Annotated in this window: 55 protein-coding genes and 1 pseudogene (1 of these 56 cut by a window edge); 18 read left to right on the forward strand and 38 right to left on the reverse strand. The window is 75.7% G+C overall.

The window, feature by feature from the left end; translation table 11 throughout:
• Positions 1-65: 65 nt before the first annotated feature.
• Positions 66-1145, reverse strand: a complete 1080-nt coding sequence (locus ACI79F_RS19490) for a BMP family lipoprotein (protein ID WP_456545844.1) — start codon at positions 1143-1145, stop codon at positions 66-68.
• 267 nt (positions 1146-1412) lie between these two features.
• Between ACI79F_RS19490 and ACI79F_RS19495 the strand changes: the two genes are divergently transcribed.
• Positions 1413-2738 (forward strand): D-alanyl-D-alanine carboxypeptidase family protein, encoded by a 1326-nt coding sequence (locus ACI79F_RS19495; protein WP_456545845.1) that lies wholly within the window; start codon positions 1413-1415, stop codon positions 2736-2738.
• Here ACI79F_RS19495 and ACI79F_RS19500 read toward each other — a convergent pair.
• From ACI79F_RS19500 to hisC, 4 genes are all read right to left on the reverse strand, one after another.
• Positions 2704-3678: a YihY/virulence factor BrkB family protein gene (locus tag ACI79F_RS19500; protein WP_456545846.1), complete on the reverse strand. Its 975-nt coding sequence runs from the start codon at positions 3676-3678 to the stop codon at positions 2704-2706. The genes ACI79F_RS19495 and ACI79F_RS19500 overlap by 35 nt on opposite strands.
• A gap of 111 nt (positions 3679-3789) precedes the next feature.
• The gene (locus tag ACI79F_RS19505; RefSeq protein ID WP_456545847.1) at positions 3790-4377 is read right to left on the reverse strand and encodes a 2'-5' RNA ligase family protein; all 588 of its coding nucleotides are present in this window, start codon (positions 4375-4377) and stop codon (positions 3790-3792) included.
• Entirely contained in the window at positions 4374-5396 is a 1023-nt protein-coding gene (gene trpS / locus ACI79F_RS19510; RefSeq protein ID WP_456545848.1) for a tryptophan--tRNA ligase, read from the reverse strand. Before trpS ends, ACI79F_RS19505 begins: the two co-directional genes overlap by 4 nt.
• Before the next feature lie 79 nt (positions 5397-5475).
• The gene (gene hisC / locus ACI79F_RS19515) at positions 5476-6588 is read right to left on the reverse strand and encodes a histidinol-phosphate transaminase (RefSeq protein WP_456545849.1); all 1113 of its coding nucleotides are present in this window, start codon (positions 6586-6588) and stop codon (positions 5476-5478) included.
• A gap of 86 nt (positions 6589-6674) precedes the next feature.
• On the opposite strand from hisC, the gene galE reads away from it, so the two are divergent.
• Positions 6675-7631, forward strand: coding sequence for a UDP-glucose 4-epimerase GalE (gene galE / locus ACI79F_RS19520; protein WP_456545850.1), 957 nt, complete (start codon positions 6675-6677; stop codon positions 7629-7631).
• An 11-nt stretch (positions 7632-7642) separates the two neighbouring features.
• On the opposite strand, the gene ACI79F_RS19525 is transcribed toward galE, so the two are convergent.
• Positions 7643-8977, reverse strand: a complete 1335-nt coding sequence (locus ACI79F_RS19525; RefSeq protein WP_456545851.1) for a hemolysin family protein — start codon at positions 8975-8977, stop codon at positions 7643-7645.
• 207 nt (positions 8978-9184) lie between these two features.
• Between ACI79F_RS19525 and ACI79F_RS19530 the strand changes: the two genes are divergently transcribed.
• Entirely contained in the window at positions 9185-10174 is a 990-nt protein-coding gene (locus ACI79F_RS19530) for a CAP domain-containing protein (RefSeq protein WP_456545852.1), read from the forward strand.
• 105 nt (positions 10175-10279) lie between these two features.
• On the opposite strand, the gene ACI79F_RS19535 is transcribed toward ACI79F_RS19530, so the two are convergent.
• The 4 genes from ACI79F_RS19535 to ACI79F_RS19550 are packed head-to-tail and all read right to left on the reverse strand — an operon-like array spanning position 10280 to position 13738.
• Positions 10280-11494 (reverse strand): NADP-dependent isocitrate dehydrogenase, encoded by a 1215-nt coding sequence (locus ACI79F_RS19535; RefSeq protein ID WP_456545853.1) that lies wholly within the window; start codon positions 11492-11494, stop codon positions 10280-10282.
• A 43-nt stretch (positions 11495-11537) separates the two neighbouring features.
• The gene (gene mdh / locus ACI79F_RS19540) at positions 11538-12491 is read right to left on the reverse strand and encodes a malate dehydrogenase (protein WP_456545854.1); all 954 of its coding nucleotides are present in this window, start codon (positions 12489-12491) and stop codon (positions 11538-11540) included.
• A 36-nt stretch (positions 12492-12527) separates the two neighbouring features.
• Positions 12528-12869: a DUF3017 domain-containing protein gene (locus ACI79F_RS19545; protein WP_456545855.1), complete on the reverse strand. Its 342-nt coding sequence runs from the start codon at positions 12867-12869 to the stop codon at positions 12528-12530.
• Positions 12869-13738, reverse strand: a complete 870-nt coding sequence (locus ACI79F_RS19550) for a bifunctional methylenetetrahydrofolate dehydrogenase/methenyltetrahydrofolate cyclohydrolase (RefSeq protein ID WP_456545856.1) — start codon at positions 13736-13738, stop codon at positions 12869-12871. Before ACI79F_RS19550 ends, ACI79F_RS19545 begins: the two co-directional genes overlap by 1 nt.
• A gap of 105 nt (positions 13739-13843) precedes the next feature.
• On the opposite strand from ACI79F_RS19550, the gene ACI79F_RS19555 reads away from it, so the two are divergent.
• Positions 13844-14584: a hypothetical protein gene (locus ACI79F_RS19555; protein ID WP_456545857.1), complete on the forward strand. Its 741-nt coding sequence runs from the start codon at positions 13844-13846 to the stop codon at positions 14582-14584.
• Position 14585: 1 nt separating this feature from the next.
• Here the strand turns inward: ACI79F_RS19555 and ACI79F_RS19560 are convergent, their stop codons facing one another.
• The 9 genes from ACI79F_RS19560 to sucC form a co-directional block, all read right to left on the reverse strand.
• Positions 14586-14891, reverse strand: coding sequence for a hypothetical protein (locus tag ACI79F_RS19560; RefSeq protein WP_456545858.1), 306 nt, complete (start codon positions 14889-14891; stop codon positions 14586-14588).
• Between the two features lie 64 nt (positions 14892-14955).
• A complete protein-coding gene (locus tag ACI79F_RS19565) occupies positions 14956-15624 on the reverse strand; it encodes a pentapeptide repeat-containing protein (protein ID WP_456545859.1) in 669 nt (222 codons plus the stop codon).
• An 11-nt stretch (positions 15625-15635) separates the two neighbouring features.
• Positions 15636-17198, reverse strand: coding sequence for a bifunctional phosphoribosylaminoimidazolecarboxamide formyltransferase/IMP cyclohydrolase (gene purH / locus ACI79F_RS19570; RefSeq protein WP_456545860.1), 1563 nt, complete (start codon positions 17196-17198; stop codon positions 15636-15638).
• Complete coding sequence (gene purN / locus ACI79F_RS19575; protein ID WP_456545861.1) at positions 17195-17803, reverse strand: phosphoribosylglycinamide formyltransferase; 609 nt, start codon at positions 17801-17803, stop codon at positions 17195-17197. Before purN ends, purH begins: the two co-directional genes overlap by 4 nt.
• A 62-nt stretch (positions 17804-17865) precedes the next feature.
• Positions 17866-19041, reverse strand: a complete 1176-nt coding sequence (locus ACI79F_RS19580; RefSeq protein WP_456545862.1) for a cell division protein PerM — start codon at positions 19039-19041, stop codon at positions 17866-17868.
• Positions 19042-19169: 128 nt separating this feature from the next.
• Positions 19170-20153: a hypothetical protein gene (locus ACI79F_RS19585; RefSeq protein WP_456545863.1), complete on the reverse strand. Its 984-nt coding sequence runs from the start codon at positions 20151-20153 to the stop codon at positions 19170-19172.
• Positions 20154-20228: 75 nt separating this feature from the next.
• On the reverse strand, positions 20229-21062 hold the full coding sequence (locus ACI79F_RS19590) for a hypothetical protein (protein WP_456545864.1): 834 nt from the start codon (positions 21060-21062) through the stop codon (positions 20229-20231).
• Positions 21063-21264: 202 nt separating this feature from the next.
• Positions 21265-22143 (reverse strand): succinate--CoA ligase subunit alpha, encoded by an 879-nt coding sequence (gene sucD, locus ACI79F_RS19595; protein WP_456545865.1) that lies wholly within the window; start codon positions 22141-22143, stop codon positions 21265-21267.
• A gap of 31 nt (positions 22144-22174) precedes the next feature.
• Positions 22175-23335, reverse strand: coding sequence for an ADP-forming succinate--CoA ligase subunit beta (gene sucC / locus ACI79F_RS19600; protein WP_456545866.1), 1161 nt, complete (start codon positions 23333-23335; stop codon positions 22175-22177).
• Between the two features lie 113 nt (positions 23336-23448).
• Here sucC and ACI79F_RS19605 point away from each other — a divergent pair, with 113 nt between their 5' ends.
• Positions 23449-25299: a CocE/NonD family hydrolase gene (locus ACI79F_RS19605; protein ID WP_456545867.1), complete on the forward strand. Its 1851-nt coding sequence runs from the start codon at positions 23449-23451 to the stop codon at positions 25297-25299.
• Here the strand turns inward: ACI79F_RS19605 and ACI79F_RS19610 are convergent.
• Together ACI79F_RS19610 and ACI79F_RS19615 are read right to left on the reverse strand one after the other, a co-directional pair.
• Entirely contained in the window at positions 25289-25684 is a 396-nt protein-coding gene (locus tag ACI79F_RS19610; RefSeq protein WP_456545868.1) for a methylmalonyl-CoA mutase, read from the reverse strand. The two genes, ACI79F_RS19605 and ACI79F_RS19610, sit on opposite strands and share 11 nt — an antisense overlap.
• A 23-nt stretch (positions 25685-25707) precedes the next feature.
• On the reverse strand, positions 25708-26811 hold the full coding sequence (locus tag ACI79F_RS19615) for a hypothetical protein (protein WP_456545869.1): 1104 nt from the start codon (positions 26809-26811) through the stop codon (positions 25708-25710).
• 179 nt (positions 26812-26990) lie between these two features.
• Here ACI79F_RS19615 and ACI79F_RS19620 point away from each other — a divergent pair, with 179 nt between their 5' ends.
• Entirely contained in the window at positions 26991-27887 is an 897-nt protein-coding gene (locus ACI79F_RS19620) for an alpha/beta fold hydrolase (protein WP_456545870.1), read from the forward strand.
• 228 nt (positions 27888-28115) lie between these two features.
• A complete protein-coding gene (locus ACI79F_RS19625; RefSeq protein ID WP_456545871.1) occupies positions 28116-29021 on the forward strand; it encodes a M23 family metallopeptidase in 906 nt (301 codons plus the stop codon).
• 101 nt (positions 29022-29122) lie between these two features.
• Here the strand turns inward: ACI79F_RS19625 and pcrA are convergent, their stop codons facing one another.
• Positions 29123-31432: a DNA helicase PcrA gene (gene pcrA / locus ACI79F_RS19630; protein WP_456545872.1), complete on the reverse strand. Its 2310-nt coding sequence runs from the start codon at positions 31430-31432 to the stop codon at positions 29123-29125.
• A gap of 262 nt (positions 31433-31694) precedes the next feature.
• Here pcrA and ACI79F_RS19635 point away from each other — a divergent pair, with 262 nt between their 5' ends.
• The 4 genes from ACI79F_RS19635 to ACI79F_RS19650 all read left to right on the forward strand — a co-directional run bounded on the left by ACI79F_RS19635 (position 31695) and on the right by ACI79F_RS19650 (position 34279).
• A complete protein-coding gene (locus ACI79F_RS19635) occupies positions 31695-31982 on the forward strand; it encodes a chorismate mutase (RefSeq protein WP_456545873.1) in 288 nt (95 codons plus the stop codon).
• 80 nt (positions 31983-32062) lie between these two features.
• A complete protein-coding gene (locus ACI79F_RS19640) occupies positions 32063-32614 on the forward strand; it encodes a carboxymuconolactone decarboxylase family protein (protein WP_456545874.1) in 552 nt (183 codons plus the stop codon).
• A complete protein-coding gene (sigJ, locus tag ACI79F_RS19645; RefSeq protein WP_456545875.1) occupies positions 32611-33534 on the forward strand; it encodes an RNA polymerase sigma factor SigJ in 924 nt (307 codons plus the stop codon). The genes ACI79F_RS19640 and sigJ overlap by 4 nt, the downstream gene beginning before the upstream one ends.
• A 10-nt stretch (positions 33535-33544) precedes the next feature.
• The gene (locus tag ACI79F_RS19650; protein ID WP_456545876.1) at positions 33545-34279 is read left to right on the forward strand and encodes a PIG-L deacetylase family protein; all 735 of its coding nucleotides are present in this window, start codon (positions 33545-33547) and stop codon (positions 34277-34279) included.
• Between the two features lie 147 nt (positions 34280-34426).
• Here the strand turns inward: ACI79F_RS19650 and ACI79F_RS19655 are convergent, their stop codons facing one another.
• Both ACI79F_RS19655 and ACI79F_RS19660 read right to left on the reverse strand, forming a co-directional pair.
• Positions 34427-35104 carry a response regulator gene (locus ACI79F_RS19655; RefSeq protein ID WP_456545877.1) on the reverse strand — a complete coding sequence of 226 codons (678 nt, stop codon included), beginning with the start codon at positions 35102-35104 and terminating at the stop codon, positions 34427-34429.
• On the reverse strand, positions 35101-36321 hold the full coding sequence (locus tag ACI79F_RS19660) for an ATP-binding protein (RefSeq protein ID WP_456545878.1): 1221 nt from the start codon (positions 36319-36321) through the stop codon (positions 35101-35103). Before ACI79F_RS19660 ends, ACI79F_RS19655 begins: the two co-directional genes overlap by 4 nt.
• Before the next feature lie 124 nt (positions 36322-36445).
• Between ACI79F_RS19660 and ACI79F_RS19665 the strand changes: the two genes are divergently transcribed.
• The 3 genes from ACI79F_RS19665 (at position 36446) to ACI79F_RS19675 (ending at position 38568) form a co-directional block, all read left to right on the forward strand.
• Positions 36446-37390, forward strand: a complete 945-nt coding sequence (locus ACI79F_RS19665) for a PspC domain-containing protein (protein WP_456545879.1) — start codon at positions 36446-36448, stop codon at positions 37388-37390.
• On the forward strand, positions 37383-37694 hold the full coding sequence (locus ACI79F_RS19670) for a hypothetical protein (RefSeq protein WP_456545880.1): 312 nt from the start codon (positions 37383-37385) through the stop codon (positions 37692-37694). Before ACI79F_RS19665 ends, ACI79F_RS19670 begins: the two co-directional genes overlap by 8 nt.
• A 100-nt stretch (positions 37695-37794) precedes the next feature.
• Positions 37795-38568 (forward strand): META domain-containing protein, encoded by a 774-nt coding sequence (locus ACI79F_RS19675; protein ID WP_456545881.1) that lies wholly within the window; start codon positions 37795-37797, stop codon positions 38566-38568.
• 4 nt (positions 38569-38572) lie between these two features.
• Here ACI79F_RS19675 and guaA read toward each other — a convergent pair whose 3' ends face one another.
• The 3 genes from guaA to guaB are packed head-to-tail and all read right to left on the reverse strand — an operon-like array spanning position 38573 to position 42826.
• Positions 38573-40135 carry a glutamine-hydrolyzing GMP synthase gene (gene guaA, locus ACI79F_RS19680; protein ID WP_456545882.1) on the reverse strand — a complete coding sequence of 521 codons (1563 nt, stop codon included), beginning with the start codon at positions 40133-40135 and terminating at the stop codon, positions 38573-38575.
• Positions 40135-41316 carry a GuaB3 family IMP dehydrogenase-related protein gene (locus ACI79F_RS19685; protein WP_456545883.1) on the reverse strand — a complete coding sequence of 394 codons (1182 nt, stop codon included), beginning with the start codon at positions 41314-41316 and terminating at the stop codon, positions 40135-40137. Before ACI79F_RS19685 ends, guaA begins: the two co-directional genes overlap by 1 nt.
• A gap of 4 nt (positions 41317-41320) precedes the next feature.
• Positions 41321-42826, reverse strand: coding sequence for an IMP dehydrogenase (guaB, locus tag ACI79F_RS19690; protein ID WP_456545884.1), 1506 nt, complete (start codon positions 42824-42826; stop codon positions 41321-41323).
• 162 nt (positions 42827-42988) lie between these two features.
• On the opposite strand from guaB, the gene ACI79F_RS19695 reads away from it, so the two are divergent.
• Positions 42989-43420, forward strand: coding sequence for a DUF5319 family protein (locus ACI79F_RS19695; RefSeq protein WP_456545885.1), 432 nt, complete (start codon positions 42989-42991; stop codon positions 43418-43420).
• A 70-nt stretch (positions 43421-43490) separates the two neighbouring features.
• Here the strand turns inward: ACI79F_RS19695 and ACI79F_RS19700 are convergent, their stop codons facing one another.
• Both ACI79F_RS19700 and ACI79F_RS19705 read right to left on the reverse strand, forming a co-directional pair.
• Positions 43491-44651, reverse strand: a complete 1161-nt coding sequence (locus ACI79F_RS19700) for an outer membrane protein assembly factor BamB family protein (protein WP_456545886.1) — start codon at positions 44649-44651, stop codon at positions 43491-43493.
• A gap of 384 nt (positions 44652-45035) precedes the next feature.
• Complete coding sequence (locus tag ACI79F_RS19705) at positions 45036-45785, reverse strand: response regulator transcription factor (protein ID WP_456545887.1); 750 nt, start codon at positions 45783-45785, stop codon at positions 45036-45038.
• 262 nt (positions 45786-46047) lie between these two features.
• Here ACI79F_RS19705 and ACI79F_RS19710 point away from each other — a divergent pair, with 262 nt between their 5' ends.
• Positions 46048-46347 carry a WhiB family transcriptional regulator gene (locus ACI79F_RS19710; RefSeq protein WP_456545888.1) on the forward strand — a complete coding sequence of 100 codons (300 nt, stop codon included), beginning with the start codon at positions 46048-46050 and terminating at the stop codon, positions 46345-46347.
• A 167-nt stretch (positions 46348-46514) separates the two neighbouring features.
• On the opposite strand, the gene groL is transcribed toward ACI79F_RS19710, so the two are convergent.
• Both groL and groES read right to left on the reverse strand, forming a co-directional pair.
• Positions 46515-48158: a chaperonin GroEL gene (gene groL / locus ACI79F_RS19715; RefSeq protein ID WP_456547647.1), complete on the reverse strand. Its 1644-nt coding sequence runs from the start codon at positions 48156-48158 to the stop codon at positions 46515-46517.
• Positions 48159-48282: 124 nt separating this feature from the next.
• Entirely contained in the window at positions 48283-48591 is a 309-nt protein-coding gene (gene groES / locus ACI79F_RS19720) for a co-chaperone GroES (RefSeq protein ID WP_029433407.1), read from the reverse strand.
• Positions 48592-48776: 185 nt separating this feature from the next.
• Between groES and ACI79F_RS19725 the strand changes: the two genes are divergently transcribed.
• On the forward strand, positions 48777-50015 hold the full coding sequence (locus ACI79F_RS19725) for a class I SAM-dependent methyltransferase (RefSeq protein ID WP_456547648.1): 1239 nt from the start codon (positions 48777-48779) through the stop codon (positions 50013-50015).
• Between the two features lie 9 nt (positions 50016-50024).
• Here the strand turns inward: ACI79F_RS19725 and tsaD are convergent, their stop codons facing one another.
• From tsaD to ACI79F_RS19750, 5 genes are read right to left on the reverse strand one after another with little or no spacing between them, the layout of a single operon-like run.
• Positions 50025-51071 (reverse strand): tRNA (adenosine(37)-N6)-threonylcarbamoyltransferase complex transferase subunit TsaD, encoded by a 1047-nt coding sequence (tsaD, locus tag ACI79F_RS19730; RefSeq protein WP_456547649.1) that lies wholly within the window; start codon positions 51069-51071, stop codon positions 50025-50027.
• Positions 51068-51520, reverse strand: coding sequence for a ribosomal protein S18-alanine N-acetyltransferase (rimI, locus tag ACI79F_RS19735; protein WP_456547650.1), 453 nt, complete (start codon positions 51518-51520; stop codon positions 51068-51070). Before rimI ends, tsaD begins: the two co-directional genes overlap by 4 nt.
• Entirely contained in the window at positions 51517-52155 is a 639-nt protein-coding gene (gene tsaB, locus ACI79F_RS19740; RefSeq protein ID WP_456547651.1) for a tRNA (adenosine(37)-N6)-threonylcarbamoyltransferase complex dimerization subunit type 1 TsaB, read from the reverse strand. Before tsaB ends, rimI begins: the two co-directional genes overlap by 4 nt.
• A gap of 11 nt (positions 52156-52166) precedes the next feature.
• On the reverse strand, positions 52167-52616 hold the full coding sequence (gene tsaE / locus ACI79F_RS19745; RefSeq protein ID WP_456547652.1) for a tRNA (adenosine(37)-N6)-threonylcarbamoyltransferase complex ATPase subunit type 1 TsaE: 450 nt from the start codon (positions 52614-52616) through the stop codon (positions 52167-52169).
• On the reverse strand, positions 52613-53242 hold the full coding sequence (locus ACI79F_RS19750; protein WP_456547653.1) for a uracil-DNA glycosylase: 630 nt from the start codon (positions 53240-53242) through the stop codon (positions 52613-52615). The genes tsaE and ACI79F_RS19750 overlap by 4 nt, the downstream gene beginning before the upstream one ends.
• 140 nt (positions 53243-53382) lie before the next feature.
• On the opposite strand from ACI79F_RS19750, the pseudogene ACI79F_RS19755 reads away from it, so the two are divergent.
• A pseudogene (locus ACI79F_RS19755) lies at positions 53383-54000 on the forward strand (TIGR04222 domain-containing membrane protein); the annotation flags it as partial.
• Between the two features lie 6 nt (positions 54001-54006).
• On the opposite strand, the gene ACI79F_RS19760 reads toward ACI79F_RS19755, so the two are convergent.
• Together ACI79F_RS19760 and alr are read right to left on the reverse strand one after the other, a co-directional pair.
• Complete coding sequence (locus tag ACI79F_RS19760; protein ID WP_456547654.1) at positions 54007-55212, reverse strand: alpha/beta fold hydrolase; 1206 nt, start codon at positions 55210-55212, stop codon at positions 54007-54009.
• A protein-coding gene (alr, locus tag ACI79F_RS19765) for an alanine racemase (protein WP_456547655.1) crosses the window boundary here: on the reverse strand, positions 55212-56311 show its 3' portion. It continues 40 nt past the right edge of the window; only the last 1100 of its 1140 coding nucleotides appear in the window; its start codon lies beyond the right edge, outside the window; it ends in the stop codon at positions 55212-55214. Before alr ends, ACI79F_RS19760 begins: the two co-directional genes overlap by 1 nt.

Genomic DNA, 56311 nt, shown 5'->3' on the forward strand with positions numbered 1-56311 from the left:
GCGGGCCCGGGACATGTGCTCCCGGGCCCGCCGACCGTGGTGGTGCTGCGCCGTGGCGCGCGAGATCAGGGGGTCGTGGGGATGTCGATCTCGCCGGCGACGATGCGCTGGGTGTACTCGTCGATCTGCGGCTGGATGTCGTCGATCTGCCCACCGGTGGTGGACAGGGCGATGCCCTCCGTGGACAGGTCGTTGACGATGTCCGTGCCGCCCTCGACGGAGCCCTCGGCGAAGTCGCCGATGAACGACTCGACCGCGAGGTCCACCCGCTTGAGCATCGAGGTCATGATCACGGCCTGCTGGGCCGGGTCGTCGACGGTGTTGTACTGGTCGGAGTCGACGCCGATCGCGAGCTTGCCGGCGGTGACCGCCGCGGCGAAGACACCGGTGCCGGAGCCGCCGGCGGCGTGGAACACGACGTCCGCGCCGTCGCCGTACATCACGTCGGCGATGTCCTCGGCACGGTCCGGGGCGTTGAAGCCGGTGAAGTCACCGGCCGGGCTGATGTACTGCACGTCGACCCGGATGGCGGGGTTGACCGCCTGGGCGCCGGCGACGAAGCCGGCCTGGAACTTCTGGATCAGCGGGCTCTCGACGCCGCCGACGAAGCCGACGTGGTTGGCCGGGGACTTCAGCGCCGCGGCCACGCCGGCCAGGAACGAGCCCTGCTCCTCGGCGAAGAGGAGGCCGGTGACGTTGCTCAGGCCGAGCTCGGCGACCGAGGAGTCGACGATGGCGAAGGTGGTGTCCGGGAAGTCCGCGGCGACGTCGGCGATGGTGTCGCCGTAGGCGAAGCCGACCGCGATGACCGGGTCGTAGCCCTGCTCGGCCAGGTTGGCCAGGCCCTCGGCGCGGTCGGAGCCGTCCTCGTTGGGCGTGAACTCCTGCACCTCGCCGTCGGCGTCCTCGATCGCGGCCTGCGCGCCGGCGAAGGCGGAGTCGTTGAACGACCGGTCGCCGCGGCCCACGGCGTCGTACGCCAGGCCGATGCGGAGCTCGTCGCCCCCGCCGCCACCGCCGCCGCCACCGCCGTTGCCGCCGTCGCCGCCGTCGTCGTCACTGGCACAGCCGACCAGCGCCATGCTGCCGGCCAGCAGCAGCGCCGTGGCCCGGAGGCCGGTCTTCCTCAAGCGCGCTCCGCGCACGACGTCTCTCCTCCTCGTGGGGGACCGCCCCGGTGTCGCCGGACCGGCCCGATGGGCTCGTCCGCCGTCCGTGGCGCTCGCCGGCGGTGAGCCGGGTCGGCCGCCGACGGCGACGAGGGGAAGCTACTCGTCGGTACCGGGCTGGCCACCAACCGAGCGGCGGAACGAAACGCGATCGTTGCCAAGCCGGCCGCGCCGGGGGCCGGGTCGTGGGCCACGTCACCGTGGCGCCCCCGGGCGGGCGGTCCGCGGGCTAGCGTCGCCCCCGTGCGAGGGGGAACGGGACGGCGGCTGGTGGCGGCCGCCCTGACGACGGGGGTCGTGCTGCTCGGCGGCGCGGGTCCGGCGGCGGCCGATCCGGCCCGCCCGACGGACGGGTCGGCCCGGCCGACGGCGGAGGTGGCCCGGCCGACGGCCGACCCGTCGGCGCCCACCCCCACCGCGCCGTGGCCCGGGCTGCCGCCGCAGGGCAGCGCCCCGGACGGCAGCACGGTCGGCGGCGAGGACCTCGCCACCCGCGGGGTCGTCGCCGCCGAGGGCACCCCGCCGCTGCCGGCCGAGGTGGTGGCCGCGGGCTGGCTGGTGGCCGACGCCGGCACCGGGGAGGTGCTCGCCGCGCGTGACCCGCACGGCCGCTACTACCCGGCCAGCACGCTCAAGACGCTGACGCTGCTCACCCTGGTGCCGCTGCTCGACCCCGCCCAGGTGGTCGAGGGCACGGTCGAGGACGAGCAGGTCGAGGGCAGCAAGGTCGGCCTGGTCGCCGGCGGCCGGTACCCGGTGTCGCTGCTGTTCCAGGCGCTGGTCATGCAGTCGGGCAACGACGCGGCGAACGCGCTGGCCCGCGCCGCCGGCGGGGTGGACCGCACGCTCGCGGCGATGAACGCGACGGCGGCGGAGATCGGCGCCTTCGACACCGTCGCCGGCACGCCGTCGGGCCTCGACGTCGCCGGCCAGTCCTCCTCCCCCTACGACCTGGCGCTGGTCTTCCGCCGCCTGGTCGCCGACCCGGTGACCGCCGCGGTCCTGACGACCCGGGTCGCGCAGATGCCGCCGGTGGAGGGCCGCTCCCCCGGCTACCAGATCCAGAACCAGAACCCGCTGCTGGACACCTACCCGGGCGACCTCGGCGGCAAGACGGGCTTCACCGACGCCGCCCGGCACACGTTCGTCACCGCCGCCGAGCGGGACGGCCGCCGACTGGTGGTCAGCGTGATGAACACCGAGAACGTGCCGCTGCGGGCCGCCGACCAGGCCCGGCTGCTGCTCGACTGGGGCTTCGCCACCGACCCGGCCACCGAGGGCGTGGGCCGGCTGGTCGACTCCGGCGCCGAGGCGCTGGCCGCGGCCGACCCGACCGACGGGCCGTCGGCGTCCGCCTCGGCCCCGGTGGCCGGCCCGCGCGCCGCGGCCGCCGACGGGACGGACGGCGACGGCGACGGCGACGGGGACGGCGACGGGGACGGCGACGGGGAGGCGCCCGTCGTCCTGGGCGTCGGCCTGGCGGTGGCCGCGGCGGGGGTGGCGGTCGCCACGGTGGTCGGCCGCCGGCGGGCGGTCAGGCGGCCGCGGGGGCCGGCCGGCCGCCGCTGAAGCGGCGCATGGTCGACGTCCACGCGGCGGTGAGGAAGGCGAACCGGAAGACGATGTTGATCCACACCAGGATGCCGACGGCGCCGCCGAGGGCCGAGGACGTGACGCTGTCGTCGATCAGCGACAGGTACCAGCTGCCCACGAGCTTGAGCAGCTCGAACCCGGCCGCGCCGAACAGGGCGCCGGGCAGCAGGTCGCGCAGCCGGTGCGGCGTGGCGGGCACGACCTTGAGCAGCCACAGGAAGACGACGACGTCGGTGCCCAGCGCCAGCAGCAGGCCCAGGACGGTCGTCAGCAGCGCCAGCCCGCCCACGTCGTCCAGGCCGAGCAGCTCCAGCGTCCAGGTGGTGGCGGTGGTCGCGACGCCGGTCAGCGCGAGGCTGAGCAGCGCGACGGCGCCGAGCAGCACCAGCGAGAGCACGTCCTGCAGGTTGTCCCGCCAGAACTCCGGCTCGTCGACCCGGCCCCGCCAGATCTGCTCCATCCCGACGCGGAGCTTGTCGATCGCCCGCAGGCCGGCGTAGAGGAAGCCGACCAACCCGATGACGCCCGCGACGCCGGCCGCGCCGACGGCGCCGCGCAGCTCGTCGACGATGCCGCGCCCGGTCGCGCCGGGGAACGCGTCGCGGACGGCGTCGTACAGCTCGCGCTGCAGCAGCGCGTCGCCGGCGAGGACCAGGCCGACGACCGAGGCGGCCAGCAGCAGCACCGGGAAGAGCCCGAGGAACGTGAAGTAGGTGACGCCCGCGGCCAGCAGGTCGCCCTGGTGGCGCTGGTACCGGCCGCCGGCGCGGGCGAGGTGGTCGAACCAGGCCCACCGGCGCCGCAGCGCCCGCACGGCCCCCTCGCCCCGCTGCCACGCGCGCGCGGCCCGGCCGGGCCGCGGCGCCGGCCGGTCGGCCTCCTCGGCGTCGTCGGGCCGGGCACGGGTCACGCTCACCGGCCCGAGTCTGCGGCTCCGCCGACCGTGGCGCCTCTGCAGGGGCCCGCCGCGAGCCCGCGAGCGGCGGGGGTGAGAGCGGTCCTTGCTGCGACGGGCGGCCGGACGGGATCAGCGGCGGGGCGGACCGCACAGCGGGTACTCGCGGGCGACCACCCAGGCGCCGTTGGGCGCCTGCTCGTACTCGGTGAAGTGCTCGACCCGGAACTCGGCGGACAGGTCCGCCAGGGCGTTGTAGGCCAGGTCGAGCATGTCCGCGGAGACGTCGTGGGCGACCGTCACGTGCGGGTGGTACGGATAGGTCAGCGACCGGGCCAGGGGGCCGTTGCGCACGTCGTTGGCGAGCAGCTCGCACGAGCCGATCCCGCGGGCCACCGCCACGAACACCACCTCCGACACCGGCGAGAAGGTGCCGGTGCCCGACAGGTGCATGTCGAACGGCGGGTGCTGGCCGGCGACGGCGCTGAGGTGCTCGGTCACCGCGGACCGGTCGGCGACGCGCACCTCGGTCGGCGGCAGCAGCGTGACGTGCGGCGGGACGAGGCCGGCCTGCGGGTCGCCGCACTTGGCCCGCCAGTCGGTGAGCAGCTGCGCCCACGGCTCGGGGACGGCGACGACGATGCCGACGACGGCCGTCGCGTCGTTGCGGACACTCCGGCGCGGCACGAACGTGTCGTCGTTGAGCGGCTGGTGCGTCATGCCCGGGGGCCCGCGGGCGGGAGGAAGCCGACCCGGTCGTACACGGCGGCCACGGTCCGGCTCGCCACCTCGCGGGCGCGGGCGGCACCGGCGGCCAGCAGGCGCTCGAGCTCGGCCCGGTCGGCGAGCAGCTCCTGGGTGCGCTCGCGGATCGGCGTCACGAACTCGACGACGACCTCGGCGAGCTCCTTCTTCAGGTCCCCGTAGCCGCGGCCGGCGAACTGCTCCTCCAGCGCGGCGACCGGGGTGCCCGACAGCGCGCTGTGGATGGTCAGCAGGTTGGTGACGCCCGGCTTGCCGACCGGGTCGGCGACGACCTCGCGGCCGGTGTCGGTGACCGCCGAGCGGATCTTCTTCGCCGTCACCTTGGGGTCGTCGAGCAGGAACACGCAGCCGGCCGGGGGCAGGCTCTTGCTCATCTTCTTGTCCGGCGCCTGCAGGTCCATGATCCGGGCGCCACCGGCGGGGATCAGCGTCTCGGGCACCGTGAAGGTGTCCCCGAACCGCCCGTTGAAGCGGATCGCGAGGTCGCGGGTCAGCTCCAGGTGCTGCCGCTGGTCCTCGCCGACCGGCACCTGGTCGGCCTGGTAGACGAGGATGTCGGCGGCCTGCAGGACCGGGTAGGTGAACAGGCCGACCGACGCGCCGGCGGTGCCCTCCCGCTGGCTCTTGTCCTTGAACTGCGTCATCCGGCTGGCCTCGCCGAAGCCGGTGAGGCACTCCAGCACCCACGACAGCTGCACGTGCTCGGGCACGTGGCTCTGCACGAACAGGGAGCTGCGCGCGGGGTCGACGCCCAGGGCGATCAGCTGCGCGGCGGAGGTCAGGGTGTTGCTGCGCAGCTCGGCGGGGTCCTGGGGCAGCGTGATGGCGTGCAGGTCGACGACGCAGTAGAACGCCTCGGTGGTCTCCTGGAGCGCGACCCACTGGCGCAGCGCCCCGAGGTGGTTGCCGAGGTGGAACGAACCCGCTGTCGGCTGGATGCCGGAGAGCACACGGGGAAGAGGCACGTCGGCCATCAAACCAGCCCGCGGCCGGGCCCGGGTCGCCCCTCCCGTCCCCGCCGGTGAACCCCGAGGCCGTGACGGGCGAGGTGGGTCACCCGGTCGGCGTGGCGGCGGTGATCGCGTCCAGGGCCACCAGCAGGACGTCGTCCTCCTCGGGGGCGCCGACGGTGACCCGGATCCCCTCGCCGGCGAACGGGCGCGTGATGACCCCGCGCGCCTCCAGCGCGGCGGCCAGCTCCGTCGCCCCCTCGCCGACGGGCAGCCAGACGAAGTTGGCCTGGCTGTCCGGCACGTCGAAGCCGAGTCGCCGCAGGCCGGCGGTCAGCCGGTCCCGCTCGGCGACGACGGCGGCGACCCGGCGCCGGACCTCGTCCTCGCTCTCCAGCGCGGCCACCGCGGCCGCCTGGGCGACCATCGAGACGCTGAAGGGCACGTGGGTCCGCCGGACGGCGTCGGCGACGGCGGGGTCCTCCGCGACCAGGTAGCCGACGCGCAGGCCGGCCAGGCCCCAGGCCTTGGAGAAGGTCCGCAGCACCGCCACGTTGGGCCGGCCGCGCATCAGCTCCATGCCGTCGGGGACGTCGGGGTCGGTGACGAACTCGCGGTAGGCCTCGTCGAGGACGACGAGCGTCTCGGCGGGCACGGTGTCGAGGAACCGCTGCAGCGCGTCCCGGCGGACGGCGGTGCCGGTCGGGTTGTTGGGGTTGCAGACGAACACCAGCCGGGTGTCGGCGTCGACCGCGGCGGCCAGCGCGTCGAGGTCGTGGGTGTCGGCCGGGCCGCCCTCCCGGCCGGGCACGAGGGGCACCGGGATCGGCCGGGCGCCGGCGACCTGGGCGAGCAGCGGGTACATCTCGAAGCTGCGCCAGGCGTAGGCGATGGCGGTGCCCGGGTCGTTGAACGACTGGGCCAGCTGCTGGCAGAGCATCACGGCGCCGCAGCCGGGGACCACCTGGGCCGGGTCGACGCCGTAGCGCCGGGCCAGCGCCCCGGTCAGGACGACGGCCCCGTTGTCGGGGTAGCGGTGGGTCTCGGCGGCCGCGGCGGCGATCGCCTGGACGACGGCGGGCAGCGGCGGGAACGCCACCTCGTTGCTCGCCAGCTTGACCGCGCGCTCCACGCCGAGCTCGCGGGCCAGGTCGGCGGGGTTGCGCCCGGGCCGGTAGGCCGGCAGGGACTGCACCGCCGGGCGTGCGCTGACCACGTCGTCGTCCTCCCGCAGCCGTGCCCGCGTGGGCGCGCCCCCGGTGCCGCCGGGTCGATCCGGGCGGGCGTCCCTAGGGTGGGCCCATGCGAGTTCTGGTCGCCGGCGGCGCCGGCTACATCGGCAGCGTAGTCACGGCCGCCCTGGTGCAGGCGGGGCACGAGGTCACGGTGCTCGACGACCTCTCCACCGGCCACGCCGACGCGGTGCCCGAGGGCGCGCGCCTGGTGCGCGCGTCGCTGCAGGAGTCGGCGCCGGTGCTGGCCGAGGTGCGCCCCGAGGCGGTGCTGCACTTCGCCGCCAAGAGCCTGGTCGGCGAGTCCCAGGTCAAGCCGGAGCTGTACTGGGAGCACAACGTCGGCGGCTCGCTGGCGCTGCTGGAGGCCATGCGGGCGGTCGACTGCCGGCGGATCGTCTTCTCCTCCACCGCCGCCACCTACGGCGAGCCCGAGCAGGTGCCGATCCGGGAGGACGCGCCCACCCGCCCGACCAACACCTACGGCGCCACGAAGCTGGCCGTCGACGCGATGCTGACCTCCTACGCCACCGCGTACGACTTCGCCGCGGTCAGCCTGCGCTACTTCAACGTCGCGGGCGCCGCGTACGGCCTCGGCGAGCGGCACACCACCGAGACCCACCTCATCCCGATCGCGCTGCAGGTCGCGGCCGGGCAGCGGACGGCGATGACCGTCTACGGCGAGGACTACCCGACCCCCGACGGCACCTGCATCCGTGACTACATCCACGTCGAGGACCTCTCCGACGCCCACCTGCTGGCGCTGACCGCCCCGCAGCCGGGCGAGCACCGGATCTACAACCTCGGCAACGGCACGGGCTTCTCCGTGCAGGAGGTCGTGGACGCCGTCCGGGAGGTCACCGGCCACCCGGTGCCGGTGGAGGTCGGCGCGCGGCGGGCCGGCGACCCGGCCCAGCTGGTCGCGGCGAGCGACCGCATCCGCGCCGACCTGGGCTGGACGCCGCGGCACACCGACCTGGCCGGCATCGTCCGCGACGCGTGGGAGGTCGCGCAGCGGCGGCGCTGACCCCGCCCCGGTCAGGCCGGGCCGGCGCCGCTCTCCACCGACTCGGCGTCGGCCTCCGGCGGCACGGGCCGGGTGACCGAGATCCGCGCGATCCGCCGCCCGTCCAGCTCCAGCACGCCGAGGCGGCGCCCCTCGACCTCGACGACGTCGCCGACCTGCGGCAGCCGGCCCAGCTCGGCCAGCACGAAGCCGGCGACGGTCTCGTAGGGGCCCTCGGGCAGCTGCAGCCCGGTGGCCTCGGCGAAGTCGTCGAGGTTGAGCAGGCCGTCGACCTCCTGGGGGCCGCCCGGCACCTCGGCGGGCTCCGGGGCGACCTCCTCGTCGTACTCGTCGTAGATCTCCCCGATCACCTCCTCGATGAGGTCCTCGAGGGTCACGATGCCGTCGGTGCCGCCGTACTCGTCGACGACGATCGCCAGGTGCTGGTTCTCCCGGCGCATCTCCGACAGCGCGGTGAGGACGCCGGCGGTGCCGGGCAGCCGCTTGACCCCGCGGGCCAGGTCGCCGACGGTCGCCGCGCGCCCGGCGGGGTGGTTGGGCAGGAACAGGTCGCGCACGTGGACGAAGCCGACGACGTCGTCCTGGTCGCGGCCGACGACGGGGTAGCGCGAGCGACTGGAGTCCGCGACCTGGCGGGCCGCGCGGCTGGCGGTCATCGAGGCCTCGAGGAAGTCGACCTCCGTGCGCGGCGTCATCACCTCGCGCACCTCCCGGTCGCCGGCGCGGAAGACCTCGCCGATGAGCTGGCGCTCGTCGCTGCTCAGCGACTCGTGCGCGGCCACGAGGTCGCGCAGCTCCTCCTGGCTGATCGACTCGCCGCTGGCCCGGGGGTCGCCGCCGAGCAGCCGCACGAGCAGGTCGGTGGACTTCGACAGCAGCCAGATCACCGGGCGGGAGATCGTCGCGATGCCGTTGAGCGGGGCGGCGACCAGCAGCGAGAAGCCCTCCGCGCGCTGCAGCGCCAGCCGCTTGGGGGTCAGCTCGCCGACGACCAGCGACACGTAGCTGATCGCGATGGTGACGAGGATGAAGGCCAGCGTGCCGGCCAGGCGCTGGCTCATCCCGAGGGACTCCAGCCAGTCGGCGAACGGCTCGGACAGCGTGCTGGCGCCGAAGGCCGCGGAGAAGAAGCCGGCGAGCGTGACCCCGACCTGGACCGCGGCGAGGAACCGGTTGGGGTCCTTGAGCAGCCGCGCCACGGCCTTGCCGCGCCGACCGGCGGTCTCGGCCATCGTCCGCACCTGCGAGTCACGCAGGGAGACCAGCGCGATCTCCGCCCCCGCGAAGAAGCCGCCGATCAGGACGAAGGCGACGACCATGACGATGTTGAGCCAGACGTCGCTCACCGGCGGCGTGCTCCTGTCGGTTCGGGTGCTGCGGACTGCGCCCATGCTGCCCGCCCCGGGAGCGCCTGCCCACCGGGCACCCCCTCGATCGGATCACACGGCCGCGGCCGCATCTCGCGACACTCGTGGCTTTCTGTCACGGAGCAATCACAGGTAGTCTCTGACGAAACCACATCCGTGTAACTGGCAACTCTCGCGAGGTCTCCCGTGCACCACCTGCCGACCGGCCCGTCGCTGTCCGCGCGACTGGCGGCCTCCCTCCGGCGGCGGGCGGCGCTGCTCTCCGGCGCCGGCATCTGCGTCGCCGTCGTCGGCGTCGTGCTCGCCGCGCTGCTCTTCTACGGCGGGGCCGCGGGCGACACCGCCACGGTGGACGCCTCCTCCGACGGCGACCCCGGCACCGCCGCGGGCCTCGAGTCCGGCGGGGTCCGGATCGGGGTGGACGGCGCCCCGGCGGCCGAGGGCACCGCGCCCGACGGGACGGCGACCGTTCCCCTCGGCACCCCCACGCCCGGCACCTCCGCCGTCCCGGGCACCCCGGCGCCGGGGACCACCACCCCCGGGACCCCCACCCCGGGGACGACGGCGCCCGGCGGCACCGGACCGGTGCCGACCACCCCGGGCAGCACGGCTCCGGGCACCAGCCCGGGCACGACGGCGGGCACCCCACCGGCGCCGGCGCCCGGCAGCACAGCCCCCGGCAGCACAGCCCCCGGCAGCACGGCCCCCGGCAGCACGGCGCCGGGCAGCGCCCCCGGCACGCCGTCGTCCGCGGGTTCGACCGGCGCGGGCGCGCCGGCCCCGCCGCCGGCGGCCGCGGCGCCCGCGGGCCCGGTCGAGCAGCAGGTCCTCGCGCTGGTCAACCGGGAGCGGGCCGCGGCCGGCTGTGGGGCCGTCGTCGCCGACGCGGGCCTGGCCGCCGTCGCCCGCGCGCACAGCGCCGACATGCGCGACCGCGGCTACTTCGACCACACCGACCCCGACGGCCGGGACCCGTTCGACCGGGCCGCCGCCGCCGGGCAGAGCGCACGGGCGGAGAACATCGCCCGCGGCCAGGCCGACGCCGCCGCCGTCATGGCCTCGTGGATGGACAGCCCCGGCCATCGGGCGAACATCCTGGACTGCGGCCTCACCCGCCTCGGGGTCGGCGTCGCCGAGGGCCCCGGCGGCCCGTGGTGGACCCAGCTGTTCGGCTGACGACGCAGATCGGCCCCCTCGCCCGGGCGGGCGAGGGGGCCGATCGCGGCCCCGTCCAGAGGCTCGCCCCGAGCGTGCGAGGGGTGAGGAGGACGGGGTCCTTCGTCAGGCCATGGCCTTCTGCAGGTTGGTGTCGATGGCCGCCAGGAAGTCCTGGGTGTTCAGCCACGCCTGGTCGCGGCTGATCAGCAGCGCCAGGTCCTTGGTCATCTGGCCGCCCTCGACGGTGTCGATGCAGACCTTCTCGAGGGTCTCGGCGAACCGGGTCACCTCGGGGGTGCCGTCGAGCTTGCCGCGGTGGGCCAGGCCCCGCGTCCAGGCGAAGATCGACGCGATCGGGTTCGTCGAGGTCTGCTCGCCGCGCTGGTGCTGCCGGAAGTGGCGGGTGACCGTGCCGTGGGCGGCCTCGGCCTCGACCGTGCGGCCGTCGGGGCTCATCAGCACCGAGGTCATGAGGCCCAGCGAGCCGAAGCCCTGCGCGACGGTGTCGGACTGGACGTCGCCGTCGTAGTTCTTGCAGGCCCAGACGTAGCCGCCCTCCCACTTCAGCGAGGCGGCGACCATGTCGTCGATGAGCCGGTGCTCGTAGGTGATGCCGGCCTTCTCGAACTGGTCCTCGAACTCGGACTCGAAGACCTCCTGGAACAGGTCCTTGAACCGGCCGTCGTAGGCCTTGAGGATCGTGTTCTTGGTCGACAGGTACACCGGGTAGTTCCGGTTGAGCCCGTAGTTCAGCGAGGCGCGGGCGAAGTCGCGGATCGACTCGTCGAGGTTGTACATCGCCAGGGCGACGCCGGCGCCGGGCGCCTGGAAGACCTCGTGCTCGATCGGCGCGGAGCCGTCGGCCGGGGTGAAGGTCACCGTCAGGGTGCCCTCGCCCGGGAAGCGGAAGTCGGTGGCCCGGTACTGGTCACCGAAGGCGTGACGGCCGACGACGATCGGCTTGGTCCAGCCCGGCACCAGCCGCGGCACGTTCTCCATGATGATCGGCTCGCGGAAGATGACGCCGCCGAGGATGTTGCGGATCGTCCCGTTGGGCGAGCGCCACATCTTCTTGAGGCCGAACTCCTCGACCCGCGCCTCGTCCGGGGTGATGGTGGCGCACTTGACGCCGACGCCGTGCTTCTTGATGGCGTTGGCGGAGTCGATCGTCACCTGGTCGTCGGTGGCGTCGCGGTGCTCGATGCCGAGGTCGTAGTACTCGAGGTTCACGTCGAGGTACGGGAGGATCAGCTGGTCCTTGATGAACTGCCAGATGATCCGGGTCATCTCGTCGCCGTCGAGCTCGACGACGGTGCCCTCGACCTTGATCTTGCTCATGGTTCCCTCTCTGCAGCTCCGGCCGGTGTGACCGGAGGTCGGCTCACAGGTCGGCGACGTCGGCCTGCTTGGCGCGCACGGCCTCGGCCGCCTCGCGCAGCCCGGCCAGCTCGCTCTCGGTCAGGTCGCCCTGGACGACCCGCCGCACTCCCTCGCGCCCGATCTCGGCCTCCACGCCGAGGTAGACGCCGGAGATGTCGTACTCGCCGTCGACCCACGCGCACACGGGCATGACGGCGCCGGAGTCCTCGATGACGGCCTTGGCCATGCGCGCGGCGGCCGCCGAGGGGGCGTAGTAGGCCGACCCGGTCTTGAGCAGCGCGACGACCTCGGCGCCGCCGTTGCGGGTGCGGGTCACCAGCTCCTCGACGCGGTCGGCGGGCAGCACGTCGGCCAGCGGCTTGCCGTCGACGGTGCACCGCGAGGGGACCGGGACCATGGTGTCGCCGTGCGAGCCGAGCGTCAGGGTGCGCACGGAGGAGACCGGCACGGCCAGCTCCTCGGCGACGAAGTGGCTGAACCGGGCGGTGTCCAGCATCCCGGCCTGGCCCATCACCCGCTGCTTCGGGAAGCCGGTGGCGATCTGCGCCAGCGCGGTCATCTCGTCGAGCGGGTTGGAGACCACGATGACCACGGCTTCCGGCGAGGTCCGCGCGACGTTCTCGGCGACCTGGCGGACGATCTTCGCGTTGGTCTCGATCAGGTCCATCCGGCTCATGCCGGGCTTGCGGGGCAGACCCGCGGTGATCACGACGACGTCGGACCCCTCGGTGCCCTCGTAGGACCCGCCGCCGACCCCGACGACCTTGGTCTCGAAGCCCTCGATGGGGCGCGACTGGTTGATGTCGAGGGCCAGGCCCTCGGGCTTGCCCTCGACGATGTCGGTGAGGACGACGGTCTCGAAGACGTCGTACTCCGCCAGACGGAGAGCGGTGGTCGAGCCGTAGAAGCCGGCACCGACGACGGTGACCTTGCCGTTCCTGGGCTGCTCTGCCATGGCGGCCAACCTAGCGTCAGAACGCACCCCGCCGCCTCAGCGGGTCGCGGGCGGGAGCACGGGGACGGCGGCGTCCGCGGGGATCGACAGGGCCACGGCGACGACGGCCGCGCCCACCCCGGCCAGCAGGACGACGTCGACCGGCCGGCTGCGGACGGCGAGGAAGCCCACCCGGCGCACGGGCAGCAACAGCCGCAGCAGCCCGGCGGCCATCAGCGAGACGCCGACGACCACCAGACCGCGGCGCCAGTGCTCCAGCGCCACCATGCCCAGCCCGACGCCCACCCCGAGGAGCACCGCCAGCAGCGGCAGCTGGCGCAGCAGACCGGCGAGGAACGGCCGGCGGCGGTACAGCGGCGGGCGGGTCATGGTGCTCATCAGGCCGACAGGGCCTCGACGCCGGCCGCCCGCTCGGCGGCCAGCACGACGTTCTGCAGCAGCATCGCCCGGGTCATCGGGCCCACCCCGCCGGGGTTGGGGGCGACGTGGCCGGCGACCTCGACGACGTCCTTCGCGACGTCGCCGGCGATCTTGCCGTCGACCCGGCTGACGCCCACGTCGAGGACCGCGGCGCCGGGCTTCACGACGTCCCGGGTGACCAGGCCGGGCACCCCGGCCGCGGCGACCACGACGTCGGCCGCGCGCAGGTGCGCGGCCAGGTCGCGGGTGCCGGTGTGGCACAGGGTCACGGTGGCGTTCTCGCTGCGCCGGGTGAGCAGCAGCCCCAGCGGGCGGCCGACGGTGATCCCGCGCCCGACGACCACGACCTCCGCGCCGGCGATCGGCACGTCGTGGCGGCGCAGCAGCTCGACGATGCCCACCGGGGTGCACGGCAGCGGCCCGTCGACGCCGAGCACCAGCTTCCCGAGGTTGGTCGGGTGCAGCCCGTCGGCGTCCTTGGCCGGGTCCATCGCCTCGAGGACGGCGTACTCGTCGACCTGCCGCGGCAGCGGGAGCTGGACGATGTAGCCGGTGCAGTCGGGGTCGGCGTTGAGCTCCTCGACGACGGCCAGCACGTCGGCCAGCGTCGCGGTGGCGGGCAGCTCGCGCTGGATGCTGGCGATGCCCACCTGGGCGCAGTCGGAGTGCTTGGCGTTGACGTACCAGCGGCTGCCCGGGTCGTCCCCCACCAGCAGCGTGCCGAGGCCGGGCCGGTGACCGGCCGCGGTCAGCGCGGCCACGCGCTCGGTCAGTTCGGTCCGGATCGCGGCGGCGGTCGCCTTGCCGTCGAGGGTCGTGGCGGGCACGGGCCACAGTCTGCCCGACCGCCGGGTGGCCGGGCCGCCGCGGCCCTAGGCTGGCGCGGCAGTGGGCGCGCCCGGCACGCCCGCGCGACCCCGCGAGGAGACCGCATGAGCGAGCGCGACCAGTCCCCTGCCGCCCCGCAGCCCCAGTGGGGCGCGGCGCCGGACTGGCGGGAGGACACCGCGCCGGGCCGGCGGCCGGTCGGCGGCCCCCACCCGGGCGCCGGGACCGGCGGGTCGTACCCGGGCTCCGGGACCGGCGGGTCCTACTCGGGCGCGGGCGCCGGCGGGCCGTACTCGGGCGCCGGGGCCAGCGCGCCGTACTCGGGCGCCGGGGCCAGCGCGACGGTCGGCACGCTCGGCACCGGCACTCCCGGCCGCGACGACCGGCGCGACGACTCCTCCACGGCGCCGCAGTACTCGACCTCGCCGGTGACCGTCCGCCGCCCCGACGCCCTGGCCGGCCTGCTGCTGGTCCTCGCCGGGATCGCCGCGGGGGTCAGCCTGCTGCTGGACTGGGTCGCGGACGCGAGCGGCTGGGACCTGGTCGAGGACGGCTTCCGGGACTTCGACTCCGGCAGCTGGCAGCCGCCGGTCGTCGTGCTCGCCGGCGGCGTGCTGCTGGTGCTGGGCGTGCTGGCGCTGCTGCCCGCCCGCAGTCACAAGACCCTCGGCGTCCTCGCGCTGCTGGTCACCCTGCCCGCGCTGGTCGCCGTGGTCGTGGTGCTCAACCTGGCCAACTTCACCTGGGACTTCTTCGAGGCCGGCTTCTGGGCCGCCGCGGCGGTGCCGGTCCTGGGGCTGCTCGGCTCGCTCAAGGCGATGCTGACCGGCCCGCGGGTGCGGTGACTCAGGCGGCGCGGCGCCGGCGGTCGGCCTGCATCAGGTGCACGACGATGCCCTGGTAGCCGCTGGCGACGTAGTCCGACACGTCCGAGCAGGTGATCCGCCCCGGCAGCGGGGCCCGGTCCTCCGCCGGCAGGAACGGCTTGCGCGAGCGTGGCAGGAACGACCGCAGGGTCCGGCGGGTCGCCGCGCCGGCCTCCCGCGCGTACTCCATCCGCGCCACGGGGACGTCGCTGCGCTGGTGGACCAGGTCCTTCCAGACGGCGAGGGCGCAGCCGATCAGCAGGACGAGGACCAAAGCGGCGAGCATGCCCACATCATCGGCATCTCAAACCCGTGACGGAAGGGTCCGGTTCCCATGCGTCCCAGGGGACTCAGTCCGTCACCAGGGCCCCGTGTGCCCGCGCGACCTGCACGGACTGCCCCAGGTCCAGGCGCGCGCCGGTCAGCTCGAACGTGAGCCAGTTCACTGCCTCGGTGTCGGCACCGCGCAGGTCGCTGCCGCGCAGCTTCGCCCCCTGCAGCCGCGCGCGCACCAGCGAGGCGCCGGTGAGGTCGCACTCGCGGAGGTCGGCGTCGGTCAGGTCGGCCTCGGTGAAGCGCTGGCCGGACAGGTCGGAGCCGGAGAGATCGACCCCGCGCAGCGAGGTCCAGCTCCAGTCGGTGTCCGTCGTCGTCAGCGGCCGCAGGGTCGCGCCGGGGAAGTGCGAGCCGGTGAGCTTGCAGCCCTCCCACACCGCGTCGAACAGCCGGGCCCGGTCGAAGCGGCAGGAGAGGAACGCCGTCCCGGCGTGCCGCGACCCGGCCATCCGCGCGCCGGTCAGCACGCACTCGGTGAACACGCACCGGCGGGTGACCAGCTCGGTCAGGTCGGCGTCGTCGAACCGGCAGCGGGTGAAGGTGACCTCGGTCAGCTCCTCGCCCCACCAGTCGACGCGGGCGAGGTCGGCGTCCTCGAGGACCTCCCCCGGCGCCGGCGGGCGCAGGTGCGGTTTGGGCCCCGTGTAGGGGCCCGACCCGAGCTTGCGAGGGGTGGGGGGCACGGGGTCCTTACTCAATGGGCGAAGTGGCGGGTCCCGGTGAGGTACATCGCGACCCCGGCGGCGGCCGCGGCGGCGACGACCTCCTCGTCCCGGACCGACCCCCCGGGCTGGACGACGGCCCGCACGCCGGCGTCCACGAGCACCTGCAGGCCGTCGGCGAAGGGGAAGAAGGCGTCGGAGGCGGCCACCGAGCCCGCGGCCCGCTCCCCCGCCCGCGCCACCGCCAGGCGGGCGGAGTCGACCCGGTTCACCTGGCCCATGCCGACCCCGACCGTCGCCTTGTCGTGGGCGAGCAGGATGGCGTTGCTCTTCACCGCGCGCACGCTGCGCCAGGCGAAGACGAGGTTGTCCAGCTCCGCGGCGTCCAGGGGCTCGCCGGTGGCGAGCGTCCAGGTGGTCGGGTCGTCGCCGGCCGCGTCGATGCGGTCCGCCGACTGCAGCAGCAGGCCGCCGCTGATCGGCCGGAACTCCGCGGCCGGCCGGGAGCCCTCGGGCAGCCGCAGCAGCCGGATGTTCTTCTTCGCCGTGAGCACCTGCACCGCGTCCGCGGTGAACGAGGGGGCGACCACGACCTCGGTGAAGACGTCGGCGATCTGCTCGGCCATCGCCAGGTCCACCTCGCGGTTGGCGGCGATCACCCCGCCGAAGGCCGAGACCGGGTCGCAGGCGTGCGCCTTGCGGTGCGCCGAGGCGATGTCGGGGCCGACGGCGATCCCGCACGGGTTGGCGTGCTTGATGATCGCCACGCAGGGGTCGCGGTGGTCGTGGGCGGCCCGCCAGGCGGCGTCGGTGTCGACGTAGTTGTTGTAGGACATCTGCTTGCCGTGCAGCTGCTCGGCGTGCGCCAGCCCGGGCTCGCCGCCGCGGTAGAGGGCGGCGCCCTGGTGCGGGTTCTCGCCGTAGCGCAGCACGTCGGCGCGCTCCCAGCTGGCCCCGACCCAGGAGGGGAAGACCGACTCGTCCCCGGGGGCCAGCACGCTGCCCATCCAGGAGGCGACGGCGATGTCGTAGGTGGCGGTGTGCCGGAACGCCGCGGCGGCCAGCCGCTGCCGCTCGGCGAGGGTGAACCCCCCGGCCCGGACGGCGGCGAGGACGTCGCCGTAGCGGGCCGGGTCGACCACGACCGCCACCGACGGGTGGTTCTTGGCCGCGGCGCGGACCATCGCCGGGCCGCCGATGTCGATCTGCTCGACGCACTCGTCCGGCGTCGCGTCCGAGGCGACCGTCTCGGTGAACGGGTAGAGGTTCACGACCACGAGGTCGAAGGCCGCGACGCCGAGCTCCTCGAGCTGGGCCACGTGCTCCGGCCGGCGCCGGTCGGCCAGGATCCCGGCGTGCACCGCGGGGTGCAGGGTCTTCACCCGGCCGTCGAGGCACTCCGGGAAGCCGGTGACCTCCTCCACCGGCGTGACCGGCACGCCCGCCTCGGCGATCCGCCGGGCGGTCGCGCCGGTGCTGACCAGCTCGACCCCGGCCTCGGCCAGCCCGCGGGCCAGCTCCTCCACACCGCTCTTGTCGTACACGCCCAGCAGCGCCCTGCGGACGGGGATGCGGTCGGGGCTGCGGTCGCTCATCGGGGGCTCTCCCTCGTCCTCTCGGCGGCGAGCTGCGCCACCGTGTCCACCAGGAGCGTCCGCTCCACGGCCTTGATCCGTTCGTGCAGGCGCGCCTCGTCGTCGCCGGGCAGGACCGGCACCTCCCGCTGGGCGATCACCGGGCCGGTGTCCACACCGGCGTCCACCCAGTGCACGGTGCTGCCGGTGACCCCGGCGCCGGCGGCCAGCGCGTCGCGGACGGCGTGCGCGCCCGGGAACGCCGGCAGCAGAGCGGGGTGGGTGTTGAGCAGCCGGCCGCCGAACGCGCCGAGCACGGCGGGGCCGACCAGCTTCATGAACCCCGCCGAGACGACGAGGTCGGGCTCGTGGGCCGCGATCGCGCCGGCGAGCGCCCGGTCCCAGGCGGCGCGGTCGGGGTGGTCGCCCACACGGCAGACGAAGGTGGGCAGCTCCCGGCGGCGGGCGTGCTCCAGGCCGGGGGCCTCGCGGTCGGCGCCGACGGCGACGACCGCGGCCGGGTAGCCGGGGTCGTCGGCCGCGTCCAGCAGCGCGGCGCACAGCGAGCCGGTGCCGGAGACCAGCACGACGACCCGGGCGCGCCGGGTCGGTACGGCGGTCGGCACGGCAGCGACACTATCGGGGACGGCGGAGGCGCCCGCGGGCCCCCGCGGCCGGGCCGGGCCGCTCAGTCGCGGGCCCGCCAGCGGGCGACCGCGGCGCCCACCGCGCCCGCGATGCCCGCCTGCGCGGCGACCGCGATGCCGGTGGCCAGCGGCGGCGCGCCGACCTCGGCCAGCCCGCCGTCGCCCAGGACGCCGCCCCCGGCCCAGGCGACGGCCGCCGCCCCGGCGCCGAGCAGCACGCCGGCGAGCAGCCCGGCGAGGCCGGCGACCGCCGGGCCGCCGTCCCCGGGGGCCAGCCGCCGGCCGACGGCCGCGCCGGCGACCAGCCCGGCGACCGCGGGGATCGCCTGGGACACCCACGCGACCAGCGGCACGGCCTGGGTGTCGGGCAGCGCGGCCAGCAGCGGCAGGGCGGGCAGCGGGCCGAGCGTCACCCCGTGCACCGAGACCAGCGTGCCGGCGCCGATCGAGAAGCCCGGCCCGGCGGCCAGCCCGAGGACGGCGGCGGCGGCGTTGGGCAGCAGGAGCAGCGCCAGGCCCAGCGAGCCGACCGCCCCGGCGCCCGACCCGCCCAGGTCGGCGGTGAGCGCGGCGTAGCCCTCGGCGTCGGCGGCGACCGCGACCGCGACGACCGCCGTGCAGAGCGCGAGCGCGGCGAGCAGGCCGGCGGCGGCGCCCCGCGGGACCGGCCGCAGGGGCGCGGGCAGGCGGTCCAGCGCGGCGGCGAGCAGGCCGCTCTCGCGCGCGACCCCCCAGCCGGTGGCCAGCAGCGCGAGGCCCGCGGCCCCGGCCAGGGCCTGCAGCAGCCCGCGGCCGGGCGCGCCGACGACGACCGCCACCAGCAGCGTGAGCAGGGCGTGCACCGCGAGGACGATCCCGACGACCTCCGCGGCGGCCCGCGCACCGGCGACGTCCCGGGCCGCGACCACCCCCCGGCCGACGCGGCAGAGCCCCCACGCGACGGCGAGGGTCAGCAGCAGCGGCGCGACCGCCAGCGGGCCGGAGGGGAGCTGGAGGCGGCCGCCGTGGGCGAGCAGCCAGAGCCGGCCGGCGAGCTCCGCGGACCCGCCGACCGGCAGGCCGCCGGTCGGGTCGAGGGTCTGCACGACGACGAGGGCCAGCCCGAGCCCGACGAGCCCGAGGGCGGTGACGGCGGCGGCCGCGGCCGCCGCCAGCCAGACGGGGTGCCCCGGCGCCCGCCGTCCCGGGGACGTGAGGCGGGAGAGCAGGGAGACCACGGGTCCACTGTCCCAAGTGCGACCGCCGGACGGCGGTACACGCGCCGGGAACGCCACGAGGGCCGGCGACGGGAGTCGCCGGCCCTCGTGCGTGCCGGTGCGCTGCGTCCCGGAGGGGACGCGGTGGGTCAGAACCCGCTGCCGGGCTGCCCGGGGTTGGTGCCCTGGCCGGGCTGGGCCGGCGGCGGAGGCGGCGGCGAGTACGGCTGCTGCGGCTGCTGCTGCGGCTGCTGCGGCGGCTGCGGCTGGCCGAACTGCTGCGGGACCTGCGGCTGCCCGTACTGCTGCTGCGGGGCCTGCGGCTGCCCGTACGACTGCTGCGGGGCCTGCGGCTGCCCGTAGGACTGCTGCGGCGCCTGGTGCTGGCCGCCGCCGAAGCCACCCCCGGCGCCCGGACCGCCGGCGGCCTTGCGGGCCTTGAGCTCCGGCAGCAGCGTCAGGACGGCGATCGCGGCGATGGCGACCGCGGTGAGGAAGGCGAGGAACCCGATCAGGCTGAAGGGCGCGCCCTCACCGAGGCTGAGCAGCTGGATCCAGACGATCAGCATGAACAGCAGGCCCAGGCCCGCCAGGCCGACCGTGACGAAGCTGCGCGGGAACGGCAGCCTCAGCTGCACGAACGCCGGGAGGATCGCCCAGACGGCGGCGGCGAGGAACAGCAGCCACGCCAGGATCGCCAGCGCCGCCGAGTAGTCGGCGTTGCCGCTGCCGAACGGCGTGTCGATCGAACTGCTGAAGCCGTTGACCGAGTCGCTGAACCCGAACTCCTCCTCGTCGAACCCGATCCAGGGCAGGATCATGAGGAGGGTGAACAGCAGCGCCCCGCCGACGATGAGCCAGTCGAACAACTTCACCCGCGAGAAGTCGACCGAGCTCCCGGCGCTGCTCTGGCCGGCGAAGGTGGGCTGCTGGCCGTAGGCCGGCTGCTGGGGCTGCCCGTAGGGCTGCGCGACCGGCGGCTGCTGGCCGTAGGCGGGCTGCTGGGGCGGCTGCGGCGGCTGCGGCTGCCCGTAGGGCGAGGAGCCGGCCGGCTGCTGGCCGTACCCCGGCTGCTGGCCCGGTGACGGTTGCCCGTACCCCCCGGGCTGCTGGGGCGGCTGACTGCTGCTCATGGGACGACTCTCCTTGCTCGTGACGGGTGGCGGAGGGTTCCCGCCGGTGGTGCGTGCCGCGGCGGACCGCGGCGGTCAGAAGCCGCCCGAGGGCTGGCCCGGGTGGGTTCCGGGGTTCGGCTGGGCCGGCGGCGGGGGCGGCGCGTACTGCTGCTGCGGCTGGCCGTAGGGCTGCTGCGGGGCCTGCGGCTGGCCGTAGGACTGCTGCGGGGTGCCGGGCTGACCGGCGCCGAACGCGGGCGCCTGCTGGTTGGCCCACTGGGCCGCGCCGGCGAGCCCACCGGGCAGGCCGGGACGGTTCTTCAGGTCCGGCAGCAGGCCCAGGACCGCGAAGACGGCGATGGCGACCGCGGTGAGGAAGGTCAGCAGCGCGAAGACGCTGAAGTCGGGCAGGTCGAAGGCGTCGATCCAGCCGATGAGCGTCAGCAGCAGACCGATGCCGGCCAGGCCGGCGGTCACGAAGCCGCGCGGGAACGGCAGCTTCAGGTCGGTGACGGCGGGCACGAGCGCCCAGACGCCGGCGACGAGGAACAGGACGAACGCGGTGGTGATGGTGCCGAGGTCGAACCCGTTCACCGAGAAGCTCTGGCCGAAGCCGAAGTCCTCGGAGTACCAGGGCAGCAGGGCGAAGAGCAGGAAGAGCAGCGCCCCGCCGGCGACGACGTAGTCGGCCATCTTCAGCCGCTTGGCGTCGAAGCCGAGCTGGCCGCCGCTGCCCGCGGGCTGCGCGTACGGGTTGTGCCCGTATCCCTGCTGCGGCTGGCCGGCGGGCGGCTGCTGGCCGTAGCCGGGCTGCTGGCCGTAGCCGGGCTGCTGACCGTACGCAGTCTGCTGGGGCTGAGCGTGGGGGGAGCCGGCCGGCTGCTGGCCGTACCCCGGCGGCTGCTGGGGCGGCTGACTGCTGGTCATGGGTCGACTCTCCTCCGTGATGACGGGCTGGCGTGCGGGATGCTCGCGCGTCGATGTTGACGCACGCAACCGCGCCACGCCTAGTGCTCCCCCGTCGGGGTCGGTTTCGTGACCCGCCTGCAACACGCCGTGTTTCCGCCCGCCGAACGGCGACCGCCCCGGCCCCCACGAGGGGGCCGGGGCGGTCGCGGTGCCGGACGGCTCAGGCGCCGACGATCTCCCGCATGAGGCGGGCGGTCTCCGACGGGGTCTTGCCGACCTTCACGCCGGCGGCCTCGAGGGCCTCCTTCTTGGCCTGGGCGGTGCCGGCCGAGCCGGACACGATGGCGCCGGCGTGGCCCATCGTCTTGCCCTCGGGCGCGGTGAAGCCGGCGACGTAGCCGACGACCGGCTTGGTCACGTTGGCCTTGATGAAGTCGGCGGCCCGCTCCTCGGCGTCGCCGCCGATCTCGCCGATCATCACGATGGCCTCGGTCTCCGGGTCGTCCTGGAAGGCCTGCAGGCAGTCGATGTGGGTGGTGCCGATGACCGGGTCGCCGCCGATGCCGACGCAGGTGGAGAAGCCGATGTCGCGGAGCTCGTACATCATCTGGTAGGTCAGCGTGCCCGACTTGCTGACCAGGCCGATCTTGCCCTGCTTGGTGATGTTGGCCGGGATGATGCCCGCGTTGGAGCGCCCGGGGCTGATCAGGCCGGGGCAGTTGGGCCCGATGATCCGCGTCGACCCGCCCTGGGCGTGCGCCCACACCGCGGTCGAGTCGTGCACCGGGATGCCCTCGGTGATCACGACGGCGAGCCCGATCTGGGCGTCGACGGCCTCGATGGTGGCGGCCTTGGCGCCGGCCGGCGGCACGAAGATGACGCTGACGTCCGCGCCGGTCTCCTTCATGGCCTCGGCGACGGAGCCGAACACCGGCACGCTGGCGCCGTCGAAGTCGACCGACTGACCGGCCTTCTTCGGGTTCACGCCGCCGACGATCGCGGTGCCGGAGGCCAGCATGCGCTGGGTGTGCTTGCGCCCCTCGGAGCCGGTCATGCCCTGGACGATGACCTTGCTGTTCTCGTTGAGGAAGATCGACATCTCTGTGGTGTCCTGTCGGGTGTCGGGGCGGTCAGGCGGCGAGCTCGGCGGCCCGGCGCGCGGCGCCGTCCATCGTGTCCACCACGGTCACCAGCGGGTGGTCGGCCTCGGCGAGGATCCGCCGGCCCTCCTCCACGTTGTTGCCGTCGAGCCGGACGACCAGCGGCTTGGTCGCCTCGTCGCCCAGGATGCCCAGGGCGGTCACGATGCCGTTGGCCACGGCGTCGCAGGCGGTGATCCCACCGAAGACGTTGACGAAGACGCTCTTCACGGCCGGGTCGGAGAGGATGATCTCCAGGCCGTTGGCCATGACCTCGGCCGAGGCGCCGCCGCCGATGTCGAGGAAGTTCGCCGGCTTCACGCCGCCGAACTCCTCACCGGCGTAGGCGACGACGTCGAGCGTGCTCATCACCAGGCCGGCGCCGTTGCCGATGATGCCGACCTCGCCCTCGAGCTTGACGTAGTTGAGGTCCTTCTCCTTGGCCCGCGCCTCGAGCGGGTCGGCGGCGGCGGTGTCCTCCAGGGCCTCGTGCGCCTCGTGCCGGAAGCGGGCGTTCTCGTCGAGGGTGACCTTGGCATCCAGCGCGAGGACGGTGCCGTCCGGCGCCTTGGCCAGTGGGTTGACCTCGACGAGGGTGGCGTCCTCCTTGCTGAAGACGTCCCACAGCTGCACGGCGATCGCGATGACCTGGTCGCGCACCTCGGCGGGGAAGTTCGCGGCGTCGACGATCTCGGCCGCCTTCTGCTCGTCCACGCCCACGGAGGCGTCGACGGGGATGCGGGCCAGCGCCTCGGGGCGCTCGACGGCGAGCTGCTCGATCTCCATGCCGCCCTCCTTCGAGGCCATGGCCAGGAAGGTCCGGTTCGACCGGTCGAGCAGGTAGGAGAAGTAGTACTCCTCGGCGATGTCCGAGGCCTGGGCGACCATCACCTTGTGGGTGATGTGGCCCTTGATGTCCAGGCCGAGGATGTCCTGGGCCCGGGCGCGCGCCTCGTCCGCGTCGGCCGCGAGCTTGACGCCGCCGGCCTTGCCGCGGCCACCCGTCTTGACCTGGGCCTTGACGACGACCTGCTGGCCGATCTCGCGGGCGATCGCCTCCGCCTGCTCCGGCGTCTCCGCCACGCCACCGGGGAGCACGGGGACGCCGTGCGAGGCCAACACGTCACGTGCCTGGTACTCGAAGAGATCCACGAGCAGGCACCGTAGCCCGCCCGTAACCCGGCCGTCTCCCCGGCGTTCTAGGGGGTGGGCGGCATCACAGGCCGGCCACCCGATCGAGGACCCCCGCCGACGAGGAGCCCCGCGTGCGCCGATCCGCGACCGTCCTGCTGACCGCCCTGCTCGGGGCGGGGGTGAGCACCGCGGTCGCCCCGCCGGCCGCCGCCGCGGAGGTCGTCCCGCGCGATCTGACGATCACCGTCACGGGCCTCGGGACCGAGCAGCGCACGTGCACGGTCGACGCCGACCTGTACCTGCCGCCGGGCGCGTCGCGCAGCCGGCCGGTGCCGGCGGTGCTCGCGACCAACGGCTTCGGCGGGACGAAAGCCGACCAGGCCGACCTCGCCCAGGGCATGGCCGAGCAGGGCTACGCCACCCTCTCCTACACCGGGCTGGGCTTCGTCGACGGCGACCTGTGCCCGATCACGCTCGACGACCGCGAGCACGACGGCGCGGCCGCGAGCCAGCTGCTGCGCTTCCTCGGCGGCGACCCGTCGGTGGTGGCGGTCGACGACGCGACCGGCGAGATCGTCGTCGTCGACCAGGTCGTCCGGGAGGACCGGCGCACCGGCACCCCGTACGACCCGGCGGTCGGCATGGTCGGCGGCAGCTACGGCGGGCAGATCCAGTTCGCGGCCGCCGCGGTCGAGCACGCCGCCGGCACCGACCGGCTCGACGCGATCGTCCCGATGATCACCTGGAACGACCTGTCGTACTCCCTCAGCCCGGACAACAGCGCGCTGCCCGGGGGCACGGCGGCGAGCGGCTCGGTGAGCTCCGCGCAGCCCGGCGTCTTCAAGTACCAGTGGGCGGCGCTGTTCACCGTGCTGGGCGTCGTCTCCGGCGTGCAGGACCTGCAGGCGCTCGCCGACCCCGCCCGCTGGCGCGCCGTCGTGCAGGACAACTGCGCGAACTTCGACCCGGGCGTGTGCGCCGCGCTGCTGGAGGCCGGCACGCAGGGGTTCGCCGGCGCCGCCTCGATCGAGTTCCTGCGGTCGAACTCGGTGGCGAGCTACGTGGACGACGTCCGGGTGCCGACCCTGCTCGCGCAGGGGCAGGCGGACACGCTGTTTAACCTGCAGGAGTCGCTCGCCACGTACACCGCGCTGCGGCGGCAGGGGACGCCGGTGTCGCTGGTGTGGCACTCGTGGGGGCACAGCAGCTCCGCCCCGCTGCCCGGGGAGTGGGACCCCCGGCACCCGGCCGACTCCGTGGAGGGCCGGCAGGTGCTGCAGTGGTTCGACGCGCACGTGCGCGATCGCGGCCGGGCCCCGCAGGGCTTCAGCTGGTTCCGCCCCTGGGTGTACGAGGCCACGGGGGACGTCGCGGCCGCCTACGCCACCGCGCCGTCCGCCCCGGTCGGCCGCGGGCAGACCCTGTACCTGTCCGGCGGCGGGCCGGCCGGCGGCGCCCTGGTCCCCGCGCCCGCCGCGGTCGTGCCGGGGCTGTCGGCCTACGGCAGCGTCGCGCCCGTGGGGCCGAACTACACCGAGACGTCGTTCCTCGACCAGACCCTGCCGGTGACCGACCCGCCCGGCACCGCGATCCGCTTCAGCACCCCGCCGCTGACCGCCCCGCTGGACGTCGTCGGCTCCCCGCGCCTGACCGTGCAGCTGGACGCACCGGGGGTGGCCGCCACCCAGCTGCTCGGCACCGGCGGCCAGCTGGTCGTGTTCGCCAAGCTGTACGACGTCGGCCCGGACGGCGCGGTGGAGCTGCCGTCGCGACTGGTCTCCCCCGCCCGGGTCGCCGACGTCACGCGGCCGGTCACGATCGAGCTGCCGGCGGTCGTGCACCGGTTCGAGCCCGGCCACCGGCTCGCGGTCGTGCTCGCCGGCGGGGACACCGCCTACCGGGGGTCGACGCTGCCGCAGCAGGTGGCGCTGGCCACGGGGCCGGGGCGGGTGCAGCAGCTGACGCTGCCGGTCACCGGCTGAGGTCGCGCCGCCCCGCGCCGGCGGCGTGCAGCCAGGCGACGACGTCGTCCGGCGGCGTCCCGGGCGGGAAGGCGCGGGCCCGGTCGGGCAGCCCGTCGTCGGCGCCGCCGAGCAGGAAGCCCGCCACGTCGTCCGCCCCCTGCGCCGCGGCCAGGCCGAGGACCTCGCCCAGCAGCCGGGCGGAGCCGCCGGCGAGGCCGAGCGCGTCGGCGTCCTCCTGGACCAGCGTCGCCGCCAGCTGCGCGGGCGAGCCACCGCCGCCGGTGTGCACGACCTCCGCGCCGGCGTCGCGCAGCGCGCGGGCCAGGGCGATCGCCGCGGGGGCGGCGGCCGGGCCGCCGGCGCCGGGCTCCGCGACCACGACCCGCAGCTGTTCTCCGTCCACGGCGGGGAGCGTAGGAGGCCCGGTCAGCGGCCCGCCGCCGGCCGCCGGCGCAGCCGCCAGGCCAGCGCCGTCAGGCCGGCGTAGGCCACCCCCAGGACGAGCAGGCCCACGCCGGGCAGCGTCCACTCCAGCTCGGGGGCGTCGGCGTCCCGGATGCCGGCGAGCCCGGCCGCCAGGACGACGGCGGTGATCGCCAGCAGCCCGCCGACCGCCGCCAGCCGCGGCCGCAGCGACGGCGCCAGGACCGAGCAGAGCAGGATCGCGCCGGCCAGCAGCAGCCCGCCGAGCAGCGCCCAGCCGGGGCGCCCGTACAGCGCCTCGGGGCCCTGCTGCTCGACGACGACCTGCTCGAGCGTCCGCGGGTTGGTGACGACCAGCTCCGGCAGCCCGACGGCGGGCTGCGCCAGGCAGATGACCGTGCCCGCGCCGAGGAGGACCGCCAGGCCGGCCAGCATGGGGCGGGCGGGGTCGAGGCCGCCGTCGTCCTCCATCACCGTGCGCCCCCAGGCCGCCGCGGCGCAGACCCCGGCGAGCACCAGGCAGGCGAGCGAGACCAGTCCCAGCCACCAGCCGGCGCCCCGTTCCACCGAGCTGGTCAGCAGCCACTCGCCCGCGACCACCTCGCGGCCGGCGCGCGCGGTCGACTCGCGGCCGTTGTGGACCTCGATGAGGAGGGCGCCCAGCGCCAGGGCGCCGCCGACGCCGGCGTAGGCCAGGCCGAGCTTCGGCAGCCGCCCGGCGGCGAGCCCGGCGCCGACGGCCAGCGAGGTCAGCGGGACGACGAGGCCGGCGAGCACCCCGGCGAGGCCGGCCGCCAGGGAGGTCTCCTCCCCGTCGACGACCAGGTACGTCGGGAACAGCGCGGCGACGCCGAGCAGCCCGGCGAGCACCAGCAGGGCGCCGGCCGCGCGGGCGAGGGCCGGCGTCTCGCCGACCACCAGCGCGTAGCCCCCGGCCGGCGCGGCGGCGCCGCGGCCGGGACGAGCCGGGCGGGGGCGGCCCGGCGCGCCGGGGGTCGCCCGGCCGCGTCCGGGGGTCGACGACGAGCGGGGCGGGGCCGGCCGGGCGCCGGTCGCCCGCCGGGCCGAGGCTCGGGCCTGGCCGGCCGGGCGTTCGCGGGCGGACACGCTGCCCCTTTCGTCGCTGATGGTCACGAACCGGCCTCGATGGGCCCGGCCCCGGTGTCGCATGTGTGACGTGCAACACGCGGCGGTATTACCGTCTGGTGAACGGAGCACATGAGTGCTCAGCCCGCTGACGGTGCCGGTCCCGGCCCCGGGGACGGGCCCGAACGGCGAGGAGTGCCATGCGCCCGTCCACCGACCCGGGGTCGGATCCAGCGTCGCACACCGCGGCGCCGGTCCCCGGTGCGCCACGGGGTGTCCTGCGCGCTCTGGCCCGGCCCGCCACGCTGACCGGCGGCATCACGGAACTGGCGCTCGTCGGCGCCCACGTGCTCATGTACCCGCTCGGCACGCGGACCGAGGCGCTGCGGCCCGACCCGAGCCGCCGGCCCGCTGCGGCGCCGCCCGCCGTCCGGGCGCTGTTCGCCGCCGACCCGCTCGCCGCGCGCGTCCCCGTGCTGCTGGTCCACGGGCTGGTGGACAACCGGTCGATCTTCACGGCGATGCGCCGCGGCCTGCGCCGCCGCGGCTTCGCCTCCGTCTGCACCTGGAACTACAGCCCGATGCTCACCGACGCCGCCCGCGGCGCCGCCGACCTGGGCCGCGAGATCGAGCGGATCTGCGCGCAGACCGGGCACGACCGGATCCACGTCGTCGGGCACAGCCTCGGCGGGCTCATCGCCCGCTACCACCTGCAGCGGCAGGACGGCGCGGCCCGGATGCGCAGCCTGGTGACCATCGGCACGCCGCACCAGGGCACGGTCCTCGCCCACCTGCTCCCGACGCCGCTGGTCCGCCAGCTGCGCCCCGGCTCGCCGCTGCTGCGGGAGCTCGAGGAGCCGGCGCCGGGTGTCGACACCCCGGTGACCGCCGTCTACAGCGACCTCGACCAGCTCGTGATCCCGACCAGCGCCGCGCGCTGCGAGCACCCCGACCTCGCGGCCCGCAACGTGCTGGTCCGCGGGGTGGGGCACATGTCGCTGCCCTTCTCCCGCGCCGTGGTCGACGAGGTCGCGGCGACGCTCGCCGGGCTGCGCGGGGGCGCCACCGGCGCGGTCGCCTCCGCCGCGGTCGCCTGAGCGACCCTCCCTCGGCCCCGCGGCCGACCGTCGGCGTCGTCACGGTCGGCGACAAAGCGACACGCAGGGTCGCTTGCCGGGCTTCGAGCTGACGGACGGTTACGGTCCGATCACGGCGTCGGGAGGACTCCCGGCGGGCGTCGCAGGACCGGACGCCTCCGCCGCCGTCGCTCCCCCGACGGGTGCCCCCGGGCACCGCGGCGAGGGGGCCCCACGGAGAGGTGCAACGTGGCTCGCTCAGCTGGTCCCACGCTCCTGGAGCGGTCGGAGGCCTCGGGCGAGCTGACCGCGGCCGCCGGGCTCCCCGGTCGCTTCGGCCGCACCGCCGCTCCCGCGGCGGCCCCGGCGGCGGACGACGCGGCGCAGGGCTCGGAGCAGGACGCTCCCGGCGACGGCGAGACGGCCGGCGCGGCCACCGCGGAGCCCCCTGCGGAGCCCAGCGCCGACACCGCCGCGGCCCCCGCTCACCCCCGGCGGCAGCTCCCCCGGCCCCCCGGCCGCCGCGGGCGCTTCTGGCTGGCCGCGCTGATCGCCGGGGCGCTGGCCGCCGCCACCCCCGGGCTCCTGGGCGACGGGGCCGCCGTCCCGGTGACCGCCAGCGCCGCCGACTACGGCCTCGGCGGCGCCGACATGGGCCTGTCCGGCGACATGGAGGACGTCAGCGTCCGCCAGGGCATCAGCGAGGCCGAGGCCCAGGCCCGCCTCGGGGAGCTGGCCGCCTCCCGCGCCGCCCGTACGCCCACCACCGCCAACCCGGTGCCCGGTGCCCGCATGACCACCTGCTTCTGCATGCGCTGGGGCGCCATGCACTGGGGCCTCGACCTGGCCGCGCCGCTCGGCACCCCCATCTACGCGACCACGGACGGCGTCGTCCTCCGGGCCGGCCGCGCCTCCGGGTACGGCAACGCCATCTACATCCAGGACGCCGACGGCGACGTCCACGTCTACGGCCACATGCGCTACTACGACGTCTCGGCCGGCGACATCGTGCACGCCGGCGACGAGATCGCCCAGGTCGGCAGCGAGGGCCAGTCCACCGGCCCGCACCTGCACTACGAGGTCCACCGCGGCGGCATGGACGGCCGGCGGATCGACCCCGAGGAGTACCTCGCCGAGCGCGGCGTGGCTGTGTAACCGCGGTCCTCCGGACCGCACCGCGGCCAGGGGCCGTACCCCCGCTGCGTTGAGCCCTTCCCAACCGCTGCTCGGGGACCCCTCCAGGGCCCCCTCGTCGGTCAGAGTTTGACGAGGGGGGCGTAGCGCAGGACGAGGCGCTTGGTGCCGCCGCTGCCGAAGTCGACCGTCGCCTGGGCCTTGTCGCCCACGCCGTTGACCTCGACGACCGTGCCCAGCCCGAACGCGTCGTGGCTGACCCGGTCGCCGACCTCGACCGAGACGACCGCCCGGTTGCCGACACCGCCGCGCAGCCCGCCGGTGGACAGCCCGGTCGCGGCGACCCGCGTCTGCGCCGAGGAGTAGCCGCGGCTGTAGCCGGTGCTCGGCGCCGGGGTCGGCGTCAGGTTCGCCCAGTGCACGGTGTCGGCCGGCAGCTCGTCGAGGAACCGGGACGGCGGGTTGTAGGCCGGCTGCCCCCAGCTGGTGCGCACCGTCGCCCGGGAGAGGAACAGCCGCTGCTGGGCGCGGGTGATGCCCACGTAGGCCAGCCGCCGCTCCTCCTCCAGCTCCCGCGGGTCGCCCAGCGCCCGCAGGTGCGGGAAGACGCCGTCCTCCAGTCCGGTGAGGAAGACGACCGGGAACTCCAGCCCCTTCGCGGTGTGCAGCGTCATGAGCGTGACCACGCCGGCCTCGTCACCGGCGACCGGGATCTGGTCGGCGTCGGCCACCAGCGACACCTGCTCGAGGAAGTCGGTGACCGTGCCCTCCGGGTGGGCCGCCTCGAACTCGGCGGCCACGGAGATGAGCTCGTTGAGGTTGTCGACGCGCCCCTCGTCCTGCGGGTCGGTGCTCGCCGACAGCTCGGTCAGGTAGCCGGTGCGGTCGAGGATGCTCTCCAGCAGCGCCGCCGGCCCCGAGCCGGTCTCCACCAGCTGCTCGAACTCCTCCAGCAGCGCCACGAACTCCTGGATCGCCTTGAGCGACCGCGGCGCGAGCGAGGGCACCTCCGAGCACAGCCGCAGCGCCGAGGCGAACGGGATCCGCTCGCGGTCGGCGTAGGCCTCGACGCAGGCCTCGGCGCGCTCGCCGATGCCGCGCTTGGGGGTGTTGATCACCCGGCGCAGGCTCACCACGTCGGCCGGGTTCGCGACCACCTTGAGGTAGGCCAGCGCGTCGCGGACCTCCTTGCGCTCGTAGAAGCGCACCCCGCCGACGACCTTGTAGGGCATGCCGACGCGGATGAACACCTCCTCGAAGACGCGGGAGGCGTTGTTGGTCCGGTAGAAGACCGCGATCTCCTTCGGCTGCGCCTTGCCCTCGTCGACCAGCGCGTCGATCTGCTCGGCCACCCAGGCGGCCTCGTCGTGCTCGTTCTCGGCGACGTAGCCCTCGATGAGCTCGCCGTCGCCGGCGTCGGTCCACAGGTTCTTCGGCCGGCGCGAGGCGTTCTTGGCGATCACCGTGTTGGCGGCCTTCAGGATCCGCTGCGTGGAGCGGTAGTTCTGCTCCAGCAGGATCGTCGTGGCCTGCGGGTAGTCGCGCTCGAACTCGTCGATGTTGCGGATCGTCGCGCCCCGGAAGGCGTAGATCGACTGGTCGGCGTCCCCGACGACGCACAGCTCGGCCGGCGGCACCGGCCCACCCTCGGGGCCGACCAGCTCGCGGACCAGCACGTACTGGGCGTGGTTGGTGTCCTGGTACTCGTCGACCATCACGTGCCGGAAGCGCCGGCGGTAGTGCTCGGCGACGTCCGGGAACGCCTGCAGCAGGTGCACCGTCGTCATGATCAGGTCGTCGAAGTCCAGCGCGTGCGCCTGGCGCAGCCGCTGCTGGTAGAGCGTGTACGCCTCGGCCAGCACCTTCTCCGGCGCCGTCTGCGGCGTGAACGCCTCCTCGTCGACGAGCTCGTTCTTCAGGTTCGAGACCTGCGCGGCCAGGCTGCGGCCGGGGTAGCGCTTCGCGTCCAGGTCCAGGTCGCGGGCGACCATCGACATCAGCCGCACCGAGTCGCCCTGGTCGTAGATCGTGAACGACGACTTCAGGCCCAGCTTGGCGGCCTCCGCCCGCAGGATGCGCACGCACATCGAGTGGAAGGTCGACACCCACATCGCCCGCGCGCGGGGCCCGACCAGCGAGGCCACCCGCTCCTTCATCTCGCCGGCGGCCTTGTTCGTGAAGGTGATCGCCAGCACCTCGCCCGGCTGCACCCCGCGGGCCCCCAGCAGGTAGGCGATGCGGTGGGTCAGCACCCGCGTCTTGCCCGAGCCGGCGCCGGCGACGATGAGCAGCGGCCCGCCCTCGTGGACGACGGCGTCGCGCTGCGGACCGTTGAGCCCGGCGAGCATGCGGTCCAGCTCCCGGCCCGTCTGTCCGCGGGTGTGCCGCTGGAGGGTGGCCGTACCGGGGAGGGCCTGCTGGACGCTGCTCATAGCCACACCACTGTAGTTCGGACGGGTGACACGCCCCGCGCGTCGTCGGCGGTCCCCAGGGCCGCTGGTCCGGCGGGCGAGAGGTGTGGCACACTCGCCGACGTGCTCGCCACGGTCAGCTTTTACTACGGCCACCGGGATCCGGTGTCCGTCACCGCTGGCTGAGCACACGCCGCAACAGACGCCCCGGGCCCGAGGAGCCCGGGGCGTTTCTCGTTCCCGGGGTCCGACGGCCGAGAGACCGAGCCGCAGGAGAACCCCGATGAGCACCACCACCAGCCCGGCCGCCCCCGCCGAGGTCGACGACCCGGCCGACCGCATCGGCTCGCTCCGCGAGCAGATCGACGCCTGCGACGCCGAGATCATCGAGCTCGTGCAGCGCCGCCTGGCCGTGTCCCGCGAGATCGGCGCGCTGCGCGCCGCCTCCGGCGGCACCCGCCTGTCGCTGTCGCGCGAGTCCCAGGTGCTGGCGCGGTTCCGCTCGGCCCTCGGGGACGACGGCGCGACGCTGGCGCTCATGCTGCTCCGCCAGGGCCGCGGCCGCCTCTGACCCGGCGCGGAGCGGGGATGTCACGTCCCCGCGGCCCGTCCCGTCTCCATGGGCACCACCCACCGGAGAGGACGACGACCATGGCCCGCATCCCGCTCGACCCGCCCCGCACCCTGCGCTACCGCGCGGTGGAGTGGTTCTCCCGCCGCACGTACGGCGCGGTGCTCGACCCCGCGGCCGCGATGGGGCACCACCCGCAGCTGCTGATGGACGACGTCCGCCACGAGCGGTCGCTGCAGGGGTGGCACCGGCTCGACCCCACGCTCAAGGCGCTCGCCGTGATGTCCTCGGCGGTCACCATCGGCTGCTCGTGGTGCGTGGACTTCGGCCACTGGATCAGCACGCAGGAGGGCGTCGACCCGGCGAAGCTGCGCGCCGTCCCGCACTGGCGGGACAGCGACGTCTTCACCGACCTCGAGCGGCGGGTGCTCGCCTATTCGGAGGCGATGAGCGCCACCCCGCCGGCGGTCACCGACGACATGGTCGCCGACCTGCGGCGGGAGCTGGACGACGCGGCGCTCGTCGAGCTCACGATGATGGTCGCCGTGGAGAACACCCGGTCGCGCTTCAACGCCGCGCTCGGGCTGACCAGCCAGGGCTTCCGGGACCGCTGCGAGGTGCCGGCGGCATGACCGACGCCGCCCCCGGCCTGCTCCCCGCCTTCGACGCGCACCGGCGGCTGCTGTTCACGGTCGCCTACCAGATGCTGGGCAGCGTCGCCGACGCCGAGGACGTCGTCCAGGACGCGTGGCTGCGCTGGTCGGCGGCCGACCGGAGCGACGTCGCCGACCCCCGCGCCTACCTGGTCCGGGTGACCAGCCGGCTGGCCCTGGACCGGCTCCGCTCGGCCCGCGCCCAGCGGGAGACCTACGTCGGGCCGTGGCTGCCCGAGCCGCTGCTCACCGGGACGACGCCGGCCGCGGCCGCGCCGCCGGGACCCGATCCCGCCGAGGCCGCCGAGCTCGGCGAGCAGGTGTCCCTGGCGCTGCTCGTCGTGCTGGAGACGCTCTCCCCCGTCGAGCGGGCGGTGTTCGTCCTCCGCGAGGTCTTCGGCCTGCCCTGGGCGGAGGTCGCGGGCGCGCTCGGCCGGTCCGAGGCCGCCGTCCGGCAGCTGGGGCACCGGGCCCGGGAGCACGTGCAGGCCCGCAGGCCGCGGTTCGACACCGACCGCGGGGAGGCGCGGGCGGTGACCGAGCGGTTCCTCGCCGCCGCGGTCAGCGGGGACGTCGAGGCGCTGATGGCGGCGATGTCGCCGGGCGTCGTCCTCGTCTCCGACGGCGGCGGGCGGGTCCGGGCGGCGCTGCGGCCGATCGTCGGGGCCGAGAAGGTCGCCCGCTTCCTGGGCGCCGTCGGGCCGCAGGGCGCCCACCTGCCGGGGCTGCGGGTGGAGCTGGTCGAGGTCAACGGCGCGCCGGCGGTGGCGGCCTGGACCGCCGAGGGGCCGTTCATGGCGCTGCAGGTGGTCCTCGCCGACGGGCTGGTCGACCAGGTGCTCTACATCGCCAACCCGGACAAGCTCGCCGGTCTGCGGTCCCCCGGGAGCGCCTCATAGGCTCGGCCGGGTGACCCCACCGCTGCCCCGCCGTCCCGCCGAGCACGTCGAGCGCGCGCTGTGCGTGCTCGCCCACCCCGACGACGTCGACTTCGGCAGCGCCGGGACGGTCGCGACCTGGACGGCGGCCGGCACCGAGGTCACCTACTGCATCGTCACCGACGGCGACGCGGGCGGCTTCGACGAGACCCCGCGCCACCTCATGGGGCCGATGCGGCAGGAGGAGCAGCGGGCCGCGGCCGCCGCCGTCGGCGTGACCGACGTCCGGTTCCTGGGCTACCCCGACGGCCGGCTGGAGCCGACGCTGGACCTGCGCCGCGACATCTCCCGGGTGATCCGGCAGGTGCGGCCGCAGCGGGTGCTCACCAGCTCCCCCGAGCGGTTCTACGAGCGGATCGGCGCCAGCCACCCCGACCACATGATCACCGGGGAGTCGACGCTGCGGGCGGTGTACCCCGACGCCCGCAACCCGTTCGCCTTCCCCGAGCTGCTCGCCGACGAGGGGCTGGAGGCGTGGACGGTGTCGGAGGTGTGGCTGGGCGCCAGCCCGCGCGCCGACCACGCCGTCGACGTGACCGACGTCGCCGAGCTGAAGTTCGCCGCGCTCAAGGCGCACGTGAGCCAGGTCGGCCACCGCGACGACGTCGTGCAGTTCGTCACCGGCTGGATGGCGCAGACCGCGCGCACGTTCGGCCTGCCCGAGGGCCGCCTCGCCGAGGCCTTCCACGTCGTCTTCACCGAGTAGCCCAGGCCCCAGCCACGCGACGGGAGCCGCCCTGCGAGTGGTCGTGCCCGAGTGGGGCCGGAGGGCTCCGCGAAGGGTGCGGCGGTCGGGCTCAGCGCGAGCCGGGGACGGCACCCGGCCGCGGTGCGGTCCGGGAGGACCGCGATGTCACAGCAGCCGGTTGGTCGCCGCCCACCTCGTGAGTTCGTTGCGGTTGGACAGCTGCAGCTTGCGCAGCACGTTGGAGGCGTGCGACTCCACCGTCTTCACCGAGATGAACAGCCGGGAGCCGATCTCGCGGTAGGTGTAGCCGCGGGCCAGCAGCTGCATCACCTCCCGCTCGCGGGCCGAGAGCAGGTCCAGGCCGGGGTCGGTGGCCGGGTCCTCCGACGGCGAGGCCGCGGCGGCCGCGCCGGTGGCCGCGAACGCGTCGAGCACGAAGCCGGCCAGGCGGGGGCTGAAGACGACGTCGCCGTCGGCCACCCGCTGCACCGCCGCCCGCAGGTCCGGGCCGGAGATCGTCTTGGTGACGTAGCCGCGGGCGCCGGCGCGGATGACGGCGATGACGTCCTCGGCGGCGTCGGAGACCGACAGCGCCAGGTACCGCACCCCCGGCAGCTCCGCCCGCAGCGCCTCGAGCACCGCGCGGCCCCCGCCGCCGGGCAGGTGCACGTCGAGGAGCACCACGTCGGGCACGGTGGCGCGGATCCCGGCGATCGCCGCGTCGGCGTCGGCGGCCTCGCCGACGACCGTCACGGAGTCGCCGAGCTCGGCGCGCACGCCGGCGCGGACCATCCCGTGGTCGTCGACGACGAACACGCGCGGCACGGCAGCCGCTGACGTCACGAGTCCTCCCTGGGCAGCAGCAGTTCCACCTCGGTCCCCTCCCCCGGCGCCGAGCGCACGGTCGCCGTCCCCCCGACCCGGGTCAGCCGGCCGGCCACCGAGTCCCGCAGCCCGCGGCGGTCGGCCGGCACGGTGGCGGGGTCGAAGCCCTTCCCGCGGTCCCGGACGAACACCGACACCTGCCGCGGGGTGACCTCGGTGTACAGGTCGGCCGACGGCGCACCGGAGTGCTTGGCGGCGTTGACCAGCGCCTCCCGGGTGGCGGCGCCCAGCGCGGCCAGGGCGTCGTCCACCGGCGCGTCGCCGACCACGACGGGGTCGACGGTCAGCGCGTGGTCGGCCTCCACCTCGGCGACCATCGCCGAGACCAGGCCGGCCCACGTGCCCTCCGACGCCTTCTCCGGCTCGTACAGCCAGGTGCGCAGCTCGCGTTCCTGGCTGCGGGCCAGGCGGGCGACGGCCTGCTGGTCGCCGGCGTGCCGCTGGATGAGCGCGAGGGTCTGCAGCACGGAGTCGTGCAGGTGCGCGGCGACCGCCGCGCGCTCCTCCGAGCGGATCCGGGCCGTGCGCTCGGCCTCCCGCGAGGTGAGCAGCCGGCGCCAGATCGGCGCGGTGGCCAGCACCACCCCGACGAGGATGACCAGCGTGGCGGCGAACCCGTTGCGCGCGTTGGCCAGCTGCCCGGTGGTGGCCAGCAGCAGCACCACGCCGAGGGCGGCGAGCGCCACGCCGCCGGCCAGCACCCAGCGGACGGCGGGCCGCTTGAGCGTGCGGTCGGTGTCCAGCTGCCGCCAGATGGTCGCCAGCCCGATGCCGACGAGCAGCAGCGGCACGGTGACGTCGCCGCTGCCCCAGCTGGCCAGGTTGGACACCACCGCCACACCGCCGATGCCCAGCAGCACCAGGGCGATGGTCTGCCGGCGGCTGGGCCGGTCGGCGACGGGCAGCGCCGGCACCTCGGCGTCGGAGATGGGCATGAACAGCCACAGCAGCCCGTAGACGACGACGCCGATGCCGGTGACCGCGAGCGCGACGAAGGCCACCCGCACGACCAGCGGGTCGGCGCGCAGGTGCGCGGCGGTGCCGGCGGCGACCCCGGCGAGCATCCGGCCCGAGCGCGGGCGCACGAGCGGCGGGCGCGGGGGCGGGGCAGGGCCCACCACCGCCGTCGCGCCCTCGGTCCTCTCCCCGTCGGAGGTCGAGCCGGCAACCTTCACGCCGTCGATCGTCGCACCGCGCCGCCGCCGCGGGCACCGGTGATCACCCCCGTGGGCGGGACCAGGGTCGGATGGGGGCCTTCCCTGATGTCCCGGCCGGTGCGCGGCGCGCAGGCTCTGTGCCATGACCGCAGTCCCGCCCCCCGCGCCGCCCTCGGTGGACCCGCCCGGCGCCGAGTGGCCACCGCCCCCGCCGTCCCCCGGCCCGCCGGACCGCCCGGCGCTGCACCGCAGCCGCACCGACAAGATGGCCGGCGGCGTCGCCGGCGGCCTGGCCGAGTACAGCGGCATCGACCCGCTGCTGTGGCGGGTCGGCTTCGTCGCGCTGACCCTCGCCGGCGGCACCGGCATCCTCGTCTACGCCCTGCTGTGGGTCGTCATGCCCGCCGGCCCCGCCCGGCCCGGCGACGCGCCCGCCGCCCCGGCCCGCCGCGCCGCCGCGCCGCAGCTGCCGCGCTCCCCCGTCGGCCGGCTCACCCTCGCCGGCGTCCTCATCGCGGTGGGGCTGCTGGTGCTGGTGGCCCGGCTGGCCGACTGGGACCCCGGCCCGCGCCCCTTCCTCGCGGTCGCGCTGCTGGTGGTCGGCCTGGGCCTGGTCGCCTCGGCGTTCGTGCCGGGCCGGACCTCGCGCGGCGGGCTGATCGCCCTCGGCGTCGTCCTCTCGCTGGCGATGGCGCTGGCCGCGTCGGTGCCGTGGACCAGCGGCGCCGGCGTCGGCGACCGCGACTTCCGGCCGTCCACCGTGGCGGAGGTGCGCGACGCCTACCGGCTCGGCGCCGGCGACATGACGGTCGACCTCAGCCGGATCGACGTCGACGACATCGACGAGCCGCTGCGGATCGAGATCGACCACGGGGTCGGCGACCTCGACGTGGTGCTGCCCCGCGAGGCCGACGTCCGGCTGGAGCTGGACACCGGGGTCGGCGAGACGCAGGTGTTCGACGGCGGCTCGTCCGACGGCGGGTACTTCCCCGGCACCGGGTCCAGCGCCCGCAGCGACGACGGCGAGGCCGAGTTCGTGCTGACCGTCGACCACGGGGTGGGCGACACGGAGGTGTCCCGTGCCTGACTACAGCGAGTTCCCGACCACCCCGACCGCGTGGCAGGAGCAGGCGCTGCGCGAGCTGACCGCCCCGGACCCGGCGCTGCCGTCCACCGGCGCGACCGCGGTCCCGCTGCCGGCCCGCCGCCGGCCGGACCTGACCGCGCTGGTCCCCGGCCTGGTCTTCGTGGTGATCGCGCTGACCGGCCTGACCGGGGCCGTCCTCCCGCTCGGGGTGTTCGACGACGGCGGCGTCCTGTGGGTCCTGCTCATCGGCGCCGGCCTGGCCCTGCTCGTCGGGGAGGTGCGCCGGGCGCGACGCCGGCGCTGAGGCGCGGCGGGGGGACCTCCGAGGGCCCGGGGAGCGACGGCTCCCCGGGCCCTCGCCCGTCGCGGCGGAACCCCCGGGACCCGCGGCGCGTCATCGGGACGTGCACCGGTCGGTGTCCCTGCTGCTGGCGGCCCTCGTGGTCGCCGGCTGCGCGCCGCGCGCCGCCTCCCCCGGGGATCCGGCGCCACCGGTGGACCTGCGCGGCGAGTGGGTGGTGACGGCGATGCGGGCGGACGGCGAGGACGTCGCGCTGCCGCCGGACGCCGAGGGCACGCTGGTGGCGAACGGGCGGCGGCTGGGCGGCACCTCGTTCTGCAACGGCTTCGGCGCCGACTACCGCCTCGCCGGCGACCGGCTCGAGGTGCGCGACCGGATCACCACGCTGATGGCCTGCCCCGGCGAGGTGGCGCGCGCCGAGGGTCTCTACGGGCGGGCGCTGGACGCCGGCGACCTGCGGGTGGCCCCCACCCCGGACGGCTTCACGCTCACCGGCGACGGCGTGGAGCTGCGCCTCGCCCCGCGGCCGCCCGTCGAGGCTGCCGACCTCACCGCCCGGCCCTGGCTGCTGACCGCCGTGGTGGCCGGGCCGACGGCGAGCTCGCCCACCGGGGAGCCCGCCGTCCTCGAGTTCGGCGCCGACGGCACCTTCCGCGCGTCGACCGGCTGCCGGCCGGTCACCGGCCGGTGGACGATCACCGGCGGGCGCCTCACCCCCACGGACGTGCGGGCCGAGCGCGAGTGCCCCGGCCCGCTGCACGACGAGGACGCCGCCGTGCTGGCCGTCCTGGGTCAGCCCTCCGGCGTGCGCATCGCCCGGGGCGTGCTGACGCTCACCGGCGCCGAGGGCCGCGGCCTGCAGTACGCGCCGGCCTGAGCCCTCACTCCCACTCGATGGTGCCCGGCGGCTTGCTCGTCACGTCGAGGACGACGCGGTTGACCTCGGCCACCTCGTTGGTGATCCGGGTCGAGATCCTCGCCAGCAGGTCGTAGGGCAGCCGTGTCCAGTCGGCGGTCATCGCGTCCTCGCTGGAGACCGGCCGCAGCACGATCGGGTGCCCGTAGGTGCGCCCGTCGCCCTGCACGCCGACCGAGCGGACGTCGGCCAGCAGCACCACCGGGCACTGCCAGATCTCGGTGTCCATCTGCGCCGCCGACAGCTCCGCCCGGACGATCGCGTCGGCCCGGCGCAGCACGTCGAGCCGGTCGCGGGTGACCTCGCCGACGATGCGGATGCCCAGCCCCGGTCCGGGGAACGGCTGGCGCTGCACCAGGGTGTCGGGCAGGCCCAGCCGGCGGCCGACCTCGCGCACCTCGTCCTTGAACAGCGTGCGCAGCGGCTCGACCAGGGTGAACGTCAGGTCCTCGGGGAGGCCGCCGACGTTGTGGTGGCTCTTGATGTTCGCCGTCCCGGTGCCGCCGCCGGACTCGACGACGTCGGGGTAGAGCGTGCCCTGCACGAGGAAGTCCACGGTCTCGCCGTGCGCCTGCGCGTCGGCGACGACATCAGTGGCGGCCTGCTCGAAGACCCGGATGAACTCCCGGCCGATGATCTTCCGCTTCTCCTCCGGGTCGCTGACGCCGGCCAGCGCGGAGAGGAACCGGTCGGAGGCGTCGACGACCCGCAGGTCCGCCCCGGTGACCGCGACGAAGTCCCGCTCGATCTGCTCGGTCTCGCCCTCGCGCATCAGCCCGTGGTCGACGTAGACGCAGGTCAGCCGGTCACCGATGGCCTGCTGCACCAGCGCCGCGGCCACCGCGGAGTCCACGCCGCCGGACAGCCCGCAGATGGCGCGCCGGTCGCCGATCTGCTCGCGGATCGCGGCGACCTGCTCCTCGACGACGTTGGCCATGGTCCAGCTCGGCTCCAGCCCGGCGATGTCGAACAGGAAGTGCTCGAGCACCGTCTGCCCGTGCGAGGTGTGCCGGACCTCGGGGTGGAACTGCACGCCGGCCAGGCGGCGGTCGACGTCCTCGAACGCGGCGACCGGCGCGCCGGTGGAGGTCGCGGTCACCGTGAACCCGGGCGGGGCCTGCGAGACGGCGTCCCCGTGGCTCATCCACACCGACTGGACGGCGGGCAGGTCGCCGAACAGCGCGCCGCCGGTGGTGACCGTCAGCGGGGTGCCGCCGTACTCGCGGTCGCCGGTGCGGGCCACGGTGCCGCCCAGCGAGGCGGCCATCGCCTGGAAGCCGTAGCAGATGCCGAACGCCGGCACCCCGGACTCGAACAGCGCCGGGTCGACCTGCGGGGCGCCCTCGGCGTAGACGCTGGACGGACCGCCGGAGAGCACGATCGCCGCCGGCTTGCGGGCGGCGATCTCCTCGGCCGGCGTCGACGACGGGACGATCTCGGAGTAGACCCCGGCCTCGCGGATCCGCCGGGCGATGAGCTGCGCGTACTGGGCGCCGAAGTCGACGACCAGGACGGTCGGGAAGTCCATCAGGACCCGCCACCACCGATGCTCTGCTGCCCGGGGGCTCCCTCCCAGGGGGCCCCTCCCCCTATCACGAGGTCCACGCGCTGGAACTCCTTGAGGTCCCGGTAGCCGGTCTTGGCCATCGTCCGGCGCAGCGCGCCGAACAGGTTGGTGCGGCCGTCGGCGGCGCGGGCCTCGCCGAGCAGCACGTCGGCCAGCGAGCCGGCCGGCTCCACCGGCGCGGAGGTGCCGCCGCGGGGCAGCCGCGGGTGCGCGGCCACCGAGTCCCACCAGATGCCGCCGCCGGGCGCCTCGGCCGCCGCGCGCAGCGGCTCGCCGAGCTGGACGGCGTCCGCGCCGCAGGCCAGCGCCCGGGCGATCGCGCCGCTGTTCTCGATCCGGCCGTTGGCGATGACGTGCACGTACCGGCCGCCGGTCTCGTCGAGGTAGTCGCGGCGGGCGGCCGCGGCGTCGACGATCGCGCTGGCCAGCGGCACGCGGATGCCCATCACGGCGTCCGCGGTGGAGTAGCTGTCGGCGCCGACGCCGACGATCACCCCGGCGGCTCCGGTGCGCATCAGGTGCAGCGCCGTCTGGTAGTTCGCCGCGCCGCCCACGATCACCGGGACGTCGAGGTCGGCGATGAACTCCTTGAGGTTCAGCGCCTCGCCGTGCGTGGTGACGTGCTCGGCGGAGACGATCGTGCCCTGGATGACCAGCAGGTCGACGCCGGCGGCGAGCACCGCGGGGGCCAGCTGCAGGGTGTGCTGCGGGGAGACCCGGACCGCCGTGGTCACCCCGGCCGCGGAGATCTCCTTGACCCGCGCGGTGATCAGGTCCGGCTTCACCGGCTCGGCGTAGACCTCCTGCAGCACCGCGACCGGCGGGGCGCCGTCCGCGGCGGCGTCCCGGATGCGGGCGTAGACCGGGGCGGGGTCCTCGTAGCGGGTCCACAGGCCCTCGGCGTTGAGCACGCCGAGGCCGCCGGCCTGGCCGACCGCCACCGCGGTGGCCGGGCTGACGACGGCGTCCGAGGGGCTGGTGACCAGCGGCAGCTCGAACCGGAAGGCGTCGATCTGCCAGGCGGTGGAGACGTCGTCCATGTCCCGCGTGCGCCGGGAGGGGACGATCGAGACCTCGTCGAGGTCGTATCCCCGTCGGGCGAAGCGGTTGAGGCCGATCTCGACGGTGTCGCGTGCGGGCATCAGGTCACCGGGCCCGGTAGTTGGGGGCTTCGACCGTCATCTGGATGTCGTGCGGGTGGCTCTCGGTCAGGCCCGCCGAGGTGATGCGAGTCAGCTGGCCGCGCTCCTGCAGGTCGGCGATGGTCGCCGCGCCCGCGTAGCCCATCGACGCGCGCAGCCCGCCGACCAGCTGGTGGGCGACGGTGGCCAGCGCGCCGCGGTAGGGCACCTGCCCCTCGATGCCCTCGGGGACGAGCTTGTCGTCGGAGAGGACGTCGTCGGCGAAGTACCGGTCACGGCTGTAGGACTGGTTGCCGCGCTTCTGCATGGCGCCCAGCGAGCCCATCCCGCGGTAGGTCTTGAACTGCTTGCCGTTCATGAAGACGAGCTCGCCCGGGGCCTCCTCGACCCCGGCGAACAGCCCGCCGATCATCACGGTGTCGGCGCCGGCGACGAGCGCCTTGGCGATGTCGCCGGAGTACTGCAGCCCGCCGTCGGCGATGACCGGCACGCCGGCCGGCTTCGCGGCCAGCGCGGCCTCGTAGATGGCGGTGATCTGCGGGACGCCGACGCCGGCGACCACGCGGGTGGTGCAGATCGAGCCCGGGCCGACGCCGACCTTCACGGCGTCCACCCCCGCGTCGACCAGCGCCTGCGCGCCGGCCCGGGTGGCGACGTTCCCGCCGACCACCTGCACGCCGAAGTCGGCCTTCACCCGGGCGACCATCTCCAGGACGGCGCGCTGGTGGCCGTGCGCGGTGTCGACGACGAGCACGTCCACGCCGGCGTCGACGAGCAGGCCGGCCCGCTTGTAGGACTCCTCGCCCACGCCGACGGCGGCGGCGACGACCAGCCGGCCGTCGGCGTCCTTGGTGGCCAGCGGGTACTGGTCGCGCTTGACGAAGTCCTTGACCGTGATGAGGCCGCGCAGCCGGCCGCCCTCGTCGACAATCGGCAGCTTCTCGATCTTGTGCTTGGAGAGCAGGGCCAGCGCGGTGTCCGGGTCCACCCCGACCGGGGCGGTGACCAGCGGCATCGGCGTCATGACGTCGCGGACGAGCCGGTTCTGGTCGGTCTCGAAGCGCATGTCGCGGTTGGTGCAGATGCCGACCAGGACGCCGTCGGCGTCGACGACCGGGGCGCCGGAGATCCGGTAGCGGCCGGAGAGGGCGTCGACCTCGGCGAGGGTGTTGTCCGGGGAGACGGTGACCGGGTTGGTGACCATGCCGGCCTCGGAGCGCTTGACCAGGTCGACCTGGCCGGCCTGCTCCTCGGCGGCGAGGTTGCGGTGCAGGACGCCGACGCCGCCGACGCGGGCCATGGCGATCGCCATCCGGGCCTCGGTGACGGTGTCCATGGCGCTGGACAGCAGCGGCACCGCCAGCCGGATGCCCCGGGTGAGCCGGCTGCTGGTGTCGACCTCGGCCGGCACGACGTCGGACGCGCCGGGGATCAGCAGGACGTCGTCGTAGGTCAGGCCGAGCGGGGCGAACTTCGCCGGCAGCTCGGGTACGAACTCATCGGGCTGCATGCGAGCCGCCACCCCTCCGGATCGGTCAGCGCCCGGCCGGGCGCGCGGGGAACCGCCCCCGATCGTAGGCGGGTGCCCTCGCGGGGCGGACCGTCGGCCGTCGGGCGGCTACCGTGGACACGCGGGCGCGCGTGCGGGCCCGCGCCGTGGTGGAGCGACCTGGTGACCCGACCGACGAGCGCCAGCGAGGAGGCAGACGTGGACTTCGACGACGCGACCGGCCCCGACTTCGGGTCCGCCGACCCGTCGGGTCCGCCGCCGCTGACGATGGAGGAGCGGGCCGGCGTCCTGGACGACCTGGCCGAGCTCGAGGTGTTCCGCACACTGCTGGAGCCGACCGGCATCAAGGGCATCGTCGTCGACTGCCCGGACTGCGACGAGGAGCACCACGTCGACTGGGCGCTGATGCAGGCGAACCTGCGCCAGCTGCTGGAGGAGGGCCAGACCGGCCGGCACGAGCCGCCGTACGACCCGGACCCGGACGACTACGTGAGCTGGGACTACGCCAGCGGCTACGCCGACGGGGTCGCCGCCCTCGCCGAGCGCGAGGAGCCGGGCAACGGTCGCGGCGGCAAGCACGCCCGCGACGACTGAGCCCGCCCGCACACCCGCCCCGGAGACCCGGACGGCGGCCACCCCGGTGGGATGACCGCCGTCCGGGGTCTCAGCCCTCGACGCGGGTGCCGGTGAGCCCGGAGATCCTGCGGACCTCCCAGCCGTCCACGGTGAACAACGGCTCCACCTCGCCGCTGTCGTCGGGCACGACGTCCCCGATCTGCTCCCCGGTGGCCGCGTCGATGGTGACGACCCCCTCGGACGAGATGCGCAGCACCTCGTCCTCCACCGTCACGAAGCGCTGCCGGTTCGGCTCGCCGTACGAGGGCTGCGGCAGCTCCGGCAGCTCGATGCGCCAGCCGCCGGCCGCGTTGAAGGCCACCAGCGACACGCTCGGGTAGATGAGGTACCCGGAACGGCCGTCCGGGCTGACGGCGGCGGACACCTGGTTGGCGGAGCCCTCGGTCTCCACCGGCCCGGTGGCCACCTGGTCGCCCGTGGCGGCGTCCAGCATCCAGGCCGTGAAGGCGTGCCCGCGCACCGTGGAGACGTCGCGGTGGGCCAGCACGCTGCCCCCACCGGCGGCCAGGATGCTCCACTCGTGGGTCTCCGAGGGCGTCGCGTCGGCCGGGGCCGGTGGGGTGCTCCACCGCTCGGCGCCGGTGGCCGCGTCGAGGCCGACGAGGGCGGAGGGGCCGTAGGCGCCGTCCCGCCGCACCGCCACGACCGAGTTCCCGGTCAGCGCGGCGCTGCCGAGTCCGTCGGCCGCCCACAGCTGGTCCCCCGTGGCCGGGTCGAGCGCGGTCACCGCCGCGGCCCGGGCCGCGTCGCTGCTGAACACGGCCACCTCGTCGTCCGCCCCGACCGGGAGGAGGAGGCCGGGCGCCTCGCGCTCCCACCGGGTCTCGCCGTCCGCCGCGCCCACCGCGGCGACGTACCGCTGACTGCCACCCTCTGACAGCCCGCTGGTCTCCACGTCGACCACGTACGTCACGAGGACCGCGGCGTCACCACCGGCGTCCACGGCGCTGATGACGACCGGCTCGTTCGGGCCTGTGCTCCACACCCCACCGGCCGGCATGGGGGCGGGGACACGCCAGGCCGTCTCGCCGGTGGTGGGGTCCACCCCGGCCACCTCCAGCTCGGTGTCCGACTCGGCGACCATCGCGACGACGACGTCGCCGGCGAGGACGGGGTCGAGGTTCGTCACCAGCGGGAGGCCGTTCTCCCACGTGGAGGTCTCGGCCTCCGCGGTGGGGCCGGACGACACGTCGCCCGCCTCGGACGGCGACGCCGTGGCCGCATCACCGCCGCCGCAGGCGGTCAGGAGCAGGACCCCGGACGCCACCGTCACGACGGCGCTCGCACGACCGCGCCGGCGGGCCGGCCGAGGCACACCCGGGCGGTCCGGGAGCGGGTGGGGTCGGGGGGTGCGGACGTTCACTGGTTCGGTTCCTCCGGTTCCGGCGCCGCTTCATACAGACGCTCTGGTTCCGGATCGGCACGATGGGGGCAGCGCTGGAGGCCCCTCCCTCCATCAGGTGGGCGGCCGTGCCGCTCGCCCCTCCCGGGGATCCCCGGAACGCCTCGATGGCGGTCGCCCCGGGGGACGACCGCCATCTGATGGAGTACGGGCGGCTGCGCCGCCCTCACCTCACTGCATCATGCCGCGGCGGAAACCCGTCGCCACCGCCTCGGCGCGGTCCTTGGCGCCGAGCTTGCGGAACAGCCGGCGGGCGTGGGTCTTGATGGTGTCCTCGGACAGGTAGAGCTCGCGGCCGATCTGCGCGTTGCTCTTGCCCTGGCTCATGCCGGTCAGCACCTGCATCTCGCGCATGGACAGGCTCACCGGCGCGGCCTCGCGGACGACGGCGGCGCGGACGGTGGTCGGCGCGGCGCCGGCGAGCGCGGTGGCGCCGTTCCAGGCGGGGGCGGCCGAGTGCGCGCCCACGCTGGCGAGCGGGACGGGGTGGCCGTTGGCCGGCTGGGGGGTGCGCCCGTCGACCCGCAGGCCGACCCGGGACAGGCCCAGGCCCATCTCCAGGGCGGTGGCGTCCCAGCGCAGGTAGCCGCGGGCGCCGACGGCGACGGCCGCGCGGACGGTCTCGGCGTCGTCCGGGGCGCCCAGGACCAGGACCGGCAGCCGCGGGTGGGCCCGCAGCGCCTGGGTGGCGACGGTCAGCCCGGAGTCGGTGGCGCGCTGGGTGCCGATGAGCAGCACGTCGGGCTGCCGGGTGGCCAGCCGCGACATCAGCCCGGCGGCGTCGCCCACGGCCTCGACCCGGCCGACGAACGGCAGCGCCACGAGCCGCGACGCGATGTCCTCGCGGACCCGCCGACGTTCGTCGTAGACCCACACCGTCGTCGTCCCGTGGCCGGGACCGCGCATCCTGTCGTCGATCACGCCTGTGCTCCTCGCTCCCGGCACGGTGTCCGGGCGACTCCCCCGCCGACCTCGGACGGGGCTCCCCCGCCGGTTTCGGCACGACCGAGGACCACCTTGATCGGCGCGGGGACCACGGGACAGACGCCCTCACCCAGCGGGGTGAGGCGACAGGCGGCAAAATGCCGCGACCCGAGGTGTTTGACCCGGGTGGGCGTCGGGCACCGGGCCCCATGCAGCCGGACCGCCCCCTCCGGCTCGCATCGAGCCGAGGAGGACCGACATGGCTGACATCCGCCGACTGCCCACTCCCGTCGCCGAGGTCTGGGACTGGCAGCTGCACGGCGCCTGCCGTGGCGAGAGCACGGCCCTGTTCTTCCACCCCGACGGCGAGCGCGGCCCCGCGCGGGCCCGCCGCCAGGCCGCCGCCAAGGCGGTCTGCGCCACCTGCCCGGTGATCGACGCGTGCCTCAAGCACGCCCTGTCCGTCCGCGAGCCCTACGGGGTGTGGGGCGGCATGAGCGAGGAGGAGCGGGCCCGGCTGATCGCCGCGGAGCCCGCCGCGGTCGCCGCGGGCGTGTAGGCGCCCCCCACAGACGCCGAGAGGGCCGGTCCAGCGAGTCGCTGGACCGGCCCTCTCGTCTGTGCGGCGCCGGCGTCCTCCCTCACGGGAGCGCGTCCTCCCTCACCGCCTGCGGTGAGGGAGGACGCGCCACGATCAGGTCACCTGATCGTCGCCCGAGGCGAGCCTCAGTGGGCGTGCCCGTGGCCGTGCGAGTGACCGTGGCCGTGCGAGTGGCCGTGGCCGGCCGCCTCCTCCTCGGCCGGCGCCTCGACGACGGCCGAGTCGGTGGTGAGCACCATCGCCGCGATCGAGGCGGCGTTGCCGAGCGCGGCCTTGGTGACCTTGACCGGGTCGATGACGCCCTGGGCGGCCAGGTCGCCGTACTCGCCGGTGGCGGCGTTGAAGCCGGTGCCGACGCCGGCCTCGCGGACCTTGCTGACGACGACGCGGCCCTCGAAGCCGGCGTTCTCGGCGATGCGGACCAGCGGGGCGTCCAGGGCCAGCCGGACGGCGCGGGCGCCGGTCAGCTCGTCACCGGACAGGTCCAGGGCGTCGATCGCCGCGGCGGCGTGCACCAGCGCGGACCCGCCACCGGGGACGACGCCCTCCTCCACCGCGGCGCGGGTGGCGGCGATGGCGTCCTCGATCCGGTGCTTCTTCTCCTTCATCTCGACCTCGGTGGCCGCGCCGACGCGGATGACGCCGATGCCGCCGGCCAGCTTCGCGAGCCGCTCCTGGAGCTTCTCGCGGTCCCAGTCGGAGTCGGTGTCGTCGATCTCGCGGCGGATCTGCGCGACCCGCTCGGAGATGGCCTCGCCCGTGCCGCCGCCGTCGACGATGGTCGTGTCGTCCTTGGTGACGACGACGCGGCGGGCGGTGCCGAGCACCTCGAGGCCGACCGAGTCGAGCTTGAGGCCGACGTCCTCGCTGACGACCTGGCCGCCGGTGACGATCGCCAGGTCGGTCATGAACGCCTTGCGCCGGTCGCCGAAGTAGGGCGACTTCACCGCGACGACCCTGATGGTCTTGCGGATGGAGTTGACGACCAGGGTGGACAGCGCCTCGCCCTCGACGTCCTCGGCGACGATCAGCAGCGGGCGGCCGCCGGTCGACAGCACCTTCTCCAGCAGCGGCAGCAGGTCGGCCAGCGCGCCGATCTTGCCCTGCACGAGGAGGACCAGCGCGTCCTCGAGGACGGCCTCCATCGCCTCGGAGTCGGTGACGAAGTACGGCGACAGGTAGCCCTTGTCGAACTGCACGCCCTCGGTGACGTCGAGCTCGGTGGAGAGGGTGTTGCTCTCCTCGACGGTGATGACGCCGTCCTTGCCGACCTTCTGCATCGCCTCGCCGATCAGGGTGCCGACCTCGGCGTCCTGGGCGGAGACGGTGGCGACGCCGGCGATGGCGTCCTGCTCCTCGACCGGGATGGCGACCTCGTCGAGCGCCTTGTGCACCGCGTCGACGGCGGCGCGCATGCCGCGGCCCAGGCCCATCGGGTTGGCGCCGGCGGCCACGTTGCGCATGCCCTCGTGGACCAGCGCCTGCGCGAGCACCGTGGCGGTGGTGGTGCCGTCGCCGGCGACGTCGTTGGTCTTGGTGGCGACGTTCTTGGCCAGCTGCGCGCCGAGGTTCTCGTAGGGGTCCTCGAGCTCGACCTCGCGGGCGATGGTGACGCCGTCGTTGGTGATCGTCGGGGCGCCGAACTTCTTGTCGAGGACGACGTTGCGCCCGCGCGGGCCGAGGGTCACCTTGACCGCGTCGGCGAGCTTGTCCACGCCGCGCTCGAGCGCGCGGCGGGCGTCCTCGTTGAACTTGATGATCTTGGCCATGGGCCGACTCCTCGATCAGGGGCTGTCTGGGGTGGGACGACGACCGCCCCGGGACCCGGTGTCTCGGGTCGCCGGGGCGGTCGGTCGTGCCGGATGCGTCAGGGACGCGTGCGGAGAGGAGAGGTCACTTCTCCACGACGGCGAGCAGGTCACGCGCGGACAGGACCAGGTAGTCCTCGCCGCCGTACCGGACCTCGGTGCCGCCGTACTTCGAGTAGATGACCACGTCGCCGACGTTGACGTCGAGCGGGACGCGGTTGCCGTTGTCGTCGACGCGACCGGGGCCCACGGCGATGACCGTGCCCTCCTGCGGCTTCTCCTTGGCGGTGTCCGGGATGACCAGACCGGAGGCGGTGGTGGTCTCGGCCTCGTTGGCCTGGACCACGACGCGGTCCTCCAGCGGCTTGATGCTGACCTTGGTAGCGGTCGTCACGTCGGTGACGCCCCCTTCGGGATCGACGGGCTGGTGGATGGTGCTGATGCTGTGGCACGGACCTGCACACCTGCCGTCGCGGGGGTCAGGCGGCTGCCGTGTCGTTGGCACTCTACCCACGAGAGTGCCAGCCCCTCAACCGGGTCCCCCGTCGGTGTCGCGGACCGGTGCGTCACGCTGTCGCCGTGCCCGCCCAGCCCTCCGCGGACGGCCCCGCGGGGGCCCTGGAGCAGCTGCGGCTGCTGCGGACGCCGGAGGGCGCCGCGGCCGCCGCCCGCGCCGCGCAACTGCAGGCGGCCGGGGTGGACCTGCTGCCCGGACTGGGCCGGCTGCGCGCGGAGTCCGGGCCGGAGCTGGCCGGGCCGGCCTGGGAGCTGGCCCGGCTGCGGGCGCGCGCCCGGCCGGTGTTCGGCGCGGACGCCGACCGGCTGTTCCTGACCGCCGACACCCTGGAGCAGGCCGGCCGCCCGGCGCTGGCCGCGCGGCGGGCCGGCCGGCTGCTGGCCGGGGGGACCGACTCGGCGGCGGACCTCGGCTGCGCGTCCGGCACGGACACGGTCGCCCTCGCCCGGGCCGGGGCGAGCGTGCTGGCGGTCGACGTCGACCCGCTGGCGCGGGAGCTGACCGCCGCCAACGCCGAGGCACTCGGGGTGGCCGACCGGGTGGAGGTGGTGGCCGGGGACGCCGTCGGGCTGGTGGGCGCGGCCCGCGGCGGGCAGGTCGGCGGCCGCGCGGCCGCCGTCCTGGACCCCGCGCGCCGCGCCGGCGGGCGGCGGCAGCTCGACCCCGACCGCTGGTCGCCCCCGTGGTCCACGGTGGCCGAGCTGCTCGACCGGGCGCCGCGCGCCGTGGTGAAGGTGGCGCCCGGCCTCGACCACGACCGCGTGCCCGACGGCGTGGAGGCCGAGTGGGTGTCGGTGCGCGGGTCGATCGTCGAGGCGCTGCTGTGGGGGCGCGGGGTCGCGGCGGTGTGGCGGCGGGCGACCGTCGTCCGGGACGGCGTGGCCACCGAGCTCACCGCCGGCGCCGACCCCGGACCCGCGCCGGCCGGGCCGGTGCGCGGCTGGCTGCACGAGCCCGACCCGGCGGTCATCCGCTCGGGCCTGGTGGCGCTGGTGGCCGCCGACCTCGGCGCGACGCTCGTCGACCCGACGATCGCCTACCTGACCTCCGACGCGCCCGCGGACTCCCCGTGGGTGTCGTCGTACCGCGTCGACGAGGTGCTGCCGTTCAACCTCAAGAAGCTCCGGGCGCTGCTGCGGGCCCGCGGCGTCGGCCGGGTGACGGTGAAGAAGCGCGGCTCGGCGATCGAGCCGGAGCAGCTCGCCCGGCAGCTGCGCGGGCCGGGCGAGGGCTCCGCCGTCGTCGTCGTCACCCGCGTCGCGGGCCGGCCCACCGCCCTCGTGTGCGGAGTCGCCGGGTGACGATTCCCGTCACCCGGCGACTCCGATGACGTCGATCGGCAGGGAGCTGTCCGCGCCCAGGTCCGGGGACGACGGCGCGACGCCGGCCCGGACCAGCCGGGAACCCAGCGCGGCGACCATCGCCCCGTTGTCGGTGCACAGCCGCGGGCTGGGCACCCGCAGCGTGATGCCGGCCGCGGCGCAGCGCTCCTCGGCCAGCGCGCGCAGCCGCGAGTTGGCCGCCACTCCCCCGCCGAGCACCAGGTGGTCCACGCCGTGGTCGCGGCAGGCCCGCACCGCCTTGGCGGTGAGCACGTCGGCCACCGCCTCCTGGAACGAGGCGGCGACGTCGGCCACCGGCACCGGCTCGCCGGCGCGCTGCCGGGCCTCCACCCAGCGGGCGACGGCGGTCTTCAGGCCGGAGAACGAGAAGTCGTAGGGCGCGTCGCGGGGGCCGGTCAGGCCGCGCGGGAAGTCGATGGCCGAGCCGTCGCCCTCGCGCGCCGCCTTGTCGATGGGCGGGCCGCCGGGGAAGGGCATGCCGAGCACGCGGGCGACCTTGTCGAAGGCCTCGCCGGCCGCGTCGTCGACCGTCCGGCCGAGGGAGACGACCTCGCGGGAGAGGTCGGGCACCAGCAGCAGCGAGCTGTGCCCGCCGGAGACCAGCAGCGCGAGCGAGGGCTCGGCCAGCTCGCCGTGCTGCAGCTCGTCGACGGCGACGTGCGCCGCGAGGTGGTTCACCCCGTACAGCGGCACGTCCAGCGCCAGCGCGTAGGCCTTGGCCGCGGCCAGGCCGACCAGCAGCGCCCCGGTGAGCCCCGGCCCGGCGGTCACGGCGACCGCGTCGACGTCGGAGGAGCGCACCCCGGCCTCGGCGAGCGCGCGGTGCACGGTCGGCACCATCGCCTCCAGGTGCGCGCGGGAGGCGATCTCCGGGACGACGCCGCCGAACCGCTCGTGCTCCGCCATCGAGGTGGCCAGCGCGTCGGACAGCAGCGTCCGGCCGCGGACCAGCCCGACCCCGGTCTCGTCGCACGAGGTCTCGAACCCCAGGACCAGCGGCTCGTTCGAGGTCACAGCTTCTCTCTCTTCATCACCACGGCGTCCGTCCCGCTCGGCTGGTAGTACCCGCGGCGGCGGCCGATCTCGGCGAACCCGCGCCGGCGGTACAGCCCCTGCGCCACCTCGTTGTCGGCGCGCACCTCGAGCAGCACCACGGGGCTGCGCCGGTCGGCCTCGGTCAGCAGGGCGTCCAGCAGCAGCGCCCCGATCCCCTCCCCCTGCCGCGCCCCGGTGACGCCGATCGTCGCGACGTGCGCCTCGTCGTCGTAGGCGATCAGCCCGGCGTAGCCGACGACGGCGTCCGCCCCGTCGACGGCGACGAGATAGTGCCGGGTGTCGGTGCGCGCGAGCTCGTCGCGGTACATCGACACGGTCCAGGTGTCGGGGGCGAAGAGCTCCTCCTCGAGCTCCATCACCGCCGGCAGGTCGGCCAGCCGCATCGGCCGCAGCCGCACGTCGCTCACGCGGTGGTCACCGGCTTGAACGACGTCGGCGGGGTGGCGTCGGGGCGGCGCAGGTACAGCGGGACGAGCGGGCCCGCGGACGCCGGGTCGTCGAGGAGGCCGGCCGCGGCGCGCAGCAGCCCGGCCGTCGTCACCTCGGCCGGGGTGACGTCCGCGCCCAGCCGGTCGGCGAAGCCGGGGTCGCCGACGAGCGGGCCGGTGAGCTCCGCCGACTCGGGGCGGACGACGCCCGGGCCGTCGACGCGGGCACCGGAGGCGTCGTAGGTGGCCCAGTAGACCTCCTTGCGCCGGGCGTCGGTGACCACGGTGCGGGCGCCGGAGCCGATGGCGTCGAGCGAGCAGACGCCGACCGCCGGGAGCCCGCGGGCGTCGGCGAGCGCGGCGGCGGTGACCACGCCGACCCGCAGCCCGGTGAAGGGGCCGGGGCCGAGGCCGGTGACGACGGCGTCGACGTCGGCCAGCGCGAGGCCGGCGTCGGCGAGCACGCCCTGGACGGCCGGGGTCAGCAGCTCGGCGTGCCTCGTGCCGGAGGGGACGGCGCGCTCGGCGAGCACCTCGACCGCCCCGCCGTCGGTCCGCCGGGCGAGGCCGGCCAGCAGGGTCGGCGTCGCGGTGTCCAGGGCCAGTACCAGCACGAGCGACCAGGCTAGTCGCCCAGCCGCCGCTCCCAGCCGGGGCCGTGCGGGACGAGCAGGGCGGTGCGCACGTCGTCGTCCCGCCGGTCCAGGCGCACCTCCAGGTGCTCGTCGGCGAGCTGCTCGACCAGCCCCTGCCCCCACTCGACGACGGTGACGGACTCGGCGGTCGAGGCGTCGAGGTCCAGGTCGTCGACGTCGGCGACGCTCCCCAGCCGGTAGGCGTCCACGTGCACCAGCGGCACGCGCCCGCCGCGGTGCACCCGGGCGATCACGAAGGTCGGCGACGTGACCGGCTCGCGCACGCCGAGCGCGGCGCCCAGCCCCTGGGTCAGCGCGGTCTTGCCGGCACCGAGCGGGCCGACCAGCACGACCAGGTCACCGGGGACCACGACCTCGGCCAGGGCGGCGCCGAGCGCGCGGGTGTCCGCCGGCTCCGGCAGCACGTGCTCGCGCCTCACGCCAGGACCCCCGCGACCGCGGTGAGGTCGGCCAGCAGCCCCGCCCGCGGCGCCCCGTTGGGCCCGAACCGGATCGCGGCGGACGGGTGGTAGGTCGCCCAGACCGATCGGCCGTCGACCTCGTGCGGCCGGCCGCGGACCGCGGCGAGCACGGTGCGCGGGCCGAGGAACCACTTGGCGCTGGACAGCCCCAGGGCCACGACCACCGGCGGGTCGAGCAGCTCCAGCTGCCGGCGCAGCCAGCCGCTGCACCGGGCGACCTCGGGCGTCTTCGGCGTGCGGTTGCCCGGCGGCCGGCACTTGACGACGTTGAGCACCGCCGCCTCACCGCGGTCCAGGCCGGCCTCGCCCAGCAGCTGGTCGAGCAGGGCGCCGCTCCTGCCGACGAAGGGCCGGCCGGTCTCGTCCTCGGTCGCGCCCGGCGCCTCGCCGACGAGGGCGAACCGCGGCCGGCCCGACGCCGGCACGTCGCCGACGACGACGTGCTGCCGGGCGGCGGCGAGCTCCGGGCAGGCGAGGCAGGGGCGGGCCGCGGCGGCGAGGGCGGCCCAGTCGGGCGCGGCGGCCGCGGTGCGGGCCACCTCCTCGGCCGCGGCGTCGAACCGGGGCGGACGGGGGGCGGGCACGCGCCGACCCTACGACCCGCCCGGGACGGCCGCGGGTCGTCGCCCGGGCCGCCGCAGCTCGGTCGCCGCCGCTCGGCGCCGCCGCCCTTGGGCCCTGGCCGCGGGACCGGCGCCGTGCCACGGTCCCGGTAGCCGTCCGGGGAGGAGGAGCCGCCGTGCCGACACCGGGACTGGACGCCTACGAGGCGGCGTGGCTGGCCGGCGGCGTCCCCCGGGTGGTGGAGACGGCGGTGGCCGTGCTGGTCGAGTCGGGCCGGGTCCGGGCCTGCGGGGGCCGGCTGGCCGTCGTGGACGCGGCCCGCAGCTCGGCGGTGGAGGGGGCGGTGCTCGACGCCGTCGGCACCCGCGGGCACCGCGCGCTCGAGACCGTGCAGTGGCGGGCCGCGGAGGACGACCGGGTGCGCGCCGTCGGCCGCCGCCTGGCCGACCTCGGGCTGGTCCGGCGCCCCGTCCGGTGGCGGCCCCGCGCCGTCGTCCGGCCCACCCGCGCCGGGCGGGCGCTGCTCCGGCGGTGCGCCACCGACCCGGCGGCCGTCCCGGTCACCGGGGGCGCCACCGCCGTGTGCGTGGCGCTGCTCGGCGCCGCCGGGCTCGCCGACCCGGTGCTGCGGCGCGCGCTGACCGAGCGGCCGCCCGCCCCGACGTCGGTCCCCGAGCCGGACGTCCGGGCCCTGCTGGAGCACCGCCGGGCGCTCGCCACCGAGTCCCCCGAGGTCCTGCCCTGGCGGTCGATCCCCACCGACGGGAGCGGCGGCTGACCGGGCTCAGGCCGGCGCGGCCGCGCGTTCGGTCGTGACCCGGCGGATCAGCGCGGACAGCGCCGCGGTGACCTCCGCCGGCTTCTCCAGCGGCACCATGTGCCCCGCCCCCGGGACGACGACGTGCTCCACCCGCTCGGCGTCCGCCCCGCCCAGGAGCTCGACCAGCGTCTCGCTGTGCTCCGGCGGGATGAGCGTGTCGCTGTCGCCGGTGAGCACCAGCGTCGGGACGGCGCGCAGCGGCTCCATCGCGCCGGTCTCGTCGAGGCCGGCCAGCGCCGGGTAGAACTCCGCGATCACGTCGACCGGCGTGCCCGCGATCATCGCGTCCACGTAGCGGCCCAGCGCCGGGTCGACGTCGCGCGAGGCGAACGACAGCGACCAGGTCGCCGCGGAGACGACCGACGCGGCCAGCCGGCGGGTCCGCTCGGCGAACGCGGGACGGCGGCGCATCGTCCAGGCCGCGACCGGGATGACCGCGGCCCGCACCCGGGTGAACAGCTCGGGCAGGCCGAACGACAGCTCGGCGAGGTTCCCGCTCGAGGTCGACAGCAGCGCCGCGCCGACGACCCGCTCCCCGAACAGCTCGGGGCGCAGCTCGGCCAGCGCCATGACCGTCATGCCGCCCATCGAGTGCCCGACCAGCAGCACCGGCCCGCGCGGCGCCCGCGCGTCGAGCACCGCGGCCAGGTCGCGGGCCAGCTGCTCCATCGTCGAGTGCTCCGCCGGGCCGCGCCCGGAGGAGCCGTGCCCGCGCTGGTCGTAGAACACCAGCCGCGCCGTGGGCCGCGAGCCGTTGGCGGTGGCCAGCTGGGCGCCGAGGGACCGCCGCTGGAACGTCCACGAGTGCATCGACAGCGTGTAGCCGTGCACGAAGACGACGGTCAGCGGCGCGTCCAGCGGGCCGACCTCCTCCACGGCCAGCAGCACGCCGTCGTCGGCCTGCACCAGCACGGAGCGGTCGGCGCGGCGGGAGGCGGGGCCGAGCGGGTCCTCGTCGCGCAGCTCCGCGTCGCTGGCCCCGGCGGGCAGGCCCGCGGCGGAGCCGACCCGCTCGGCGGCCACGCGCCGGCCGGCGGCGCGGTGCACGGCGACCCCGACCGCCGTCCCGGCGGCCGCCAGCCCGGCCAGCGCCCCGACGACGCCGGCGGTGGAGTGCGGCCCGTGGGCGGGCTTGCGGGTGGGCCTGCCGGGGCGCTTGCGCGTGGCCATCAGACGGCGCCCGCGGTGCCGACGTAGCGGCGGGCGAAGCGGCCGCCGATGCGGGCGACGAGCTCGTAGTGGATGGTGTCGACCGCGTCGGCCCACTGCTGGGCGGTCGGCTCGCCGTCGGTGCCGGGGCCCCACAGGACGACGCGGTCCCCGGCGCGCACGGGCGCGTCGCCGACGTCGAGCACGAACTGGTCCATGCACACCCGGCCGGCGATGGCCCGCTGCGCGCCGCCGGCCAGGACCGGCGCGCGGTTGCCGGCCGCCCGCGGGATCCCGTCGGCGTAGCCGACCGGGACGACCGCGAGCGTGGTCTCGGTCGTCGTCTCGTAGGTGTGCCCGTAGGAGACGCCGGCACCGGCCGGCACCCGCTTGGTCAGCAGCACCCGGGCCGCCACGGTCATCGCCGGGCGCAGCCCGTACGCGGCCGGGTCGCCGCCGAGGGGGTCCAGGCCGTAGACGGCGATGCCGGGCCGGACGAGGTCGTACCAGGTCTCGGGCAGCGCCACCGTCGCCGCGGAGTTGGCCAGGTGCCGGCGGGCGTCGCGCAGCCCGGCGTCGCGGGCGACGGCGACGGCCTCGTCGAACACCGCCTTCTGCCGGCCGATCGTGGGATGGGTCGGCGCGTCGGCGTAGGCCAGGTGGCTCCACAGCCCCACCACCTCCACCTCGCCGCCGGCCTGCGCCCGGGCGGCCGCGGCCACCAGCGCCGGCCACTCGTCGGGCGTGGCGCCGCCGCGGGAGAGGCCGGTGTCGACCTTCAGGTGCAGGCGGGCGGTGCGGCCGGTGGCGCGGGCCGCCGCGACGACCTCCTCGACGCCCCAGGTGGCGTTGACCGACACCTCGACGTCGGCGGCCAGCGCGGCGGCGAAGTCCTCACCGGGGGCGTTCAGCCAGGCGAGCAGCGGCGCGGTGACCCCGGCCGCGCGCAGGGCCAGCGCCTCCTCGACGACGGCGACCCCGAGCGCGTCGGCGCCGCCGGCCAGCGCGGCGCGGGCGGCGGGCACCAGACCGTGGCCGTAGCCGTCGGCCTTGACCACCGCCATGAGCGGCCGGCCGACGCGCTCGCGCAGCGCTGCGGTGTTGGCGGCGATGGCGTCGA

This window comes from Blastococcus sp. SYSU D00868 (genome assembly GCF_054050575.1).

Coding starts and splice junctions, on each gene's coding strand:
- ACI79F_RS19505 (WP_456545847.1), bottom strand. CDS start 4,377: ATGACGCACCAGCCGCTCAACGACGACACGTTCGTGCCGCGCCGGAGT.
- trpS (WP_456545848.1), bottom strand. CDS start 5,396: ATGGCCGACGTGCCTCTTCCCCGTGTGCTCTCCGGCATCCAGCCGACA.
- galE (WP_456545850.1), top strand. CDS start 6,675: ATGCGAGTTCTGGTCGCCGGCGGCGCCGGCTACATCGGCAGCGTAGTC.
- ACI79F_RS19535 (WP_456545853.1), bottom strand. CDS start 11,494: ATGAGCAAGATCAAGGTCGAGGGCACCGTCGTCGAGCTCGACGGCGAC.
- mdh (WP_456545854.1), bottom strand. CDS start 12,491: ATGGCAGAGCAGCCCAGGAACGGCAAGGTCACCGTCGTCGGTGCCGGC.
- ACI79F_RS19545 (WP_456545855.1), bottom strand. CDS start 12,869: ATGAGCACCATGACCCGCCCGCCGCTGTACCGCCGCCGGCCGTTCCTC.
- ACI79F_RS19555 (WP_456545857.1), top strand. CDS start 13,844: ATGAGCGAGCGCGACCAGTCCCCTGCCGCCCCGCAGCCCCAGTGGGGC.
- ACI79F_RS19560 (WP_456545858.1), bottom strand. CDS start 14,891: ATGCTCGCCGCTTTGGTCCTCGTCCTGCTGATCGGCTGCGCCCTCGCC.
- purH (WP_456545860.1), bottom strand. CDS start 17,198: ATGAGCGACCGCAGCCCCGACCGCATCCCCGTCCGCAGGGCGCTGCTG.
- ACI79F_RS19585 (WP_456545863.1), bottom strand. CDS start 20,153: ATGAGCAGCAGTCAGCCGCCCCAGCAGCCCGGGGGGTACGGGCAACCG.
- ACI79F_RS19590 (WP_456545864.1), bottom strand. CDS start 21,062: ATGACCAGCAGTCAGCCGCCCCAGCAGCCGCCGGGGTACGGCCAGCAG.
- sucD (WP_456545865.1), bottom strand. CDS start 22,143: ATGTCGATCTTCCTCAACGAGAACAGCAAGGTCATCGTCCAGGGCATG.
- ACI79F_RS19620 (WP_456545870.1), top strand. CDS start 26,991: ATGCGCCCGTCCACCGACCCGGGGTCGGATCCAGCGTCGCACACCGCG.
- pcrA (WP_456545872.1), bottom strand. CDS start 31,432: ATGAGCAGCGTCCAGCAGGCCCTCCCCGGTACGGCCACCCTCCAGCGG.
- ACI79F_RS19635 (WP_456545873.1), top strand. CDS start 31,695: ATGAGCACCACCACCAGCCCGGCCGCCCCCGCCGAGGTCGACGACCCG.
- ACI79F_RS19640 (WP_456545874.1), top strand. CDS start 32,063: ATGGCCCGCATCCCGCTCGACCCGCCCCGCACCCTGCGCTACCGCGCG.
- sigJ (WP_456545875.1), top strand. CDS start 32,611: ATGACCGACGCCGCCCCCGGCCTGCTCCCCGCCTTCGACGCGCACCGG.
- ACI79F_RS19665 (WP_456545879.1), top strand. CDS start 36,446: ATGACCGCAGTCCCGCCCCCCGCGCCGCCCTCGGTGGACCCGCCCGGC.
- guaA (WP_456545882.1), bottom strand. CDS start 40,135: ATGGACTTCCCGACCGTCCTGGTCGTCGACTTCGGCGCCCAGTACGCG.
- ACI79F_RS19685 (WP_456545883.1), bottom strand. CDS start 41,316: ATGCCCGCACGCGACACCGTCGAGATCGGCCTCAACCGCTTCGCCCGA.
- guaB (WP_456545884.1), bottom strand. CDS start 42,826: ATGCAGCCCGATGAGTTCGTACCCGAGCTGCCGGCGAAGTTCGCCCCG.
- ACI79F_RS19710 (WP_456545888.1), top strand. CDS start 46,048: ATGGCTGACATCCGCCGACTGCCCACTCCCGTCGCCGAGGTCTGGGAC.
- groL (WP_456547647.1), bottom strand. CDS start 48,158: ATGGCCAAGATCATCAAGTTCAACGAGGACGCCCGCCGCGCGCTCGAG.
- ACI79F_RS19760 (WP_456547654.1), bottom strand. CDS start 55,212: ATGGCCACGCGCAAGCGCCCCGGCAGGCCCACCCGCAAGCCCGCCCAC.